The organism is Streptomyces sp. NPDC055400, from assembly GCF_053644375.1.
Window position 1 is genome coordinate 546,464 of sequence record NZ_JBSHLM010000005.1, and the last position, 57,101, is coordinate 603,564.

Sequence of the window (57,101 nt, forward strand, 5' to 3'; positions counted from 1 at the left end):
GCCGGAGCTTGGCGGCGAGGTCGACGGCTTGTTCGTCGACCTGCGCGAGGGGCGGCACGACGAGGACGGCCAGGACGACCGCCGCGACGAGGACGGCGGACGTGCGGACCCGCCACGCGCGCGTGGAGCGGCGCGCGCCGCCGCAGGTGCGCCAGGTGAGTTCAGCCATCGAATCCCACTCTCGGGTCGGCGAGTCCGTACAGGAGGTCGGCGGCCAGGTTGCCGAGGAGGACGGCGAGCGTGGCGAGCACGGTCAGCGCGGCGAGCAGCGGGAAGTCCACCGATGTCGCGGCCTGCACGGTCGCCGCGGCGATGCCCGGCCAGCTGAACACGGTCTCCACCAGGAGCGCGCCGGTGATCAGTTCGGGGACGCGGGAGCCGATGAGGGTCAGTACGGGCAGCATTCCGGAGCGCAGGGCATGGCGGGTCAGGACGGTGCGCGTGGCGAGTCCGCGTGCGCGCGCCCCGCGGACGGGGTCCTCCTCGAGTGCGTCGCCCACGCCCTGGCGTACGTAGAGGACGAACCAGGGAAGTTGCGAGACGGCGAGGACGGCGGCGGGGAGCACCAGGTGCGAGGCGACCTGTCCTGCCGTGAGCGTGGTGCTGCCGGTGTCGGTGAGTCCGCCGGCCGGGAGTGCGCCGAGTTTCAGGGCGAACAGCCAGACGGCGAGCAGGCCGAGCCAGAACGGGGGCGCGGCTTCGAGGGTGTAGGCGACCGCGGTGACGGTCCGGTCGAGCCGTCCTCCCTGACGTCGCGCCGCGAGTACGCCGAGTGCCGTGCCGACCAGGACGGCGGCGAGGAACGCGGTGGCGGCGAGCAGGACGGACCAGCCGATGCGTCCGCCGACGACGTCGGCGACGGGCTGCCGCAGTACGGAGGAGTCGCCCAGGTCGCCCTGGAGTGCGGCGGTCAGCCAGTCCCACCAGCGGGTGACCAAGGGCCGGCCGACGCCGAGGTTGGCTCGGAGCTGGTCGAGGTCGTCCTGCGAGGCGGTGAGTCCGGCGGTGCCCGCGTAGGCCTTGACGGGGTCGAAGGGGGACGCGGCGGCGATGGCGAAGACGCCGAAGGTCACGGTGGCGAGGACCGGGACGGCGAACAGGATCCGCCGTCCTGTCAGGCGCGCCATCGGCCCCCAGGGGAGCCGCCGCTTCACGCGGCCGGCTGCCACTTCTCGACGTTCCACCAGGGGCCGGAGGCGAGGCCGTGGTCGTGGGGCTCGACCTGGGTGGTGAGGTCGCCGAACCGGTCGCCGACGACGTAGAGGTGGTCGATGTGGGTGAGGAAGGTGTAGCCGGGGTTCTTCACGAGTTCGCGCTGCACCGTGTCGTAGGCGGCCTTGCGCCCGGCGCGGTCGTCGGTCCTGCGGGCCGCGTCGAGCGCCTTGTCGACGCGCGCGTTGTCGTACCAGGCCATGTTGTTGAAGCCGTCGCCCGCGAGGGAGGACCTGAGGAGCGTGTACTGGTCGAAGTCGGGGTCGGCCGGGGAGCCGCCGCCCGCGAGGACCGCGTCCTTGGGCATGCGCGGCTCGATGACCTCCCAGGTGCCGGACTCGACCTTGATCTGGATGCCGAGCTTCTTCGCGTCGGAGGCGTAGGCGAGGGCGTGGTCCTGGCGGAGCTTGTCGCCGGTCAGGTACCAGAGCGGGAAGCAGGCGCGGACGCCGTCCTTCGCGCGGATCCCGTCCCCGCCTGCCTTCCAGCCCGCGTCGTCGAGGATCTTCCTGGCCTTCGCGAGGTCTTGGGTGCGCTCGGTGCCCTTGGTGAACCAGGGACTGTCGGTCGGGACCGGGCCGTACGCCTCCTTGCCCGCGCCGTCGAGGATCGAGCCGACCATGGCCTTGCGGTCGACGCCGGTGTCGAGCGCGCGCCGGACAGCGGTGTCACCGGTGACCTTGTTGCCGGTGGGCAGGGTCACGACGCGGTAGTCGAAGGTGCGGGCAGCGTATGTCTTCTTGTCGCCGTCGCTCTTGAACGTCGCGGCGAGGGCGGGCGGCAGGATGGCGCCGTCGAGGTCGCCGGAGCGCAGCCGGGTGGCGCGCACGTCGTCGTCCTTGATGACGGCCATGGTGAAGTTCCTGACCTTCGGCTCGCCGCCCCAGTAACGGGGGTTGGCCTTGAAGGTGAGCTTCTCGCCCTTGGACCACTTCACGAGCGTGTACGGCCCGGTGCCGACCGGCTTCGTGGTGAAGTCGCCGGTGTTGACATCTTGCCTGCCCGCTATGTGCTCGGGCGCGATCGGCAGGACGGTGCGCTCGGCGAACGGGGCGTACGGGTACTTGAGGCGGAAGACGACGGTGTCGTCCCCCTTGGCCTCGACCGTGTCGACGGCGTCGAGCTCCGTCTTGGAGGCGTTGTTGGTCTTCTTGTCGAGGATCGTCTCGTAGGTGAAGACGACGTCCTTGGCCGAGAAGGGCTTCCCGTCGCTGAACCGCACGCCGTCGCGCAGCTTGTACGTGTACGTGCGGCCGTCGGCGCTCACCTTCGGCAGGGCGGCGGCGAGCGCGGGCTGGAGCTTCATGTCCGCGTCGTGGGTGAGCAGCCCGTCGAAGATCTTCGAGTTGCCGTCCTTGCCGTAGCCCAGGAGCGGGCTGAGCGTGTCCGGTTCGTAGGCGATGCCCACGACCGCGCTCGACCCCGCCCGCCCCTTGCCGCCCTCACCCGCCCCGCCGGGCGCCGAACAGGCCGCGGCGGTCACCGACCATGCGGCGACCGCCGCCACCGCTGTCGCACCTCGTGCCGACCTGACCGCCATGCCCACCCCTATTGAAGATCAACTCTTATTGCGAACGAGTCGCAATAATGCCATCTCGTCAAGGGAAGGTAAAACCCGGTATCAGGCCCGGTCTCGGACCCGGTGTCATGTCTGGCATCGGACCCGTGTCAGGGCGCCCGGAGGTCGACCAGCTCGGCCAGCTCCTCCCGGTGCCTGCCCGCGGAACCCAGGGCGATCGAGTCGGCCTTGGCCCGCTTGAGGTAGAGGTGGACGGGGTGCTCCCAGGTCATGCCGATGCCGCCGTGCAGCTGGAGCGCCTCCTCCGCGGCATGGACGGCCGCGGGTCCGGCGTACGCCTGGGCGACCGCCACCGCGACATCGGCGTCGTCGCTCCCGGCGGCGAGGGTGTCCGCCGCACTGCGGGCCGCGGCGCGGACGCCGACGACCTCCAGCCACACCTGGGCGAGCCGGTGCTTGAGCGCCTGGAAGGAGCCGACGGGCCGGTTGAACTGGTGGCGCTCGCGCGTGTAGCGGACCGTCTCCGTCAAGCACCAGTCGGCGAGGCCGAGTTGCTCGGAGGCGAGGAGTCCCGCTCCGGCACGCAGCGCGCGGCGGACGGCCGGGACGGCGTTGTCGCTCAGCACACCTGCGCGTGCACCGGTGAAGGTGACCGTGGCGACGGGCCGGGTGGGGTCGAGGGACGTCCGTGCCTCGACGGTGACGCCGTCGTCGGTGACATCGACCGCGTACAGGCCGCTGCTCGTCGGTACGAGGAGCACATCGGCCGCCGCCGCGTCGGCGACACCGGTGACCTGCCCTTCCAGCCGGCCGCCCTCTTCCCGCACACCGGTGAAGGCCTGGCCGGGCGCGGTCGACAGGGGCACGGCGAGCACGCCCACCGTACGGCCCGACGCGAGTGCGCCGAGCAGCGCGGAGGCCTCGTCGCCCGGGCAGTCGAGGAGCGCCTCGGTCGCGACGACGGCGCTGGTGAGATAGGGAACGGGGGCGACGCAGCGCCCCAACTCCTCAAGTACGACGGCCACTTCGCGGTGCGTCGCGCCCTGGCCGCCGAGCTCCTCGGGGATCAGCAGGCCCGCGAGCCCCATGCCCTCGGCCAGGGACTTCCACAGCGCGCGGTCGTGCGGCTCGTCCGTCTCGACGCGGGCGAGCACCGACGCGGCGTCGCAGTGGGCGGCGAGGAGGCCGCGCACGGCGGACCGCAGCGCCTCTTCCTCCTCCGTGTACAGCAGATCGCTCATCGCGCGAGGTCCTTCCAGGCGACGTCCTTGTCGGTGCGCGGCTCGGACGGCAGTCCGAGGACGCGTTCGGCGACGATGTTGAGCAGGACCTCGCTCGTCCCGCCCTCGATGCTGTTGCCCTTCGCGCGCAGATAGCGGTACCCGGCGTCCCGGGCCAGGAAGTCGACGACGGCAGGCCGGCGCATGGTCCAGTCGTCGTACAACAGGCCTTCGTCGCCGAGGAGTTCGATCTCCAGGCCGCTGATCTCCTGGTTGAGGCGGGCGAAGCCGAGCTTCATGCCGGAGCCCTCGGGGCCCGGCTGGCCCGCGACGAGCTGCTGGCGCAGGCGCTCGCCGGTGAGGCGGGCGACCTCGGCCTCGACCCACAGCTTCAGGAGCCGCTGGTGCAGGTCGTGGGTGCGCAGCTCGGGGCGTTCGCGCCAGGTCTTCGCGACCGCGGAGATCATGCCGCCCTCGCGCGGGATACGGGAGCCGCCGATCGACACGCGCTCGTTCATGAGCGTGGTCTGCGCGACCTTCCAGCCGTCGCCGATCTCGCCGAGGCGGTGCGCGTCCGGGATGCGGACATCGGTGAGGAACACCTCGTTGAACTCGGCCTCGCCGGTGATCTGGCGCAGCGGCCGCACCTCGACGCCGGGGTCGGTCATGTCGCAGATGAAGTACGTGATGCCGCGGTGCTTGGGCACGTCCGGGTCGGTGCGGGCGATGAGGATGGCCCAGCGGGCGGCGTGCGCGCCGGACGTCCACACCTTCTGGCCGTTGATCACCCAGTCGCCGGTGGCCTCGTCGCGCACGGCGCGGGTGCCGAGGGCCGCGAGGTCGGAGCCCGCGCCGGGCTCGCTGAACAGCTGGCACCACACCTCCTCGCCGATCCACAGCGGGCGCAGGAAGCGCTGCTTCTGCTCGCCGGTGCCGAAGCCGAGCACCGTCGGGGCGGCCATGCCGAGGCCGATGCCGATGCGGCGCGGATCGTTGTCCGGTGCGTCCGCCGCGGCGAGTTCGGCGTCCACGACGGCCTGGAGCGAGCGCGGCAGACCCAGCCCGCCGAGGCCCTGCGGATAGTGCACCCACGCGAGACCGGCGTCGAAGCGGGCCTTCAGGAAGTCGGTACGGTCCGTGGTCGCCGGCGGATACGCGGCCAGCAACTCCTGGGTGCGGCGGCGCAGTTCGGCGGCGTCGGTCATGCGCCCGCCCCCTCGTGCCCGGGCACCACGGCGACGCGGCCGGTGGTGACGCCGTCGGCGACGCGCTGCACGGCCGCAGCGGCGCCGCTCAGCGGCACGCGCTCACTGATCAGCGGCTTGATCGCGCCGCGCGCCGCGAGCTCGGTGAGCTGCTCGTGGCAGTGGGCGACCAGCTTCGGGTCCTTGGTGTTGTACAGGCCCCAGTGCAGGCCGAGGATCGCGTAGTTCTTCACCAGGGCGTGGTTGAGGGCGGGGCTGGGGATCGTGCCGCTCGCGAATCCGACGACGACGATCCGGCCCTCGAAGGCGACGACCTTCGTGGACTGCGTGTACGCCTCGCCGCCGACCGGGTCGTAGATGACGTCGGCGCCCCGGCCGCCGGTGGCCTCCTTCACGGCGGCGATGACGTCCTGCGCGCGGCGGTCGATGACGACGTCGCAGCCGAGATCGCGGGCCGCCTTCACCTTCTCCTCGCCGCCGACGACGCCGATGACGGTGGCGCCGGCCGCCTTGCCGAGCTGGACGGCGGCGCTGCCGACGCCGCCGGCCGCCGCGTGCACGAGGAGCGTCTCGCCGGCCTGGAGGTGCGCCCTGCGGTGCAGGCCGAACCAGCCGGTCTGGTAGCCGATGTGCAGGGCCGCGGCCTCGGCGTCGTCGAGCGCGTCGGGCGCGGGCAGCAGGGCGGCGGCGTCCGCCACGGCGTACTCGGCGAAGCCGCCGTGCGGCAGCGCGGGGTTGGCCAGCACGCGCCGGCCGTCCTCGGTCTCGCCGCAGATCTCCACGCCGGGCGTGAACGGCATCGGCGGCCGCACCTGGTACTGGCCCCGGCACATCAGCGCGTCGGGGAAGTTGATGTTCGCCGCGCGCACCCTGAGCAGGACCTGGCCGTCGCCGGGGACGGGCCGCTCGACGTCGGCGAGCTCCATCACCTCGCTCGGCTCGCCGTTCCGGTGCACTTGCCATGCCTGCATGCGGGGCCTCCACGGGACTTCTTCGTCTTACCGGGCTCGCTCGCATACTAAGCGGTCGCTTGGAGATCTGGGAACAGGCCGGGGACCCTTTTTCGCGCACGCCGTCGCGGGCTCGTCCCAGACGATGTCGCAGGCGATGCCGCAGGCAGCGTCGCAGGCATGGAGCTTTCGGCGTCCACGCGGTATCGATACGGCATGACGGACTCGACCGGCCCCGCCCGCGCGACGACACCGCGGGGGCTGCCCGCCCCTCCCCCGGCCGGCACGACGGCGCTCCCGGCGGGAACGTACCGGGGAAGCCTGGTCCTGGTCACGGGTGGCGGGACGGGTCTCGGGAAGGCCGTCGCCGCCGAGTTCGCACGGCTCGGCGCCGACGTGATGATCGTGAGCCGCCGGGCCGCGCATCTGGAGCCCGCGCTCGAGGAACTGGCGGAGGTGAGCGGCGACGGCGGCACGGTGACGGCCGCCGTCTGCGACATCAGGGACCCGGACCGCATCTCCGAGGTCTTCGACACGGCGGAGGCGGCGCACGGGCGCACCCCCGACGTACTCGTCAACAACGCGGCCGCCAACTTCCCCGTGCCCGCCGAGGACATGAGCCCGAACGCGTGGCGTACTGTCGTCGACATCACCCTCAACGGCACCTTCTACATGACCCGCGAGTTCGGCCGCAGACACCTCGCGGCGGGCACGCCGGGCTCGGTGATCGCCGTGGGCGCCTCGTACGCGTGGACGGGCGGCCCCGGCTTCGCCCACAGCGCGGCAGCCAAGGCGGGCGTGAAGAACCTGGTGGAGACGCTGGCCGTGGAGTGGGGCCCGTACGGGATCCAGGTCAACGGCCTCGTGCCGGGGCTCATGCCGCACGAGGACATGACGGGGGACATCCGCGCGAACCTCAGCCCGGAGGCGGGCCACGGTGAGCATGACGCCCGGCAGCCCGCCCTGCGCGTCGGCGCGCCCCGCGAGCTGGGCTGGGCCGCCACCTTCCTCGCCTCCCCCTACGCCCGATTCATCAGCGGCCACACGCTCGCCGTGGACGGGGCGAACTGGCAGCGACGCGGGCTGGTGAGCCCGCCCGTGGTGACCGTGCGGGAACAGCTGGGGAGAAGGCCGTTCCAGGAGGGACCGTGAGGGGTGGTCGGCCATATAGCCCAAACGCTATTTCCCCTCGAACCGCGGCTCGCGCCGCTCCGCCTTCGCCGTATACCCCTCCCGGATGTCCTGCGACGTGAGGGTGAGCGCCGCGCTCATCGCCACGCGGTCGAGCGCGGCCCCGAGGCCCGCGTCCGCGAACGCGTCGATGTCGCGCTTGACGGCCTGCACGGCGAGCGGCGCGTTCGCCGCGATCTCCGCGGCGAGTGAACGGGAAGACTCGTCCAACTCGCCCGCACCGGTGACCTGTTGGACCAGGTTCAGCCTGTGCGCCATCCCCGCGTCGATGCGGCGGCCCGTCAGCGCGAGGTACTTGGCCCACCCCGCGCCCGCCTCGCGCGCGATCCGCAGATCGCCGCCCGCGTCGACCGCGACCCCGAGCCGTGCTTCCGGCAGGGCGAACACCGCGTCGTCAGCCGCGATCCGCACATCGGCCATCAGCGCCAGCTCGAACCCGACGCCGAGGCAGTAGCCCTGGACGGCCGCGACGACGGGCTGCGGCAGGCCGGCGAACGCGCGGAACCGCTCATGGACCCAGCGAATGCCCTCGTAGTAGTTGCGCGTCAGCTCGGAACCCGAGCGCCCGGTGATCCCGCCGCCGGGCGCCTTGATGTCGATGCCCGCGCAGAAGGCCCGCCCCTCGGCCCGCAGCAGCACCACCCGGATCCTGTCGTCGAAGCGGATCCGGTCGGCGTGCAGGCCGAGTTGACGGCTCGACTCCCAGCTCCAGGCGTTCAGCTTCCCCGGCCGGCACAGGGTGAGGACACCGATGCCGCCCTCCTCCACGTCCAGCCGGAGCCGCCGTTCGCCGTCGCTTTCGCCCTCGCCTTCGCCTTCGCCTTCGACTTCGCCTTCGTCGGGAAGTTCGTTGCTCGTCGTGTCGATCATTCCGCCACCACTCCTGCCTTCCTGACGCCCCATCAGAAGCCGCAGAGTAGGTGACGGGCCCTACCGACTGAAGAGTTCGAACGGTACGGCCGGTGTGCCGCCGAAGCGCTCCGCGGCGGCCTGGACGTTGCCGGTGAGGAACGAGCGGCAGTAGGCCTCGGGGTCCTCGTTCGTCAACACCTCGATATACGTGCGGTGTTCGAGCAGGGAGCGCACGGCCCGTTCGATACCGGGCGTCGCGTCGACCGCGTGCGTGGGCGACGACGAGCCTGCGACGGCGACCCAGCGCACACCGTTCCACGGCTCCAGGCCCCGCTCGGTCAGCTCGGGGAAGATCCATCGGTTGCCCGCGTCCGCAGCCGCGTCGAGGGTGGCCCGCCCGACGGCGACGTGGTCGGGGGTGTTCCAGGCGACTGTGCCCCAGGTGTCGCGGTGGTTGAGGGTGATGACGAGTTCGGGCCGGTGCCTGCGGATCGCGGCGGCGATGTCGCGGCGCAGCGCGGTCCCGTACTCGACGACGCCGTCCTTGTGGTCGAGGAACTCGACGGTGTCCACGCCGACGACGGCGGCGCTCGCGCGCTGCTCCTGCTCGCGCAGGGGCCCGCACTTGGCGGGTTCCAGGGTGTCGATGCCGGCCTCTCCGCGCGTGGCGAGGACGTACGCGACCTCGCGTCCGCCGTCGGTCCAGGCGGCGATCGCCGCGGAGCAGCCGTATTCGAGGTCGTCCGGGTGCGCCACGACGGCGAGGGCGCGCTGCCAGTCCTCGGGCATGGGCTGCAGCTGGTCGGGGGCGGCGTTCTGGATCTCCGGCTCGGTCATGGCCGCACCCTAATGGGGTGCCGTCCGCGATGCGGAGGCTTTTCGCGGGCGGGGAAGCCGTCGTGCCTCCCCCGCCCGCGTGTGTCAGATCTCGCCGCGCACCATGGCGAGCAGCCGGTCGAGGACGCGCGGCGCACCGGCCCTCAGTCCGTCGTGCTCGAACTCGTCGGTGACCCACGTGCGCAGGCCCTTGATGGTGCGTGCCGTGCGCAGGGCGTGGTCCGTGTCGACGTACATGTCGTCGTGGTAGACGGCGGCGACGGCCGGCACCTCGTTGGCGGCCAGGCGCGCGGGGTCGTAGAGCGGGGCCCAGTCGGTGCGGGCCGCGAGGAGTTCGGCGGTCTCCCGCAGAGGGCGCAGGGCCGGGTCGCAGTCGAACATCCACGGGTGCACGGACTCGCCCGTGAAGAGCAGGGGCCCGTCACCGGCGAGGGTCTTCGCGGCGTCGAACTGGGGGAACTCTCCCCGTACACGCTCGGCCGACCAGCTCGTGGGCCGGGTGTCCTGTCCGTAGATGGCCTCGTGCACGAGCGCGTAGAGCGGGTGTCCGGCGTAGGAGAGCGTGGCCTGTACGTCCTCCTGGAAGGCGTCGGACAGTTCGACGCCGCCCGGCGTGCGGACGAAGGCGTCCTCGAGGAGGTAGTGCAGGCGGTCGCTGCCGCCGGTCCCGCCGAGCAGGATGCCGAGGGACTGGAACGCCTCGACGGTCAGCTTGTAGCCGCCGTTCAGTACGGGCTCGTGCTCGGCGAGGTACTCGGCGATGCCGCGGGCGCGTTCGACGTCCTGGGGGTAGCGCGCGTAGTGGGCGGCGACCTTGCGTTCGATGCGCGGGTACGCGGCGCGGTAGACGTCGTCCGCGTGACCGTCGAGCGTGGGCAGGCCGCCGGTGATGACGGCGGCGGTGAGGCCCTCGGGGGCCGTCGACAGATAGCGGGTGGCGCAGAACCCGCCGAAGCTCTGGCCGAGGACCGTCCAGGGTGCGCCGCCGGTCACCTCGCCTCGGATGACCTCGCAGTCGCGGACGATCGAGTCGGCGCGGAAGTGCGCGAGGTAGTCGGCCTGTTCGCGCGGGCCTCCGCGCAGCGGGAGCGTCTGACGGTTGGCCGGGGTGGAGCTGCCGGTGCCGCGCTGGTCGAGGAGGAGCACCCGGTGGTCCTGGAGCGCCCGGCCGAGCCAGGCCTGCTTGCCGGAGAACCGGTTGGCGCCGAATCCGGGGCCGCCCTGGAGGTAGAGGAGCCACGGGAGGTTCGCGTGTTCCTTGCCGACGGCCACCGCCTCGCGGGCGAACAGCTCGATCCTCTCGCCCTCGGGGTGGTCGTGGTCGAGCGGCACTGTGAAGCGGCGGTCGGTGAGGACGACACCGGGCTGGCGGTATGTGGCGGTCGTCAAGGAGGCTCCTGGGCGGCGTTCGGAATACGGTGTGCGGTGTCCGCCCAGTTCAGCACATGTCAGCGCGAGCCCAGACTCGACCCCCGTACGACCAGCTCGGGCTGGAGGACGACCCTGCGGTGGCGGTGGGGCTCACCGCTCGCGGGTTCCGTCTCCTCCAGGAGGAGTTCGGCGGCCATCGCTCCCATCGTGACGGCGGGCTGGCGCACCGAGGTCAGGGGCACGGTGGCGGCCGACGCGAACTCGATGTCGTCGTAGCCGACGATCGCGATGTCTTCGGGGACCCGTACACCGGCCGCGTACATCGCCTGGAGGACGCCGAGGGCGAGCAGGTCGTTGGCGCAGAACGCGGCGGTGGGGCGATCGGCGAGACCGAGCAGGCGGGCCCCGGCGTCGCGTCCCGCCGCGACGTCGAGCCGCTCCGTGGGCAGTTCGCGCAGCGCTGCGGCCGGGAGGCCCGCCTCGGCCAGGGCCTGGAGCGCGCCGGTGCGGCGGTCCTTGACCTGGTTGAGCGCGGGCGGCCCGCTGACGTAGGCGATGCTGCGGTGTCCGGCGTCGACGAGGTGGCGCACGGCGAGCGCGCCGCCGGTGACGTCGTCCACGGACACGGAGCACTCCGAGGTGCCCTCGGCGACGCGGTCGACGAGCACGAACGGGATGCCGTGCCGGCGGAAGCTCTCGATGTTGCGGCCGCTCGCCTCGGCCGGGGTGAGGAGCACGCCCCGCACGCGCTGCTCGGCGAACAGGGAGAGGTACTCGGCCTCCTCGGAGGGGTCCTGCGCGCTGTTGCACACCATGACGCCGAGCCCGGCGTCGCGCGCGGCACGCTCGGCTCCGCGCGCGACGTCCACGAAGAACGGGTTGCCCATGTCGAGGACGAGCAGCCCCATGATCCGGCTGCGGCCGGCGCGCAGCTGGCGCGCCGACTCGCTGCGTACGTAGCCGAGCCGGTCGATGGCGGACAGTACCCGGGCCCTGGTGTCGGAGGCGACGGAGTCCGGGCGGTTGATGACGTTCGAGACCGTGCCGACGGAGACTCCGGCGGCGCGGGCGACGTCCTTGATACCCACCGACTGGGCCATCGGGCGGGGACCTCCATGAGGCTATGAGCGACGGGGATGATTCACATTACCTGTGAATGCGCTGGTGGCTGTGGGGACGGGGGACTCGGGGGACGACGGCCTCAGAAGTGGTAGTCGTCGATGTTCTTCCGGTCGAAGACGGTGGGCTTGCCGAGGTCGATCACACCGTCCTTGCCGATGGTGAAGGTACCCATGGCGCCGGCCTTGAAGGTCTCGCCCTCCTTGCCGGTGATCTGCCCGGAGGACAGCGCGACGGCGGTGCGGGCGGCGAGCTCGCCCAGCTTGGCCGGGTCCCACAGCTCGAAGCCCTCGACGGTGCCGTTCTTGACGTACTTGCGCATGTCGTTGGGGGTGCCGAGGCCGGTCAGGGCGACCTTGCCCTTGTACTTGGAGCCGGACAGGTACTGGGCGGCGGCCTTGATGCCGACGGTGGTCGGGGAGATGATCCCGGCGAGCCCGGGGTGCTCCTGGAGGAGGCCCTGGGTCTGCTGGAAGGACTGCTGGGCCGTTGACGAGCCCGCAGATCACGCCGAGGACGAGGCACAGCGGGATGATCGTCTCGATGGCCGTGCCCGCGTTCCACAGGGAGCCCATCACGGCCCCGGACAGGCCGGCCGTCGAGGCGACGGAGAGGTCGATCTCGCCCGCGACCACCAGGAGGGTCATCGGGAGCGCGATCAGCGCGATGGGCAGGGTGTTGCCGAGCAGGAACGACAGGTTGAGCGCGTTGCCGAAGCCGTCGACGAAGGAGAACGACGCCAGGAGCAGCACCACCAGGAGCGCGCCCACCACGGTGTCCCAGCGGACGGCGCGGGCGAGGGGGAGATCAGCCATGGCGGCCACTCCTTCTGTTGAATGCAGCCCTCTTTTTCAGTGCCTCGGCGACGCGCAGGGCGACGACCCGGTCGACGGCGATGGCGAGGACCAGCAGGACGCCGTTGATCGCGAGCACCCACACCGAGCTGACGCCCAGGGCGGGCAGCACGCTGTTGACGGACGTCAGCAGGAGCGCGCCGAGGGCCGCGCCGTAGACGCTGCCGGAGCCGCCGGTGAAGGCGACGCCGCCGACCACGACGGCGCTGACGACGGTGAGTTCGTAGCCGTTGCCGGTGGCGGAGTCGACGTTGCCGAAGCGGGCGAGATACAGGGCGCCGGCGAGCCCGGCGAGCGCCCCGCACGCGGTGTAGGCGGCGAGGATCCGGCGGCGCACTGGGATGCCCGCGAGGCGCGCGGCCTCCGGGTTGGAGCCGAGCGCGTGCAGCTCGCGCCCGCCGCCGAAGTGCCGCAGGTAGTACGCCACCGCGATCAGGACGGCGAGGGCGATCAGCGCGAGATACGGCACCGCGGAGATGCCGCCGGAGCCGAAGTCGATGTATCCGCCCGGCAGGTCGGACGCGGTGATCTGGCGCGAGCCGACCCAGATGGAGTCGATGCCGCGGATGACGTAGAGCGTGCCGAGGGTGACGACGAGGGCCGGTACCTGGCCGAGGCTGACGAGGGCGCCGTTGAGGAGCCCGCAGCCGACGCCGAGGGCGACGGCGAGCACGATCGCGACGACGGAGCTGCCGCCGCCGTGGAGGTAGTCACCGGCGGCGAAGGCGCTGATGCCGAGGGTCGAGCCGACGGACAGGTCGACGTTCCGCGTGAGGACGACCAGCGCCTAGGGTGAGGCGGCGCACGCTCAGGGCGACCGCGCCGATGTCGGTTGCCTGCTTGGGGTACAGCTCGTCGAGGTCGCGGCCGACCATGCGGCGCACGAGGTCGTCCTCGGTGAGGCCTTCGACGGGTTCGCTCGCGATCAGGGCGCCGTCGCGCAGCGTCGTGACGCGCTGGCAGAGCCCGAAGATCTCCTCCAGGCGGTGGGAGATGAAGAGGATGGCGGAGCCCTGTTCGCGCAGGGTGCGCACCACGGCGAAGAGGCGGGCCACTTCGCTGCCGGTGAGCGCGGCTGTCGGCTCGTCCATGATCAGGACCCGGGCGTCGAAGGAGAGCGCCTTGGCTATCTCGACGATCTGCTGGTCGGCGATGGGCAGGCCGCGCGCGGGCCGCTCGGGGTCGAGGTCGACGCCGAGGCGCGCGAAGAGCGCGGCGGCCGCGGCGTCGACCGCCTTGTGGTCGATCCGGCCGAGGGAGCGGCGGGGCTGGCGTCCCATGAAGATGTTCTCGGCGACGGAGAGGTCCGGAAAAAGCGTGGGCTCCTGGTAGATGACCGCGATCCCGGCGTCGCGGGCGTCGGCGGGGCCGTGCAGGGTGACGGGCTCGCCGTCGATGAGCACGGTTCCGGCGTCGGGCCGGTGGACCCCGGCGAGCGTCTTGATGAGGGTGGACTTCCCCGCGCCGTTCTCTCCGGCGAGGGCGTGCGCCTCTCCGGCGTGGAGCTGCAGGGACACACCGTGGAGGGCGCGCACGGCACCGAAGGACTTGTCGAGTCCCTCTACGGCCAGGACGGGGGGCTCTCTCATGGAAAGGCACCGACCAGGTCTGAAGAGCTTGACCATGACTGGCTATGAAAGGATTCAAACAGATTGCACGGAAGCTAGTCCCGCACCAACTGCGCCGTCAATGGTGCGGACTTGGAAATCTCGCAGCCTTTTGCAGTGCCGCCACACACCCTTGACAGGCCACTTGCGCCACCCTAGCTTCGCTTCCTGAAACGATTCATAGCCGAGTCGTATGGAGCCGAGTGTGATCAGCAGAAGACGACTGCTCAGCACCACCGCTACAGCCGCCCTGGGGACGGCCATCGCCTCCGCCGCTCCGGGAGCCGCACAGGCCGCGCCGGCCCCCGGAGCCGCCGCAGGAGCTCCAGCCGCGAAGGCCGTGCGCGTGAGCGCGCCCACCGTCGAGTACGTGAGGCACCCGCTCGGCCTCGACGTGCCGCACCCCAGGCTGAGTTGGCCCCTGGAGTCGGACGAACCGGGCCGGACCCAGAGCGCCTATCAGATACGCGTCGCCACCACCGCGAGCCGCCTCGGCGACCCCGACGTGTGGGACAGCGGCAAGGTCGGCTCACCCGAGTCCACCCTCGTCCCCTACGCGGGGCCCGCCCTGGCCGCGCGCACCCGCTACTACTGGTCGGTCCGGGTCTGGGACACCGCAGGCCGGGCCTCCGAGTGGAGTGAGCCGTCCTGGTGGGAAACCGGTCTGACCGCCGCGGCGGACTGGTCGGCCCGGTGGATCGGCGCGCCCGCGGCGCTGATCGGGACGCCCGCGCTCGACGACGCCTCCTGGATCTGGTTCCCCGAGGGCGACCCGGCCGCCGGCGCCCCGGCGGGAACCCGCTGCTTCCGCGGCCGCGCCGACGTACCCGAAGGCCTGACCCGGGCCCGCCTGGTGATGACCGCCGACGACGGCTACACCGCGTACGTGAACGGCACCGAGGTGGCGCACACCGACCCGGACGGCCCTGCGGAGAACTGGCGCCGCCCGATCGTCGTCGACGTCACCGCCCACCTCCGCGCCGGTGCCGCCGTGTTGGCTGTCGCCGCTGTGAACGCCACGGACAGCCCCGCCGGCCTCCTCGGCCTCCTGGAGCTGACGACGGCGGACGGGGTGAAGACCTTCGCCACGGGCGCCGAGTGGAAAGCCGCCGACCAGGAGCCCGCCGGTGACTGGAAGTCGGCCGGCTACGACGACTCCTCGTGGAAGGCGGCGAAGGCCCTCGCGAAGTGGGGCTCGGGCCCGTGGGGCAAGGTCGCACCCTCACACTCCCCCGCCGCCCAGCTGCGCCACGAGTTCCGGCTCAAGGGCAGGTCCGTCGCGCGGGCGCGCCTCTACGCGTCGGCGCTCGGCCTGTACGAGGCCCACATCAACGGCGAGCGGGTCGGCGAGGACCGGCTCGCGCCGGGCTGGACGGACTACCGCAAGCGCGTCCAGTACCAGACCTACGACGTGACGAAGCTCGTGAAATCCGGGGCCAACGCGCTCGGGGCGACGGTCGCCGCCGGCTGGTACGCCGGCAACATCGCCTGGTTCGGTCCGCATCAATACGGCGAACGACCCGCGTTCCTCGCCCAGTTGGAGGTCACGTACACCGACGGCTCGACCGAGCGGGTGCTGTCCGGCACGGACTGGCGCGCCTCGACCGGGCCCGTCACCGAGGCCGACCTCATGGCGGGCGAGGCGTACGACGCGCGCCTGGAGACCGACGGCTGGACGCGCGCCGGGTTCGACGACTCCGACTGGGTACCGGTGGCTGCCGTCGACAAGGTGAGCGCCGCCCTGGTGGCCGAGGCAGGCGGCCCCACCCGCCTCGAACGCGAGCTGCCCGCACGGAAGATGACCGAGCCGAAGCCCGGCGTGTTCGTCTACGACCTCGGCCAGAACATGGTCGGCGCGGTCCGCCTCACCGTCGCCGGGAAGGCCGGCACCACCGTACGGCTGCGGCACGCCGAGGTCCTCAACCCGGACGGCACGATCTACACCGCCAACCTCCGGACGGCGAAGGCCACCGACACGTACACCCTCAAGGGCGGTGGCAACGAGACGTACGAGCCGCGCTTCACCTTTCACGGCTTCCGCTATGTCGAGGTGACCGGCTACCCCGGCAAGCCGCCGCTCGACGCCGTCGTGGGGCGGGTCATCCATACGTCGGCGCCCTTCACCATGGACTTCTCGACGAACGTGCCGATGCTCAACCAGCTGCACCAGAACATCACTTGGGGGCAGCGCGGCAACTTCGTCTCGATCCCCACCGACACCCCGGCGCGCGACGAGCGGCTCGGCTGGACCGGCGACATCAACGTCTTCGCGCCGACGGCCGCCTACAACATGGAGTCGGCCCGCTTCCTCACCAAGTGGCTGGGCGACCTGCGCGACGGCCAGAGCGACGAGGGCGCGTTCACGAACGTGGCCCCCGACATGCCCGGCGTCGGCAACGGCGTCGCGGGATGGGGTGACGCGGGCGTGACCGTCCCCTGGGCGCTGTACCAGGCGTACGGCGACACGCGTGTCCTCGAGGAGTCGTGGCCGTCGATGCTGAAGTGGCTCGACTACCTGGAGAAGCACAGCAGCGGTTTCCTGCGCCCGGCCGAGGGCTTCGGGGACTGGCTCAACCTCCAGGACGAGACGCCCAAGGATGTCATCGGAACGGCCTGCTTCGCCCACGCCGCCGACCTCGTGGCCCGGGCGGCGAAGGCGCTGGGCAAGGACCCGGCGCCGTACACGTCGCTCTTCGGCAGTGTGCGGGACGCGTTCCGCGCGGCGTACGTCTCGGAGGGCGGCAAGGTGAAGGGCGACACGCAGACCGCGTACGTGCTCGCGCTGTCGATGGACCTGCTCGCCGAGGCCGACCGGGGTCCCGCCGCCGACCGGCTCGTCGCTCTCATCAAGGCGAAGGACTGGCACCTGTCGACGGGGTTCCTCGGCACACCACGCCTGCTGCCGGTCCTCACCACGGCCGGTCACACCGACGTCGCCTACCGGCTGCTCGTCCAGCGGTCCTTCCCCAGCTGGGGCTACCAGATCGACAAGGGCGCGACGACGATGTGGGAGCGCTGGGACTCCATCAAGCCGGACGGCAGCTTCCAGGACGCCGGGATGAACTCGTTCAACCACTACGCGTACGGCTCGGTCGGCGAGTGGATGTACGCGAACATCGCCGGTATCGCACCGGCCGAGCCGGGCTTCCGCAAGATCCTCGTGCGGCCACGGCCCGGGGGCGGGATCACGCGGGCACAGGGGCGCTACGACTCCGTCCAGGGGCCGATCAGCACCAAGTGGTCGGTGGACTCGGGCGGCTTCCGCCTCACGCTCACGGTGCCGGCCAACACGACCGCCGAGGTGTGGATACCCGCGTCCGACGCGGCCCAAGTGGGCCACGGGGACGCGGAGTTCCTCCGCATGGACGACGGCTGCGCCGTCTTCGCCGCGGCGTCCGGCGCCCACCGCTTCACCAACTGACGGACCGCGAGGCCGAGATGAGCCCATGCCTGTATCGACTCACTCCTGCCCCGTCCCGGCGCGGGAAGACGGAGGCACACAGACGTGACGGATGACGTGAAGACAGCACAGGGGCCCGACCGGCGCGCCGTGCTCGGAGCGGGTATGGGCGGGGCGGTGCTGGCCGCGGCCGGGCTGCCCCTCCTGGGCGCGGGAACGGCCGCGGCGGCGACGCCGGTCCAGGGACCGGCCGCCGGGCCGGTCGCGGATGACGCCTGGCACCGCTACGTCCAGGCGCCGTCCAGCCGTACGGTGCGGCCGGTACGGATCGTCCGGTCGGCCGGTGACGCGACGCGTCCCGACGCCCTCCTCAAGCCCGGCGGCCAGGTCACCGTCCTGGGCCGACCCGAGCCTCCCGCGCCGCCGCGCTGGCCCGACGGAACCACCGCGGAGGGCTCCACCACGCACGCCGGCAACAACGGAGGGGACGGCCGACCGCGCACGTACGACGCGCGGCACGCCGTCGACGGCGACCTCGACACCTTCTGGAACGACGACACCGAGCGCGCCTTCCCCGACACCTTGACGGTGACGGCGCCCGATGCGCTCGGCCTGTCGGGCCTGACCGTGGTGTCCGACACGGACGGCGTCCCCACCGACTTCACGGTGGACGCCTGGGTGAACTCGGACTGGCAAAGGGTCGCCGCCGTCACCGGCAACAGCGCGGTGCAGCGCGCCGTACGCTTCGACGCGCCGGTGTCCACGGCGCGGGTGCGGATCACGGTCACCTCTGCCCAGGACCTCGGGCAGGGCGTGTTCACGCGGATCAACGAGGTCTGGCCCGAGGCCGTGGACCCGGTCGTGGCGCCGAGCGTGACGCTCGACTTCGGCAAGGTCGTCGTCGGCTACCCGAAGGTCGACTTCGCCTCGGCGTCCGACAACCACCCGGGGGTGCGCCTCGCCTTCTCCGAGACGCTCCAGTTCCTCACCGACCGCTCCGACTTCACCCGCAACGACCAGGCGGGCGGCGCCTCGAAGGGAACGGACCAGTACGCGGTGCCCGCGGGCGGCGCCATGTGGACGGACAAGAAGGGCTACGCCTCGGGCGGCGACAAGGTGTACGCGGACGGCCTGCACGGCTTCCGCTATCTCAGGATCACGCTGGACGCGCTGCCGTCCGACGCGCCCGCCGCGCAGCCGTGGGGCACCGTCGCCGTGGACTCCGTCTCGCTCGACTTCACGGCGTATCTCGGCACACCGGAGTCGTACCGCGGCTGGTTCCTGTGCTCCGACGAGGAGCTGAACCGCTACTGGTACGGCGCCTCTTACACGAACGAGCTGGTCGTCGACACGTTCCGCGAGGACGACGTGGACCCGCGGGGCGCCTTCAGCGCGTCGCTCGACGGAAAGCTCGTCCTGCACGACGGCGCGAAGCGCGACCGGGATCCGTACGTCGGCGACGTGGCGGTGGCGGGGCGCACCCTCTACCTCACGCACGACGACGCGGCCGAGGCCGCGCGCAACGTGCTGGCGGATCTCGCCGAGCACCAGCGGGCCGACGGCTGGATCCCGCCGGCCTCCATCAACCAGTACACGCTCCCGCTGTTCGACTACCCCCTGTGGTGGGTGACGTGCAGCTGGGACTACGTCCTGTACACCGGCGACAAGGACTACGCCAAGCGCTACTACCCACAGCTCGTCAAGGTCCTCGACACGTGGTATCCGAGCGTGACGGACGACACGGGCCTGTTGAGCAAGGGTCTCAACGGCACGTCGGGGTACGGGGATTACGCGTTCCTCGGGCGCACGGGGCGCATCACCTACTACAACGCCAACTATGTGCAGGCCCTGAGGGACGCGGCCCGTATCGCGGACCACGTGGGTCATGAGGCGGACGCGGCGCGGTGGCGGGAGCGGGCGGACAAGGTCGCGCAGGCGGTCAACACGCATCTGTGGGACGAAGCGGCGGGCGCCTATCTGGACTCCGCGACCGGCGCCGTCCGGCATGCGCAGGACGGCAACGCGATCGCCATCACGTCGGGCGTCGCGGGCGCGGAGCGGGCGGCGTCGGCGCTCACCCATCTGGACGCGACGACGAAACGCCGGTACGGCAACGCCTTCATGGACAACGACACCCTCTTCGGCGGTGCTTCCCAGCGGGTGTACGCCTTCACCTCGTACCCGGAGTTCGTGGCGCGCTTCGAGAGCGGCCTGGCCGACTCGGCGATCGACCAGATCAAGCGCACCTACGGGTGGATGGAGAGCCACGACCCCGGCATCACGCACTGGGAGGGCATCGGCCCGAACGGCTCGCTGTACGAGGGCGCTTACACGAGCATGGCGCACGGGTGGTCCACGGGCGTGCTGCCCGCGCTCACCCATCAGCTGCTCGGCGCGAGGCCGATGTCGCCGGGGTACGCCGCTTGGGAGGTGCGTCCGTGCACCGGCTCGGTGCGCTGGGCACGGGGCGAACTGCCCACGCCGCACGGCCCTTTGGGTGTGGAGTGGGAGCGTGAGGGCGACACGTTCGCGTTGACCGTACGCGCGCCGCGGGGCACTCGGGGGGTCGTCGCACTGCCCACGGACGGCCGGGACGCGACCGTGCGTTCCGGCGGGCGGACGCTCTGGCGGGACGGCAGATCCGTGGCACCCGGCGTGCGCCTGGCCTCCGGCCGTGTGACGGTCTCCGGTCTCGCGCCGGGCACCCACAGCTTCACGCTGACGCGCGAAGGCTGAACCGCGTCTGCGGCCGAGGGGATCGGGCCGCGGGCACAGTCACCGACAAGGCCGTGCAGGGCCGTTGACACGCCCCGCACGGCCCTTTTAGCGTCAGGCTTTGAATCGTTTCACAACGATCGTTCGTTCACAGGAGAGACATGACCGGGTCCACAGCACACGAGGTGCGGACGGCGGCCGCCAAGGCCGTCCTCAAGCGCCAGTCGATCGAGACACCGTCCTGGGCTTACGGAAACTCGGGCACACGCTTCAAGGTGTTCGCTCAGGCCGGCGTTCCCCGCACCCCGCGGGAGAAGCTCGACGACGCCGCGCAGGTCCACGCGTTCACGGGGGCAGCGCCGACCGTGGCGCTGCACATACCGTGGGACCGGGTCGAGGGCGGACACGAGGGATACGCGAAGCTCGCCGCGTACGCGGAGGAGCGCGGCGTGAAGCTGGGCGCGGTCAACTCCAATGTCTTCCAGGACGACGACTACAAGCTGGGCAGCGTCACCAACCCGGACCCCGCGGTGCGCCGCAAGGCCGTCGGCCACCTCCTGGAGTGCGTCGACATCATGGACGCCACCGGCTCGCGCGATCTGAAGCTGTGGTTCTCCGACGGCACCAACTACCCCGGCCAGGACGACCTCCGGGACCGCCAGGGCCGGCTCGAAGAGGCGCTGCGCACCGTGTACGAGCGGCTGGGCGACGACCAGCGCATGGTGCTCGAGTACAAGCTCTTCGAGCCCGCCTTCTACGCCACCGACGTGCCGGACTGGGGCATGTCGTACGCGCACTGCCTCAAGCTCGGCGAGAAGGCGCGGGTGTGTGTGGACACCGGGCATCACGCGCCGGGCACCAACATCGAGTTCATCGTCGCGTTCCTGCTGCGGGAGGGCCGCCTCGGCGCGTTCGACTTCAACTCGCGCTTCTACGCGGACGACGACCTGATGGTCGGAGCGGCGGACCCCTTCCAGCTGTTCCGGATCCTGTACGAGGTGCGGCGGGGCGACGGCCTGGAGGCCGACTCCGGGATCGCGTTCATGCTCGACCAGTGCCACAACATCGAGGCCAAGATCCCCGCGATCATCCGCTCGGTGATGAACGTCCAGGAGGCGACGGCCAAGGCGCTGCTCGTCGACGCCGAGGCGCTCGCGGCGGCGCAGCGGCAGGGCGACGTGCTGGCGGCCAACGGGCTGCTGATGGACGCGTACAACACGGACGTGCGTCCCCTACTGGAGGAGGTCAGGGAAGAGCTGGGGCTCGACCCGGATCCCATGGGGGCCTACCGGCGGTCAGGATGGCAGGAGCGGATCGTGAAGGACCGCATCGGAGGTGTACAGGCCGGATGGGGGGCATGAGCGACATGGCGGAGCAGCTGGCATGCGTGAGCGAACTCCTTGAGCGTTCGCACCGGTTGGGCGCGGATCCGCGCAATACGAACTGTGCGGGGGGCAACACCTCGGCGAAGGGTACGTCGACCGACCCGGTGACCGGCGGTGACGTCGAGCTGATGTGGGTCAAGGGCTCGGGCGGTGACCTGGGGACGCTCACGGGCGAGGGGCTCGCGGTCCTGCGTCTGGACCGGCTGCGCGCGCTGGAGGGTGTGTATCCGGGGGTGGAGCGCGAGGACGAGACGGTCGCCGCGTTCGACTACTGCCTGCACGGCCGGGGCGGCGCCGCGCCGTCCATCGACGCCGCGATGCACGGCCTGGTGGACGCGGCGCACGTGGACCATCTGCACCCCGACTCCGGGATCGCGCTCGCGGCTCCTTCCTCGTCTCGCGCGAGGCCGCCCGTGTCATGCGGGCGCAGGGGCTGGGCGGCGACATCGTGTACATCGCCTCGAAGAACGCGGTGTTCGCGGGCCCGAACAACGTCGCGTATTCCGCGACCAAGGCCGATCAGGCACATCAAGTCCGGCTCCTGGCCGCCGAGTTGGGTGAGTACGGCATCCGGGTCAACGGCGTGAATCCGGACGGTGTGGTGCGCGGTTCCGGGATCTTCGCGGGCGGCTGGGGGGCGCAGCGCGCGGCGACGTACGGGATCGAGGAGGACAAGCTCGGCGAGTTCTACGCGCAGCGCACCCTCCTCAAGCGCGAGGTACTGCCCGAGCATGTCGCCAACGCGGTGTTCGCCCTGACGGTCGGGGACCTCACGCACACGACGGGGCTGCACATACCCGTGGACGCCGGCGTCGCCGCGGCCTTCCTGCGATGAGCTCCGTGGCGCGGGGTCCAGCGGGAGCGCGCGAGGGCGCGTTCGCCGCGGTCGATCTGGGTGCCTCCAGCGGGCGCGTCATGGTCGGCCGGGTCGGACCCGGCAGCCTCCGCCTGGTGGAAGCCCACCGATTCCCCAACCGTCCGGTGCGGCTTCCGGAGGGGCTGCGCTGGGACATGCTCGGCCTGTACACGGGCGTGCTTGACGGGCTGCGGGCCGCGGGGGCGACTGCGGGCGGCCGGCTCGCGTCCGTCGGTATCGACAGCTGGGCCGTGGACTACGGCCTCCTCGACGCGGAGGGCGCGCTGCTCGGCCAGCCCGTGCATTATCGCGACGGGCGCACCCAAGGCATGGCGGAGAAGGTATGGGCGAGCGTGCCGGCGGCGGAGCTGTACGCGGCGACGGGGCTGCAGTACGCGCCGTTCAACACGCTCTACCAGCTCGTCGCGGCCCAGGGCTCCGCTCAACTGGCCGCTGCCCGCCGTCTGCTGCTGATCCCCGATCTGATCTCGTACTGGCTGACCGGCGAACAGGGCACGGAGGTGACCAACGCCTCGACGACCCAGCTGATCGACCCGCGCACCGGTGAGTGGGCGTCCTCGGTCGCCGAGCGCGTCGGGGTCGATCTCGGGCTGTTCGCGCCGCTGCGGCGGCCCGGGGACCCGGCGGGGCGGCTGCTGCCGGAGGTCCTGGAGGAGACGGGGCTGACGGGTCCGGTTCCCGTGACGGCCGTCGGCTCGCACGACACGGCCTCCGCGGTGGCCGCCGTCCCGGCCGCACCCGGCGAGCGGTTCGCCTACATCTGCACCGGCACCTGGTCGCTGGCCGGTCTCGAACTCGACGCCCCTGTTCTGAGCGAGGCCGGCCGCGCCGCGAACTTCACGAACGAGCTGGGCCTGGACGGCACGGTCCGCTATCTGCGCAACATCATGGGCCTGTGGCTGCTCCAGGAGTGCCTGCGCGCCTGGGGAGATCCCGAACTGGGAGCGCTGCTGCGGGAAGCGGGGGACGCTGCGCCGCTGCGGTCGGTGGTGGACGCGGGTGACGCCGTGTTCCTCGCCCCGGGCCGGATGCCCGAGCGCATCGCGGAGGCCTGCCGGACCACGGGCCAACCCGTGCCGCGCACCCGGGCCGAGACGACCCGGTGCATCCTCGACTCCCTGGCGCTCGCGCACCGGCGGGCGACAGCCGACGCGGCACGCCTGGCCGATCACCCGGTCGACGTCGTGCACATCGTGGGCGGCGGCGCCCGTAACGCACTGCTGTGCCAGCTGACCGCCGACGCGTGCGGTCTCCCGGTCGTGGCGGGCCCGACCGAGGCGGCGGCCCTGGGCAACGTACTCGTGCAGGCGCGCGCCCACGGCCTCGTCGGCGACCGGGCGGCGATACGCGAACTTCTCGCCCGCACCCAGTCCCTGACCCGGTACGAGCCGCGGGGGAACCACACCGCGTGGCGGGCCGCCGAGCGACGCCTCGCCGAACGGTGACGCCAGGTGTCTCCCCTCCGGGCTGCCGGCCGCGTACCCTGCACCCATCCGATGATCGATACGAAGGGGCCGCGATGCGCGTCGCACTGTTCCTGACGTGTGTCAACGACACGCTCTATCCGGACACCGGGCGCGCGGTGGTGAAACTGCTGACCAGACTGGGCGTCGACATCGACTTCCCGATGGGACAGACCTGTTGCGGGCAGGCGCACTACAACACCGGCTATCGCCATGAGGCGGAGCCTCTCGCCCGGAAGTTCTCCGATGTATTCGGTGAATACGACGCGATCGTGACGCCATCGGGGTCATGTGGGGCGATGGTGCGCGAGCTGTACCCGCGCATGGGCGAGCGGGCCCGCGCGGAGGGCCGCGGCGACGAGCTCGCGGCGACTCTGGCGCCGGTCGTGCCGAAGACGTACGAGCTGACCGAGTTCCTGGTGGACGTGCTCGGGGTGACGGACGTGGGCGCGTACTACCCGCACACGGTGACGTACCACCCGACGTGCCACGGCCTGCGCTCCCTCGGGCTCGGCGACCGGCCCTACCAACTGCTCAAGGCCGTCAAGGGACTTGACCTCAAGGAGCTGCCGGATGCGCAGGAGTGCTGCGGGTTCGGCGGCACGTTCGCGGTGAAGAACTCCGATGTCTCGGCGGCGATGGGCGAGGACAAGGTCCGCAACGCCGCGTCGTCCGGCGCCGACGTCCTGTGCGCGGCGGACAACTCCTGCCTGATGCACCTCGGCGGCACGATGTCCCGCCTGCACACCGCGATGCGCCCCGTCCACATCGCGGAGATCCTGGCGAGCACGGAAGAGGAGCCCCTGTCATGAGCGGCAGCACCTTCGTCGGCATGCCCGCCTTCCCGAAGGCCGCCCACGAGGCCGTCGGGAACACCACCCTGCGCGCCAACCTCCGGCACGCCACCCACACCATCCGCGACAAGCGGGCCAAAGCCGTCGCCGAACTCGACGACTGGGCCCTCCTGCGCGAGGCCGGCAAACAGATCAAGGACCACACCCTCCGCCACCTCGACACCTACCTCGTCCAGCTGGAGGAGTCGGTCACCGCGGCAGGCGGCATCGTCCACTGGGCCGCCGACGCCGACGAGGCCAACCGGATCGTGACCCGCCTGGTCAAGGAGACCGGCGAGTCCGAGGTCGTCAAGGTCAAGTCCATGGCCACCCAGGAAATCGGGCTCAACGAAGCACTCGAAGCAGCCGGGATCGCCGCCTACGAAACCGACCTCGCCGAACTCATCGTGCAACTCGGCCACGACCGCCCCTCCCACATCCTCGTCCCCGCCATCCACCGCAACCGCGGCGAGATCCGCGACATCTTCACCAAGGAAATGGGCAACTGGGGGCGTCCGGCCCCCGAAGGTCTCACCGACACCCCCGCCGAACTCGCCGAGGCCGCCCGCCTCCACCTGCGCGAGAAGTTCCTGCGCGCCAAAGTCGGCATCTCCGGGGCGAACTTCATGGTCGCCGAGACCGGCACCCTCGTCGTCGTCGAGTCCGAGGGCAACGGCCGCATGTGCCTCACCCTCCCCGAAACACTCATCTCCGTCGTCGGCATCGAGAAGATCGTCCCCACCTGGCGCGACCTCGAAGTCTTCCTCCAGACCCTCCCCCGCTCCTCCACGGCCGAGCGCATGAACCCCTACACGTCGACCTGGACCGGCACCACTGACACAGACGGCCCCCAGGCCTTCCACCTCGTCCTCCTCGACAACGGCCGCACCGACACCCTCGCCGACGACATCGGCCGCCAGGCCCTGCGCTGCATCCGCTGCTCCGCCTGCCTCAACGTATGCCCCGTCTACGAACGGGCCGGCGGCCACGCATACGGCTCCGTCTACCCCGGCCCCATCGGCGCCATCCTCAGCCCCCAACTCCGCGGCACAGCAAGCGAGATCGACGCATCCCTCCCCTACGCTTCGTCGCTCTGCGGCGCCTGCTACGAGGTCTGCCCCGTCGCCATCGACATCCCCGAAGTCCTCGTCCACCTGCGCGAGCGGATCGTGCAGGGCGGGCCGGCCACCCGGCACGGCAACAGGGTGGTCCTGAAGCCGGCGAAGGGGCACGCGGCTGAGCGGGCGGCCATGCGCGCGGCCGGCTGGGCGTTCACCCACCCCGGGGCGCTGCGCGCGGGCCAGCGCGTGGCCTCGCGCACGCGCCGGTTCCATCCCCGTACGCTCCCCGGTCCCGGCCGGGCCTGGAGTGCCACGCGGGATCTGCCGCCGGTGCCGGCGGAGCCGTTCAGGGACTGGTGGCAGCGCACGCACGGCAAGAAGGAGAGCGGCAAGTGAGCAGCAGGGACACCATCCTGGGCCGGGTGCGGCGCGCGCTGGGGGATGCGCCCCGGGGCGATGCGCTGGAGTCGTACGAGACGGCCGTGGACCGGGAGTACCGGCGCGAGCACGGTGCCCGGACCACCGAGGAGACCGTCGACCTGCTCGCGGAGAACCTGGCGGACTACCGGGCGATCGTGCACCGCACGGACCCTGAGGAGCTGCCCGATCTGATCATGCGGTTGCTCAGCGAGCGGTGGCCGGACACCGTGCTGGTACCGCCGGGGCTGCCGCCCGAGTGGATGTCGGCCGCCGACCCGCCGCGTATCCACGACCGCGCGGTCAGCACCGCGGCGGACCTTGATCGGTCCGGGGCCGTCGTCACCGGCTGCGCGGTCGCCATCGCCGAGACCGGGACGATCGTGCTCGACGGCTCGCCCGACCAGGGCCGCAGGCGCATCACGCTGATCCCCGATCACCACATCTGCGTCGTCCGCGTCCCGGACCAGGTCGTCTCCTCAGTTCCGCAGGCCCTGGAGCGGCTCGACCCGACGCGTCCCCTGACGTGGATCTCCGGTCCCTCCGCCACGAGCGACATCGAACTCGACCGGGTCGAGGGCGTGCACGGCCCGCGCACCCTGGAGGTGGTGCTGGTGAGCGGGGAGTGACGGACGCGGCTAGCGTGAGGGAATGATCCGGTTCGACCGAGTCACCAAGCGGTACGCGGACGGCACCATGGCCGTGGACGACCTGTCCTTCGAGGTCGGCGAGGGCGAACTGGTCACCCTCGTCGGCCCGTCGGGCTGCGGGAAGACCACCACGATGATGATGGTCAACCGGCTCATCGAGCCCACATCCGGCCGGATCTTCGTCGACGGCGAGGACATCTCCAAGGTCGACCCGGTCAAGCTGCGCCGCCGCATCGGATACGTCATCCAGCAGGTCGGCCTCTTCCCGCACCGCACGATCCTCGACAACACGGCGACCGTGCCCGCGCTGATCGGCTGGAGGAAGTCCGAGGCGCGCGCCCGGGCCGCCGAGCTGCTCGACCTGGTCGGACTCGACCCGAAGCTGTACGGCTCCCGTTACCCGGAACAGCTGTCGGGCGGCCAGCGCCAGCGCGTCGGCGTGGCCCGCGCGCTCGCCGCCGACCCGCCGGTGCTCCTGATGGACGAGCCGTTCGGCGCGGTCGACCCGGTGGTCCGCGAGCAGTTGCAGGACGAGTTCCTGCGGATGCAGGCCGCCGTGCGCAAGACGGTTCTCCTGGTCACGCACGACATCGAGGAGGCCGTCAGGCTCGGCGACCGGATCGCCGTGTACGGGCAGGGCCGTATCGAGCAGTTCGACACTCCGGGCGCGGTGCTCGGCACGCCCGCGACCCCTTATGTCGCCGAGTTCGTCGGCGCCGACCGTGGTCTGAAGCGGCTCTCCGTGACCGAGATCGAGCCGGACGACCTGGACCAGCCAGCGGTGGCCCGCGTCGGAGAACCCGCCCGCGACGCCGCCGCCCGGCTGCGTGACGAGGACGCGCGCTGGGCCGTCGTCCTGGACGCGGACGGCGATCTGCACGGCTGGGTGGGCATCGACGAGGTGTCGCTCGCGTGCGGGGACGGGCGGCTGGTCGGCGACCTGGCCCACCGCATGAACGCCTGGGTCCCTGTCGGCGCCCCGCTCAAGCAGGCGTTCGGCGTGATGCTCCAGCACGACGCGGGCTGGGTCGCGGTCCTCGACGGCGCCCGCTTCCTCGGCGTGCTGACTCCGGCGAAACTCCATGAGGCGCTGCGCCGCTCGGTGGACGCGGACGCGCAGGGCGTGGCGCGGGACGAGGTGGAATTCGAATCGGTCGCCGACGCGTGAGCGGCGCACTCGCCTGACAGGAGCTCAGGTCTTGAGCAGACCCTTCGACTCCAGGTACGAGCGCGCCACGTCCTGCGGAAGCCTGCGCCAGCTGTCCACCTGCTGGTTCATGGCGGCCAGGTCCTGTGTGGTCAGTACGGAGTTCAGCGCGCCGAGGACCTCGGCGACGCGCTCGCTGCCCGCCCGCGACCGGTTGACGACCGGCACGATGTAGTCGGCGTTCTGCAGATGCTTGTCATCGGCGAGCAGCACGAGGCCGAAGTCGGACAGGGTCGCGTCGGTCGTCGTGGTGAGCACCATCTGGTCCTTGCCGGCCTGGACCGCCTTCTTCGACTGGGTGGTGCCGACGCCTTTGGGGTCGACGCCGGTGACGTCGATGCCGTACGTCTTCTTCAGGCCCGGCTCGCAGTACGGCCGTTGGACGCACTCGTCGCCCGCCGCGAGCCGTACCTTCAGGCCGGACGCGCCGAGGTCGCTGAGCGTCCTGAGGCGGTGCTGCTTCGCGAAGGCGGTGGTCACGGCGAAGGCGTTCTGGTCGACTGCCCTGCCCGGGTCGAGGACGGTGAGCCCGCGCGGGGCGGCGAGGCCGCGCAGCGCCTTCATGGTGGCGTCGAGGTCGGGCGACCCGACGGGCGGGGCCTTGGCGCCGTTCGTCTTGGCGTTGAGCCAGTCGGCGAAGGTCGCCGCGTACTCGGGCACGACGTCGATCTGGCCGGATTCCAGGGCGGGTTCGTACAGTTCGCGGTTGGCGACGGACAGGATCTTGGTGCTGTATCCGGCCTGCTTCAGGAGCAGGGCGTACATCTGGGCGAGCACGTCGCTCTCGGTGAAGCCGGCCGTGCCGATGGTGAGGTGCTTGCTGTCGCCGGGCGGGGCGGTGACCGCGCCCTGGTTCTCCAGGGAGGGGCCGCCGGAGCACGCGCCGACCAGAAACAGAGGGAGGAGCGGGAGGAGTACGGCTGTTGCTGCGGCCCGTCGCCGTAAGGCCCTCATCAGGCCCTCCCCCGGGCGAGGGCGGGCGCGAACCGTTCGGCGAGCTCGAAGACCCCCTCGACGAGCAGCGCGAAGACGGCGACGAGGACGGCGCCCGCCACGACCTGCGGGGTGCTCGCCAGATTGAACCCGGCGGTGATGATGCGGCCCAGGCCGCCGCCGCCCGCGAGGGCCGCGATCGTCGCGGTGGCGACGAGCTGCACGGCGGCGATCCGCACCCCGTTCATGATCATCGGCAGGGCGAGGGGCGCCTCCACCTGGAACAGCATCTGCCGTCCCGTCATCCCCATGCCGCGGGCGGCCCGGACGATGTCACGGTCGACGCCGCGCATCCCGACGTAGGCGTTCGTGAGCAGCGGCGGGACCGCGAAGAGCACCAGGGCGACGACGGTGGGTCCCTCGCCGTACTTGCCGAGCGGAGTGAGCAGGAGCAGGACGAGGACCGCGAAGGTGGGGACGGCGCGGCCGACATTGGAGATGTTCACGGCGAGCGCGCCGCCCTTGCCGAGGTGGCCGAGGACGAGGGCGACGGGCAGGGCGATCAGGCAGCTGATGACGAGGCAGACGACGGTCAGGGCGAGGTGCTGGGCGAGCCGGTGCCAGATGCCGTCGTCGCCGGACCAGTGCGAGGCGTCGGCGAGCCAGTCCCAGGCGTCGGTGAGGGTCTTCACGCGTGGCTCGCTCTCGTCCAGGGAGTGAGGATCCGCTGCACCCCGAGCAGCAGCAGGTCGGCGGCGACCGCGATGACGACGCACAGCACGGACGCGGTGAGGACCTGGGCCTTGAAGAACGTGTTCATGCCCGCGTAGATGAGATTGCCGAGGCCGCCGTAGCCGACGATGGCGCCCACCGTGACGAGGGAGACGGCGGAGACCATGGCGATGCGCAGGCCCGCCATCGCGGCGGGCAGGGCGAGCGGCAGCTCCACGGTCAGCAGCAGCCTGACCGGCCCGTATCCCATGCCGCGCGCGGCCTGCCGGGTTTCTTCGGGGACCGCGCGCAGGCCCGCGAGGATGTTGCGTACGAGGAGCGTGAGCGAGTACAGGACGAGGCCCGCGACGACGAGGGACGCGGACAGGCCGTACGCCGGCAGCAGCAGCGAGAACATCGCGAGCGACGGGATCGTGTAGAGGATCGTCGTCAGCCCGAGGACGGGGCCTGCCGCGAGGGACCAGCGGCGCGCGACGACGGCCAGCGGCACGGCGAGCACCAGTGCGATCAGGACGGCGAGCGCGGTGAGCTGGAGGTGCTGGACGACCGCGTCGAGGAGGATGTGGCGGCGGGTGCTCAGGTACTCGCCGCAGATCCAGTCGTTGCGCGCCAGACAGTCGTCGGGCGGCGCGCTGCCGGGGCTCTCGGTGAGGGGTCCGCTCCATGGGGGCACTCGTCCATTCCAGTGGCAGGGGCGGACGACGGCGCGCTGGATGACCCGTACGGCGTACGGCCTCTGGTCCTGGAGACGGCGCGGTCGGGCGCCCTCGAAACGGAGTGCGCCCCGGTCAGGTGTCCTTGAAGCCGATCGACGCGTGGGTGCCGTCGCAGAACGGCTTGTTGCGCGAGGCGCCGCAGCGGCACAGGGTCACGCGGTTGCGGACCTCGTACGGCGCGCCGTCGGCGCCGGTCACCGGGATGCGCCCGCGCACCCAGATTCCTCCGCTGACGCCTTCCTGGGGGTCCTCGATGATCCCGATGGACGGCGGGAGTCCGGGCTCGACCGCGCGGCGCTCGGCGAGGTTCCAGGCGACGAGGCGCCCTGAGGGACAGTCGCCCGTCTCGCGTTCCACCACGTCGGCGCTGCCCTCCTCCTCGACGAGGTTCCACACCTGGCCGTCCGCGTCGCAGAACCGCGCGAAGGCGCACAGGGGCTGGGCGTCGGTGAGGGTGAGCTCGGGTCCGACCTGCTCGTCGGCCTGCTCCAGATAGGGCAGCCGGCTCGCGGTCTCGGTGCCGTCGAACCCGGCCCGCTCATGGCTGCGGTCGCAGAACGGCTTGTTCGCGGACTGCCCGCAGCGGCACAGCGCGTACGTCTCCTCGGTCTCGTACGTGCGCTGCTGCCACCACTCGACGGACTGGCCCCGCGCGTCGGTGACGATGACCAGCTGGATGAGAGGGACGCCGCCGGTGACGAGGTACGGCCCGTTCTCCGACACGCGTACCCCTTGCGCCGGGGCGGAGTGCGGGGCGGGGTCCTGCGCGTCCGGCATGTGGGCCCTTCCTGATGCTGCGTGCGGAGGCCCCCTGCTCCAGCCTTGCGGAGGGGGTCGCGGGGCGCCACAGGAGAGGGCCCGCGCCGGGGGCCCGCGCTGCCCGAGGACTACGAGCGGCCCGCCCTCCTCAGACCCGCGCGACCGCTGCCCGGCGCCGGACCTCCATGGCCCGGCGCCGGGCGCGGGTCGCTCAGCGTCCGGCCTGGAGCGGGTAGTGGTCCGACAGGTTGTCGTACGTGTAGCTCGTGCCCCAACTGCTCACGGTCCAGGGCTCGGTGGTCTCCTTGACCACGTTGTTGACCCACCCCGCCGGCCGCGCGTGACCCTGGACGTGCAGGACGTAGTCCAGGTCCTCCTTGGGCTCGCCCGGGTAGCGGTAGCTCGCGATCGAGTTGGTCTCGGTGTCGAACGAGTACGGATGCCCGGTCCGCGAGTCGGCCCCGACCAAGCCGCCGTCGGCGAGCATGGAGGCGTACTCCCCGCCGTGCGAGTCGACGTTCAGGTCGCCCGCCACCATGACCTGCTCGCCGGCCGGGATGTGCTTGGCGTCCAGGAAGGACTTGATGGCCTTGAACTGGAGGCTGCGGTCCTTGACCGCCTCACCGGCCCCGCACCCGGAGTCCGTGGACTGGGTGTGCGTCCCGACCACGTGCACCTTCGCGCCGTTCACGTCGAGGACGGCGTAGACGAAGCCCTTGTTGGACCACCAGTCGGAGCCGCACGCGTCCTTGTAGACGTACTGCTCCTTGTGCACGATCGGCCACTTGCTGAGCAGCGTCACGCCGCCGTCCTCGGGCGTCGTCGACGAGTACGAGCCGCCGGTGGCGTCCCAGCCCTCCTTGGACCGCCCGACGACGGGGGTCTGGTACGGGTACTGCGCCGCCGCGTTGCTCTTCAGCGCGTCGGACGTCGTGTTGTCGAACGCCTCCTGGAGCACGACGACGTCGTTGCCCTGGAAGAACGGCGCGGCCGGGATGGCCGCCGCCCGGTGCGCCTGACCCCAGTTGGGGTAGAGGTTCGTGCTCATCAGGAACGTGTTGTACGTCAGGACCTTGAGCTTCGGCGTATCGGCCGATGTCGCCGCCGACGCCTGCGGGGCGGTCAGGACCACGGAGGCGGCGGCGAGGGTGACGGCGAGGGCGGAACCGGTCGTGCGGCGGGCAACGCGGGACACGTGGCCTCCCGTTTCGTGTGGGGGAGCTGTGAGGGACGTGAGCACGCCACATCAAAGCAGCCACAGTTACTTCTGGGTAACCACCGGGTGGCCACTTTCTGCCAATCCCTTTACCCCCGTGGGCTAGCCCACGCGCCGCAGCCGTGCCGACAGGTGGTGCTGGAGCGGCATCCCGACGGCCTCCAGGTCGTGGGTGAACGTGAGCGTGCCATCGTCGGTCAGCGCGTAGCGGCGGCGCGTGGCCTTGACCTCCTTGGCGGTGGGCGTGAGCGCCACCTGGTCGGTGGAGAGGTCGACCGTGTTGCCGTCCGCGGTACCGACGGCGATCTCCGCGATGCCGGTCGGCTGCGTGATCAGCGCCTCCACCCGGCCCTCGGGCTGGAGCCGCCACCAGCCGCTCTCCCGGGCCGACGGCCGCAGCGGCGCACCGTCGGCGTCAAGCAGCCAGGCCCGGGCCTCGAAACGGAGGAACGGCCGGCCGTCATGGCTGAAGGTGATCTCCTGCGCGTACGTGAAGTCCTCCTCGATCGTGGGATATCCGCCCTGTCCGCGTCCGCGCCAGATGCCCAGAAGGCCCAGCACGGGCGCCAGCTGCGGGTGCGGGGCGGGAGCCTCGTCCGGGCTGGTGCTGTCGGGGTACGGAAGGGCGGATGCGGGGTCGTACACGGTGCGCGCTCCTGAGGTCGTGTTCTCTGCCTCGTGAAGCCTAGAGGCGTCCGGCGGATCAGGCCGGGTTCGCGGGGCCTGGCACGCACATCTGTCTCGCCCCAGGTGGCGCCCGGATCCGTCCATCGGACGTTTATCGTCGACGTGTTTGATCTTCTTACGGGCGCAGAACGGGGAGATGAACGCGTGCTCAACGAAACGGAGTTCCGGAGTGCGGACGTGCCGGCGGCGGACCGGCTGGCGTACTGGGCGGAGCGGGTCGGGCAGACCCACGCGCCGGTGCGGATGACCAGCGAGCACGCCCATGACTTCCGGGCCGTCCAGCGGGTCATCGACCTGGGTTCCGTGTCCGTGTGGCCGGCCACGTTCCAGCAGCTCGTCATCCGGCGCACGCCGAAGCTCATCCGCCGCTCCGACCCGGAGCTGTACCACCTCTCACTGCTGCTCGGCGGGACGGGGACCGGCAGCTGGGACCGCGAGGAGGCCGTGTACCGGCCGTCCGACCTGCACATCAACGACTCGTCGGTGCCGTGGGAGATCCGCACCGGCAAGGACCCGGTGACGGCCGTGGGCCTCGAACTGCCCAAGGCGCTGGTGCCGCTGCCCCGCGGGGCGGACTGCCGCTCGGTCCCGAAGCGGGTGCCGGCCGGGACGGGGATCGGTGCGCTGCTCGCGCAGTTCCTGTCCCAGCTGATCGCCGACACCGCCTGCTACCGCCCCGCCGACGCGCCCCGGCTGGGAGGTGTCGTGACCGATCTGGTCACCGCGCTGTTCGCCCACGCCCTGGAAGCCGAGAACAGCCTCCCCCCGGACACGCACCGGCGCGCCCTCCTGCTGCGGATCAAGAAGTTCGTCCAGGAGCACCTGCACGACCCGCAGCTCACCCCCGCGGGCGTCGCTGCCGCGCACCACATCTCCACCAGCTATCTGCACCGGCTGTTCGAGAACGAGGAGGCCACGGTCGCCGCCTGGATCCGCCGCCGGCGCCTGGAGGCGGCCCGTCGCGACCTCGTCGATCCGGCGCTGCGCTCCTGCCCGGTCCACGCCGTGGCGGTCCGCTGGGGCTTCCCCCGCGCGGCCGACTTCAGCCGCGCGTTCCGCGCCGCGTACGACATCACGCCGACGGAGTACCGGAGCCGGGCCGCCGCCGCGGACACGTCGCCGCGCCGCTGAGCGCGTCATGGCTCCTTGTCGCCAAGTCGACTGTGCGCGCTCGACGTAATCGCCCGCGCACCCTGTTCGGGCCGCCCCGCTCCAGGCATGATCGTCACCGTCGCCCACCCGTCGGCGGTGACCGGGGCCGACGGGATTCCCGGACCCGGAGCCCGTCTTGCGCCAGCCCAATGTCGTACTGATCTGTGTGGACCAGTGGAGGGGCGACTGCCTCTCCGCCGCGGGCCACCCCGACGTCCACACCCCTCACCTGGACGAACTCGCGGGCGAAGGCGTGCGTTTCGACCGCGCCTACTCCGCGACGCCGACCTGTGTCCCCGCCCGCGTGGCCCTGTTCACCGGCCAGTCGCAGGAGCGGCACGGCCGGGTCGGGTACCGCGAGGGTGTGCCCTTCGAGCAGGTCCATCCGGTGACGCTGCCGGGCGAGTTCCGGCGCGGCGGCTACCAGACGCAGGCCGTCGGCAAGATGCACGTCTTCCCGGAGCGCGCGCGCCTGGGCTTCGACGACGTACGGCTGCACGACGGCTATCTGCACTACGCGCGCAGGCGTCACAGCCGTAACTTCGAGTTCTTCGACGACTACGTGCCCTGGCTGCGCCGCCAGCCCGGGATGACGCCGGCCGCCGACCACGCGGACCACGGCGTCAGCTGCAACTCCATTGTCGCGCGCCCCTGGGACAAGCCCGAGGCGCTCCATCCGACGACGTGGGCGGTGACCGAGGCGATCGAGTGGCTGCCGCGCCGCGACCCCACCAAGCCGTTCTTCCTCTATCTGTCGTTCCACCGGCCGCACCATCCGTACGACCCGCCCGAGTGGGCCTTCGACCAGTACATGGCGCTCGACCCGTACGAACCGGTGGTCGGTGACTGGGTCGACGACTATGCGCCGTACCGCAAGGACGGGTATCACGAGGCGGCCGTCGGCGTGATCGATCCGCGGCTGGTCCACCGTGCGCGGGCGGGCTACTACGGGCACATGGCGCACATCGATCTGCAGATCAAGCGGTTCCGCGAGGCGCTGGTCGAGGCGGGTCTCGGGGACGACACGATGTTCTGCTTCGTGTCGGACCACGGCGAGATGATGGGCGATCACCACATGTTCCGTAAGGCACTGGGCTTCGAGGGCTCTGCACGGGTGCCGCTCCTGATGAACCTCGCGCCGTCGATGCGCGGCGACGCGGCCGGCGCGGTGGCCGACGAGGTCGTGGAACTGCGCGACGTGATGCCGACGCTGCTCGAGGCGGCGGGACTTCCGGTGCCGGACAGCGTCGACGGGCGCAGCCTGCTGCCGTTCCTGCGCGGTGAACGCCCGGACGACTGGCGGGAGTACCTGCACGGCGAGCACACCTATCTGGGGCAGTCGCTGCAGTGGGTGACCGACGGGCGGCACAAGTATCTGTGGATGTCGGGCGACGGGCACGAGCAGCTCTTCGATCTCGCCGGGGATCCAAGGGAGTTGGTGAACCTGGCGCGGCTGCCCGAGCACGCGGCGCTGCTCGAGCGCTGGCGCGGGCGGCTGATCGACGCGCTGCGCGACCGCGAGGAGGGTTTCGTGGACGGCGGGGAACTGGTCACGGGCCGGCCGGTGGTCACCGAGCTGCGGCACACCCGGGAGCGCATCGCCGCCGCGACCGGGGCCGGCTGACAGGGGGACTTCTTGTGCGGGAGATCAGGCGAACCGCACTCCGAGCCCGCCGTCCACGGCCCACTCCGCGCCCGTGACGAAGGACGCCGCGTCGGAGGCGAGGAAGCAGACCACTTCGGCGACCTCCTCGGAGGTGCCGATCCGGCCCAACGGATGGACGTCGAGCGCCTTGCGCTCGGCGTCCCGGTCCGGGTGCTGCTCGAAGTACTCGTCGACCAGTGCCGTCCTGATGTAGCCGGGGCTGACCGCGTTGACCCGTACGCCGTGCGGCGCGACCTCCAGGGCCATCGAGCGGGTCAGCCCGACGAGACCGGACTTGGCCGCCGCGTACGGGAACATGCCGGCGCAGGTCAGCTTCGCGTGCAGGGACGCGATGTTGACGATCTCCCCGCTGCCGCGCTCGATCATCGACGGCAGGGTGTGCTTCGCGCAGAGGAAGGCCGCCTTCAGGTCTACGTCGAAGACCTGGTCCCATTCGGCCTCGGTCATGGCGACCGGGTCGGCGTAGACGTTGCGCCCGGCGTTGTTGACCAGGATGTCGACCGGTCCGAGCGCGTCGGCCACGTCGTCCACGGCGTCGCCGACCGACTGCCCGTCCGTGACGTCGACCCGGCGGAAGGCGACGCGGGCACCCCTGCCGGTGAGTGCGTCGCGCAGCTGCCCTCCGGACTCCTCGTCCAGGTCGAAGAACGCCACGGCCGCGTCCTCACGCACGGCCGTCTCGACGACCGCCCGGCCGATGCCGCGGGCGCCGCCCGTCACCAAGACCACCCGGTCCGCCAACCGCCCCATCGTCACTCCTCGTTCGCTCCGCTTGCCCGGCCCTCACCCGGCCCTTGACAGCCTAGCTGCTAAGTAGTGAACCTTGCTATCGCCCCGCCCCCCGGCCGGGCCCGAGACCGAAGGTGCGAACGAGTGACCTCACGCTATGTGCTCCGACTCCAGGTGGATCCGGCCGACGATCCGACGCAGGCCGGCGACAGGCTGCTGGCCCTGGCGCGGGCGGCGCGAGCCGAGGAGATCTGCGTCTTCCTCTTCGGCCTGGAGTTCAACGACGGCCACGAGAGCCTCGACGGCGTCGCGCACTGGCTGGCGGCCACGCGCCCCTGGCGCACCCGGCTCCGCGCCGAGGGCATTGCCGTGAGCCTCAACCCCGGCCACACCGTGGGCCACGGCGACTGGGCCCGCGCACTCAAGCCCGGCCAGACCTGGCAGACGATGACCGACCAGCACGGGACGGCCGCCGCCGTGCAGGTGTGCCCGCTGGACCCCGGCTGGCGCGCGTACTTCGCGCAGACTCTCCGCCTGTACGCGGCCGAGGACGTCGACACGGTGTGGATCGAAGACGACATCCGGCTGCACAACCACCGCCCGCTCGACTGGGGCGGCTGCTTCTGCCCGCTCCACCTGGCCGAGTTCGCACGCCGCACCGGCGTCGAGACGACGCGCGAGAATCTGGTCGCGGCCTGTACCGCGCCCGGCGACCCGCACCCCTGGCGGGAGCGCTGGCTGGACTTCTGGGACACCACGCAGCGCGAACTCCTCTCGTCCTGGCGCGAGATACTCGGCGACCGGCTCGGCCTGATGTCCTCACGCACGGACTCCCACGCCGCCGAGGGCCGCGACTGGCAGTCCTGGCTGGACCTCCCGGCCCTGCACCGCCCGCACTTCTGGGGCTACTCCGACGGCGCCGGACCCGAACTTCCGCGCTCGATCCAGCAGTTGGACATGCAGCGCACGGTGCAGCCCGATAGCCTCCGCAGCTTCCCCGAGATCGAGTGCTGGCCCTACGGACACTGGAACAAGTCCTTCCGCCAGACGGGCGCCCAGATGTCCCTGGCCCACATCCTCGGCAGCGACGGCCTCGCGATCAGCCTCTACGACTTCCTCGGTAACCACCCGGACGACGAACCTCGCCGCGCCACCTTCCTCGCGGAATGGCGGGACACCTTCGACTGGCTGTCGGAGACGTTCCCGAAGACCCTGCGGACCATCGGCGTCGGCCTGCCCTGGTCGGAGCGGACCGGACGGCGCACCCGCACCGAGCGCGAGGGCTGGCGGTCGCTCGTCGTCCCGCACGGCTCATGGGCCGGACTGCTCGGCGCCGCGGGCCACGCCGTGACCGCCCGGCGCGGAGCGAGCGTCAACGCCCTGTCAGGGGAGGCGGCTTGGGCCTTCGAGGACGCCGAACTGCGCGAGTGGCTGGGCCAGGGGCTCCTGCTCGACTCGGTGGCGGCCCGGGTCCTCTTCGAGCGCGGCTACGGCCCGCTGATCGGCGTGACGGGGGCGCAGCCGTCCCCCGAGGGGTACGCCCGCGAGATCTGCACCGACCCCGCGTTCTCCCTGCGCCCCGGCTGCGCGATCTCCCTGGACACCGAGAGCTACGACCGTTCCACCGTCGTCGCGTTCGACCCCGCACCGGACGCGCGCGTCGCCAGCATCGTCCGCGACCAGCTCGATTGCGAGTCAGGCAGCGGGCTCCTCCTGTATGAGAACGCGCTGGGCGGCCGGGTCGCCGTCACGCCCTGGCCCGCGCACACCCCCGGCATGACCCTCATGAACGTCCAGCGCGAGGCGCAGTTGGGCGCCGTGCTCGACTGGCTGAACCGGGGTGCGCACGCGCGGGCCACGGGTCATCCGTGGCTCGTCACGCAGGCGTTGACGGACGCCACGAACTGGCGCGTCGTGGTGTGGAACGCGTCGCCGGACGAGGCCGACGACTTCCGGCTCCGGCTGCCGCAGGGCATGCCGGAACCACGCTCGGTGGTCCAGGTGACGGCCAGGGGCGAACGCCTCACCGCGGCCTGGCGCGACGACCGTCCACTGTTGTCGCGCCCGCTCGGACAGTGGGAGTACGTGGTGCTGAGCAGCTGACACGCCTGATACCCGCCAACACGCCGACGGTACGCTGGGCCCGCCCGGCACGTCCCCTGAAGGAGTTCCCACGTGGCAGTGCGCCGCACCACGCTGTTCGACCAGGTCGCCGGCGAGATCGTCGATCTGATCGAGGAGTCGGGGCTCGAGCCCGGCGACGACGTGCCGTCGGAGGGCGAACTCGCGGCCCGGTTCGGGGTCAACCGGCTCGTGGTGCGCGAGGCGATCCGGGTGCTGTCCGCCCGCGAGATCCTCGTGTCGAGCCAGGGCCGGCCGGCCAGGGTCAACGTTCCCTCGGCGCGGGTGTTCGGGCAGATCCTCCAATTCCGGCTGCGCCAGCAGTCGTTGGAGTTCGCGGACGTCCTGGACGCGCGCGCCGCCATCGAGGGCGCGCTGGCATCCCGCGCGGCGGCGCGGGTCGCGTCCGGCGAGGCCTCCCCCGACGCGGCGGGCGCGCTGCTCGACGAGATGGAGGACGCCGTCGAGGACCGCGACCGCTTCGTGGCCCTCGACCTCGCCTTCCACCACGAGATCGCGCGCATGGCCGGGAACGGCATGCTGGAACTCGTATTGGAGTCGCTCTCGGACATCCTCACCGCACTCCGGCTCGCCAGCTACGAAGGGCGGTCCCGCCGGGGCGACAGCCAGCGGGCGACGGTCACGGCCCACCGGCGGATCCTGGCCGCCATCGCGACCGGCGCACCGGACGACGCGGTCGCCGCCATGGCGGCGCACCTCGACGAGACCGGCGAGGATCTCGCCGTGTCTTAGGCACGGCCGCACACCTGGGTTCCCTGCGCCGTCCTGCCATGCCGATCAGCGTGTTCCCGCCGCTCAGTGCTCGCGCGAGGCCGGGTTCTGGCGCAGGACGCGCTTGAGGATCTTGCCACTGAGGTTGCGGTGGAGGCGGCAGCTGGAGGCACGCGCCGATGACGCGGCCAGGGCTACTCGCCTGTCCGCAGCAGCGCCTCCTGGACGACCGACGCGACGAGCCGGCCTTCCCGGTCCCAGAACTCCCCGTACGCCAGGGTGCGCCCGTCGCCCGCGAGGCGACTGCGGCAGGCGTACAGGAGCCAGGTGTCGGCACGGAACGGGCGGTGGAACCACATCGCGTGGTCGAGCGAGGCGAGCACGACGCCGGCAGGCCGCGGTTCCCCGTACGGTACGAGGGCCGTGGGGGCCAGCGGTGCGTCGGAGATGTACGCGAGGGCGCAGGCGTGCAGCGCGGGGCCGTCGGGAAGGGCGCCGACCGTGCGGAACCACCCGAACCGTTCGATCTGCCCCTCGTCCGCGCCGTGGACGTCCGGCACCTTCCGGTACTCCACCGCCGTGCGCAGCGGATGGGCCGCCGGACGGAACGCGAAGCCGTCGTCGAGGCCTTCGGGTCCCGGAACATCGGGCATGCCGGGCTGGCGCCAACTCCCTTCCCGCTGTGGCAGTTTGAAGGAGACGCTCATTGTGAGGGCGTCCCTGCCGCCCTGGGTGGCGGTCACCTGGCGCACGGAGTAGCTCTGCCCGTCCCGCACCACGTCGGACACGTAGCGCGCGGGACGCTCGGGCGTGACGGGGCGCAGGAAGTAGGCGTGCAGGGAGTGCACGGCGCGGTCGTCCTCGACGGTGCGGTACGCCGCGGCCAGGGCCTGGCCCACGACCACCCCGCCATAGGCGCGCCGCGGCGCGCGGCCGGCGTGGCAGTACCCCTGGAGGACACCCGAGCCGACGTCCTCCAGGGCGAGGCGCTCGCCCTTGCCGAGGGGGCCGAAGGGCTGCGCCTGCTCCAGAACTCCGTTGATCATTCGTTAAGTGTCCAGGCCACGCACCCTGCCTGTCCACCCTTCGTGATCAGCGCCCCCGGCCGCAGTTCCGGTGCCGGGATCGGGTCACCGCCGTCCCCCGGTATCAGTCGTCGATCGCCTGGTAGAGCGTGGTCCAGAAGTCGAGCATGAGATGCACCGGATCCGGGACGGACGCCCCCACCTGGGTGAGCAGGATTCCGGTGAGCTGGTTGTCCGGGTCGGCATAGGTCGAGGTGCCGCTTCCGCCGTCCCAGCCGAACTGGCCGATGGGCGCGTAGTCACCGCGGTAGGTGCGCACCGCCATCCCGAAGCCCCAGCCGCCGTGCTGCCCCTGACCGTGGGACACATGGACGTTGTCGACCGCCAACTTGTGACGGGCGGCGTGCTGTTCGGGCGAGAGACGGTTGGTGGTCATCAGCTCGACGGCGGCCCGCGACAGGATCCGTTCGCCCTCGTGCATCCCGCCGTTGAGCAGCATCCGGAAGTAGGCGTGGTAGTCGTCCGCGGTGGAGTTCAGTCCGCCGCCCCCGCCCTGGAACGCCGGCGGCGCGCTGTGGCGTCCCGTCTCGGCCTCGTCCCACACCTGGAACTCGCCGGTCCCCGGGTCGGGGGCGTACAGGGGCGGCAGCCGGTGGAGTTGGTCGGCCGGCACGTGGAACCCGGTGTCCTTCATGCCCAGCGGCTCGAAGACGCGCTCGCGCAGGAACGACTCGAACGACTGCCCTGTGACCCTGGCGACCAGCACGCCCACCAGATCGCTGCTGATCTGGTACTGCCAGCACTCTCCGGGCTGGTACATCAGCGGAAGCGTGCCAAGGCGGCGCATCCACTCGTCCGGCTCAGGCATCGGCTCCGGCAGATTGGGGGTGATCCCCTGCTCGAAGACGGCGTTCATGATCGGCGTGCCGAGCACCGTCATATCCATGCCGAGGCCGAACGTGGAGGTCAGCACGTCCCGTACGGTGATCGGCCGGCGCGCCGGCACGGTCTCGTCCAGCGGGCCGTCGACCCGCTTCAGCACCTGACGGTCGGCCAGTTCCGGAAGCCACTGGTCCACGGAGTCGTCGAGGCGCAGCCTGCACTCGTCGAGCAGGACCATCGCCGCCGCGATCGAGACCGGCTTGGACGTCGAGGCCATCCGGAAGATCGTGTCCCGGCGCATCGGCGCGCCGCCGTCGTGACGCACCGTCCCGATCGTTTCGACATGGCTCTCGTCACCCCGGCTGAACAGCGCGACAAGGCCGGGGATCTTCCCTGAATCGACATGCCGTGACAGCACGTCGTGCACCCTGTTCAACCCCGTCTTGGTGAAGCCGCCGCCCATGCCAGTCCCCATCATCAATCTCCCCACCTCAGTGTTCGATACCTGCAGCGCTCGATCTCGCGGGACCCGCGCCCGTCCGGCGCTCATGGCTTCCACGAGCGGCCCAGGCGGGCCAGGCCGCGCAGGACTCCGTCCGATCAGGTCACGCGGCTGCCCGTAGCGGGCACGCCAACTCCTCGCTGACTTGTGCCAGGCCCCCCGCAGGTTCAGCTCAGGCGATGATCCCAGAAGACAGTCCCCCTCTCCCGGGAGTAGCCAATTTTCCTGAACTCCCTTGCAGCCCACACGAGTTCCCGATTCGCTCAGCCTTGGAGCAGGCGGACTCGCCTCACGCTCGTGCGCACCCCGGGTGTGCACAGCGAGTCCGGCCGTGCCCGCCGCTCAGCTCAACGCACTCGACCGCGCGGTTTGAGCGGCGCGGGCCCCGCGGTGCGCAGCGCCCAGACGGTCAACTCGTACTGCATGAGTGGTTGCCCGGGGGCAGGCTCGATCAGCTTGGTCCATGCCGTGCGCCCCCAGCACCGACTTAAGAATCTCAGGCATATGCACGGCCTCGCCCTCTGATGCCCCGGCTGGAGTGGGGTCACCGCATGCTTCTGTGGTCAAGGTCGACTACCTCTCTGCCCGACATGCGGAAATCTATGTCGGCCGGAGTAGACATTGGGTGGTGGCGTAGTTATGGTTTCTCTCGTAGCCGAGATCAAGGAAGGCCCGGCAGAGACGAACTGCCGGGCAGCAGTACAGCAGTTCGCAGGACGGTGCGGTGGTGGAGTTTCGAAGCCAGCGTTGTTGCAGGACGGCGACGGGACTGACAACCGGACCGGGTGGCCCGCAGTGATCAGGGGCCGCCGTGAGCAGTACCGAAGTAGCAGTTCAGTAGGTGCAGTTCGCAGTACCAGCAGTGCGTTTGTCAGTAGTTCCTCGGTAAAGGCGTCGGCTGCGGGCGCGCGTGCCGGGAGGTTCGGCAGTGGGGTTCCAAGCCAGAGCAGATGCAGGACGGGCGACGGGGCTGGCTGCCGAAGGGTGGCGCCGTCGAAGGCCACCAGCAGTTCGAAGTACCAGCAGTACGCAGTTCCCCTTCAGTAGCAGTACGCAGTTCCCCTTCAGTAAGTGATTGGTTCAGAGGGAAAGAACGGAGGATCCAGGCGCCATCAGGATCGCCCGGGCGGAAGTCTTGGGCCCGGGTACCGCAGGACATCGATAGTGAGGTGGTCTCCGGTCAAGCAACCGCGATCCCCGCAACCCCGACATCAGATCGGTCGGGTCTGCGGAAACAGCAGGCCGACGAAGTAATAGGGTCGGCAGATGGTGTAGCAGTTCCTTCGGGGCCCTGGTGCCACACGGCACCAGGGCCCCTCCACGCGTTCCACAGAGAGGTGCAATGACAGCAGACGACTCGTTCGGACGTCTCGATGACGACGACTACCCCGCCTACACCATGGGCCGGGCCGCCGAGATGATCGGCTCCACTCAGGGCTTCCTCCGCGCCATCGGTGAAGCCCGACTCATCACACCGCTGCGCTCCGAGGGTGGCCACCGACGCTACTCCCGCTACCAACTGCGCATCGCCGCCCGCGCGCGCGAACTCGTCGATCAGGGCACTCCCATCGAGGCTGCCTGTCGCATCGTCATTCTCGAAGACCAGCTCGAAGAGGCCCAGCGCATCAACGCCGAATACCGCCGCGCCGCCGAATCGTCCGGCCCGCCGGCGACCTGAGGCAGGGCGCCCCGCCGCGTACCGGAGGGGCGCCCCCACACCGCGTCCGGTGCGACTCGTGGAGCGTTTCCTATGGTGACAGTGCGTGCGGGCGTGTAGCGTCTGCGTCAGCTGTCATGGTTCGGAAGTTTCCCTTCGCCCACGTCTTCGGCGTGGGCGTTGCGCTGTGCCGCAGGAACCAGGGCGATCACCTCCGCCTTCCGTGCGTTGCGGGAGGCGTACATCGACTGGAAGGCATGAGACATGGCTACGGGAACTGTGAAGTGGTTCAACTCGGAGAAGGGGTTCGGCTTCATCGCCCAGGACGGCGGCGGCGCGGACGTGTTCGCCCACTACTCCGCGATCAACTCCTCGGGCTTCCGTGAGCTCCAGGAAGGCCAGGCCGTGACGTTCGACGTCGCCCAGGGCCAGAAGGGCCCCCAGGCCGAGAACATCAACCTCGCCTGACCATCCCGACCACGGCCGAAGCGTACGGCCACCCCCGGGCAGGTCCAGCTGTTCACTGCAACAGCGGGCGCCGGCCTTCAGGTGACGGTGGCCGCGTCTCGGGCGGTACGTGATCAGGGCCGCGCAGCAACAGCTGCGCGGCCCTGATCTGTGTGAAGACCGGCGTACGGGCTGATGGGGGCCGGGCACGACGGTGCCACCGGAGCTGGGGCCCGCATCCCTCGGGGTGCGGGCCCCAGCTGCAGGCGTTTGCCGCAGTGATGTCACCTGTGGGACAACAGCGCCCGCAGACACTCCCCAGGGATGCGCGCTCTTCGGAGCTGCACCGGTAAACGTCCGGGATTCCACATCCACATGACGTCACCCATTTCATTCCTTGCGCCTCACGCTGGATTCACTGCAAGCCAGATTTCTTTTCGCATTCCATTCGGCCCGTTCTTGTGGTTCCCGCGCTGCTTTTCGCTGCGGGAATTCCCTTGATACGTGCCGTATCAAGGAAGGTTCTGAATGAACCCCACACGTACGAATGGCCGCTCCTCCCGCCCCCGCAGGACCGACGGCTCTGCCGTCGGCTCCAGTGCCGGTGGGAGGCGGGGCGGCCGCTCCACCTCGCCCGGAATCCTGAAACAGCGGCCCTTGGGGCGCGACAGTCCGGCCACGGAGACTTGATCCGTCGTGCACACCCCCACCCTCCGCCTCGCTCGCGCTGAGGAGACAGATTCCCGATGCCGCACCCGTCGTCGCCCACCACTGCCGCTGCCGCCGCCCGTGCCCGTCCTTGACAGCCCCGACAGCGCGGTTGCGCTCGTCACGACCGTGCCCGCCGCCGGACCCGACCGGCAGCGGGCCGTGGCGGAGGCGGTGGCCCGCCACGGTAAGGACACCGATATGTGGCCGCGAGGCCTGGCGCATCCCTGACCGGTCTACCTCGACGGCAGGAAGACACATGAGTTGGCGTCGAGGAGCTCGCGCCGGTGCGACTGAGGGCAGGCCGCATGACCGTACGCACACAGGTGGCGCGATACGTACGGTCCCAGCCACGCCCCACCGCCCACGCGCGCTTACGCGGGAGCGGCGTCCGGTGACCGCAGCGCATGCGCTTCCACGGTCACATCGACCTCGTCGGTCGCGATGCCACGGGACACCAAGGTCCATGTATCGCACTCTGCGGGGTAGAAGCGGATCGTCAGGGCCTCTCCGGCTCCGCTGAAGATCTCCGCGATGGAGTGGTCCAGGATGATCCGCAGCTCGATCTCCCCTCCCGGGACCAGCTCGGGCAGCGGCATCCTGTAAGCGCCCACATACGCCCGGGTGTCGGCTGAGGCGTGCCCTCGGTCGACCTTCAACGCACCGTCCCGGATCTCCAGGTCGAGGTAGCCGAAGCGGGACGCGGACGGAGTGCTCTCCGGGGCACTGCTCTTCGATGGCTACTCCACCTGGATCGCGCGCGGGGCCGAGGAGACCACCCTTCCCACGCTCGTGATCAGCCAGCGGGCCGATCTCGACGTCGGCGCGGATCGCAAGGTCCGCTTCGGAGACTTCCGGGACCCGTTCGTCTGGAAGGAGGGCGACACCTGGTTCCAACTGGTGGGCTCCGGCGTCCAGACCCCGTCGGGCACCGACGTCGGCGGCACGGCACTCCTCTACACCTCCACGAACCTCACCGACTGGACCTACGTGGGCCGTTGATGGTCGGGGACGTCGCCGCCCACCCCAAGACAGGGCAGGTATGGGAACTGCCCACCTTCCTGCCCATCGGGAAGGACGCACAAGGCCGCGAGCGCCGTGCACTGCTCGTCAACCCCGCCTTCCCCGCAGGACCGGGCGAGTACAGCAGCAAGTACGTCTTCTACTGGGTCGGCACCTGGGAAGGCCTCTCCCGCACCTGGACGCCCGACGACACCGAGCCGCGCCTGCTCGACTACGGTGACCACTTCACCGGCCCCAGCGGCATGGTCGACGACAGGGGGCGCTCCCTCGTCTTCACCATCGCCCAGGACCGACGCTCCGAACAGGGGCACTACGACTCCGGATGGGCGCACAACGCGGGACTCCCGATCGCGCTGACCATGCGGGAGGACGGAGACCTCGCCTTCGAGCCCGTGGCCGAGGTTGCGAACCTCCACGCCGGAGAGGCTCTGCTGGCCATCGACAGGCCTACGTCCGTAGCCGACGCGAACACCGCCCTGGCCGCGGTCAAGGGAGACTTGCTCCACATCAAGCTGGTGATGGAGGCGGGCAGCGCTGCCACGTTCGGTCTCGACGTGCTGCGCAGCCCGGGTGACGAAGAACGCACCCGCCTCTTCCACGACACGGCTGCCTCAGAGCTGGGAGTGGACCGAACCCGCTCCGGCAACGTCTCCAGCGCGGTGCCGGACCTCGGAATCCAGAAGGGCCAACTCGCCCTGGACGACGGCAAGCTGACGCTGGACGTGTTCGTCGACCGTTCGATCATCGAGGCGTACGCGAACGCGCACCGCTCCATCACCACCCGGGCGTACCCCGCCCGCAAGGACTCCCTGGGCCTGCAGCTCTTCGGCGAGGGCAGCACCGTCACGTCTTTGACCGTCTGGAAGATGGGGAGCAGGGCGCTCTGAATCCGGTGGCCGGGCCAGGGCGCTCCGGAGCCGGGGCGCCTTCACCGGCTGCCCGTGACGAGTGCAGGTCGTGGTCGGTGGCGGAGGGATGGGCACCGGTTGGGCCGGCGGACGGGACCGCTGGCGCCCGAGAGCGGTGAGCGCTGCATGCGCCACGCTCGTGAGGGGCCGCGGAGACCGGGACCAGGAGGCTGAACGGGCCGCAGGGCTCCCGCTGTATCCGTTCGCGCAACCCGATGCACGCCCAGCGCGGCGCAGTATGGCTGCCAGGTCCAACCGTGGTAGCCATACTCGCGGTGGCTGCCTTCACCTGTGTTGTTCGGGGTATCGATTCGGGGCGTGAGCGGGCGATGTTCGCGTAGTGGATCGCGGATCCCGCCGAAGAGCGAGGGGTGTTCGGAAGTGATTCGAAAGGTGCAGGCGGTCGTGCTGGATTGCGCTGATCCGGTACGGCTCGCCGAGTTCTACGCGGATTTCCTCGGCGGCCGGGCGGTAGCGGACCCTGAGGATGCCGGCTGGGTCGACGTGAAGGGGTTCGAGGGGACACCGCTGGCCTGCCAGCGGGTGGCGAGCTACCAACCGCCCGAGTGGCCCGGCCAGGAGCGCCCGCAGCAGCTCCACCTGGACTTCGACGTGGACGACCTCGACGCAGAGGAGGAGCGGGCGCTCGCCCTCGGGGCGACCGTGCTGGAGCGAACGGACCAGCTCCGCCCGGGGGTCAACTGGCGGGTCTACGCGGACCCGGCCGGCCACCCGTTCTGTCTCTGCCTCCACTGAGTCCATCGGTCCCGTTGTCCTGCTGCGTACCGCGGTTCACTGGGAGACTCCACGTTCCTTCACGGGATGCCCACGCCCATGCCGCCGCGTTTCAGCAGGTCAACGCATTCCATCGGTTGGCCTTACGGGGCCCGCCGGGCGGTGCACTCGGGTCCGTCACCGCCAACTCAGACCAGGCCGCTCGCCCTCCATCAGGGCACTTCGACCCACTCACCGTCCTCACTTGAGACATCCGCAGGAGCTCTGCCACTCGAGGTCTGTGCGCGAGGTCAGTGGTGATGCGTGCTGGGGGTTCTCGGACGGCAGCGGCGTGAGGGATCGCGGCGGCGCAGGCATCGCAGACGTCGGCAAGGTGCCAGGTCCGCCCTTGGTCTGCCCGGATGAGCAGGAGTCGAAGCGGCCCGGAGCACGGTACTTGTCGGCGATGCCATGCGCAGAACCGCTCGCGGCACCGACAGATTCGCAGGTGCGCGGGCAGTTGAGACTCGGTCAAGTGGCGCGCAAAGTGCCGTCCAATTTCCGGTGCCCCAGTAGACCCGTAACCACTATGGGCAAGGGGCAGGCGCTGCATGTCGCCACAGGCTGCCCAGCCGGGCTGCTGATCGTGACGCTCCCCGCACGCGAGGGCAGGGCTGTTGCCATCGGTTCCCTCCGAGCCGCGAATGGGTACTTCTCCGGTCCGCCTGACGAGCGGCTCCGAGCGCGGCCACCGTAGTGCGGACCTGTGCCCTGATGGAGAGCCGACGAACACGGCCGTCACTCACCCAGGCAGTGCTGCCATCCCATCCAGCACATCCCGGTCAGTCGCTCGCCGCCAAGGCCGCACGCGCCGTGGCGAGGATCTCCTCGGAGAGCGGGAAGTCCTTCGTGGCCCGGGCCAGGACGAGCGCCCCGAGCATCGTGCACAACCGGGCGATGCCCTCCGCGCCCCCGTCATTGTCAGCGGCCAGCCGATCAGCGAAGCCACGGACGCCCTCTGCGTAGGCGCGGTGGGACTCACGCTCACCGGTTCCACGCGCCATGTCGGCGGCAAGTCCGGCGACCGGGCAGCCATCCGCCGCGTTGTCGCGGTGCTCGACGGAGAGGTAGGCATCGATCAGCGCTTGCCGGGCGGCTTCTTCACGCCCGGCGTGGCGCTCGAGTGTGACTGTCCAGCGTTCGGTGAGTTCGTCGAAGGCGTGGGTGGTGGCTTCGTCGATGAGCGCTTCTTTGGAGGCGAACCGTTTGTAGAAGCCGCCGTGGGTCAGGCCGGCGGCCTTCATGAGGTCGGCGACGCTGACGTGTGTGCTCTGCTCACGGAACAGCCGCGAGGCCGTGTCCACGATCCGCTCGCGGTTCTCCTGCGCCTGTGCCTGCGATACGCGGCCCATCGGCACCTCCTCATTTGGATTTCGGTCATCATCTATTCTAGAGTGCTTTTAGATTTCGATCGAAATCTAACTCGTGGGTCCGAGCGCCGGGGCCGTGCGCAGGCACTGGAAGCAGGCAATGGAACTCAAGGACGCGGCCTCAGTGGTTACCGGTGCCAACCGAGGGCTGGGACGCCAGCCGGCCGCCCGGCTTGTGGTGCGCGGAGCGAAGGTGCACGCGGCGGGGCGCCGTCCCGAGACGGTCTGGATGGACACCGACATGGCCGCCGTCCCCGCCGGAGGAAAGGCCGACCCCGTCGATGTGGCGGCCCAGGCCCTGGCCGGCATCGAACAGGGCCTGACCGAGATCCTCGCCGACGACGCCAGCCGGTACGTCAGGCAGAACCTGGCCACCGCACCGAACACGGCGTGTCGCCGACCTCTCGGCGCCACCATCCGCCCCTCCCCCACCAATATTTGAGCAACACTGAGGAGACCTGATGCGTTACACGACCTTCGGACACAAGACAGGACTGCGCGTGTCCGAGTACGCGCTCGGCACGGCCAACTTCGGCACCGGCTGGGGTGCCGGCGCCGAGCCGGACGAGGCGCGCCGTATCTTCGACGGGTTCGCGGAAGCGGGCGGCACCTTCCTGGACACCGCGGACACCTATCAGTTCGGCGAGTCGGAGGAGCTGACGGGAAAGTTCATCTCCGCCGACCGGGACCACTTCGTCCTGGCGACCAAGTTCACCCTCGGAGCCACGCCGCAGCCGAGCATTTCCAAGACGGGCAACAGCCGCAAGAACATGGTCGCCTCGGTCGAGGCCAGCCTGAAGCGCCTGGGTACTGACTACATCGACCTGCTGTGGCTGCACTTCCCCGACGAGCTCACCCCCATCGAGGAGATCCTGCGCGGACTCGACGACCTGGTGAGCGCCGGCAAGATCCACCACGCGGCCCTGTCCAACTTCCCCGCCTGGCGCGTCTCGCGCGCCGTGACCCTGGCCGACCTCAAGAACTGGGCTCCCATCGTGGGCATCCAGCACGAGTACAGCCTCGTCGAGCGGACCGCCGACCGCGAACTCCTGCCGATGGCCGAGAGCCTCGGGCTCGGCGCCGCGCTGTGGTCCCCGCTCGGCGGCGGACTGCTCACCGGCAAGTACCGCCGCAGCACCGAGGGACGCCTCAGCGATCTGGGGGTGGTCATCCACACCGAGAACACCGACCAGAAGACCGCCGTCGTCGACACCGTCCTGGCCCTCTCCGAGGAGACCGGCGTGACGCCTGCCCAGCTGTCGGTGGCCTGGGTGCGGGAGCGCGCTGCCCGGGCCGCGACCTCGCTCCTCCCGATCATCGGGCCGCGCAACGTCACCCAGCTCGACAGCTACCTGAGCGCTCTGGACGTCCAGCTGACCCCCGAGCAGTTCACCCGCCTGTCCGAAGTCAGCGCGGTCCCGCTCGGAGTTCCTCACGAGGGGATCGCCAAGTCTCTGGGCGGGATCCAGGGCGGCGACGCCGGACGCGTCATCGCCCCGGCCACGCCGGTGGCCTGACGCGCGAAAGGGGGTGGCTCCGATCGCTGCGGAAGCGATCGGAGTCACCCCCTTGCGCGCTTGCCCAGTTGGACGTTGCGGACAGCGGAGCCATCGGCGGGTCAGGGCGCCGGCTGTGGTTCGAGGAATTCGAGCGCCCTTGGCCCGCAACGAGGCCTTGTCGATTTTGCCGACCGCGTTCTTCGGGATGGCTTCGGAGGGTCGCGGACTGGGTGGAGGTTCCGGCAAGCGGCTGCCAGAAGGCTCATCCACGCCGGCGCCGGCGGCCTCGGGTCGACGGTCATCCAGCTCGCCAAGCACCTCGGCGCCACCGTGGCGACGACCGCCCGCGCCGATTCCGAGAAGTTGGTCAGGAGCCTCGGCGCCGACGTGGTCGTCGACTACACCAAGGAGGACTTCTCGAAGGTGCTGTCCGGCTACGACCTGGTGCTGGACTCCGTGGGCGGGGCGAACCTGGAGAAGTCGCTGACCGTGCTGAAGCCCGGCGGCCTGGCCATCAGTGTCGTCGGCCCGCCGGACGCCGGGTTCGCCAAGCAGCTCGGCGCCCCCTCGTTCATGGGTGCGGTCATGAACATTCTCAGTCGCAAGGTCCGCAAGCAGGCCAAGTCGCTGGGCGTCCGATACCAGTTCCTCTTCATGCAGGCCAACGGCTCCCAGCTGCGCAAGCTCGGGGCTCTCTACGACAGCGGGAAGCTCCGCCCTGTCATCGATCGGACCTTCCCGTTCGACCAGACCCTCGAGGCGATGGCGTACGTCGAGCAGGGCCGCACCAAGGCCGGCAAGGTCGCGGTGACGATGGTGCCCGACAACGACTGAGACCAGCCCGGCCGCGGACCTGCCTGTGACCGGGCGGCCGGGTCCCGACCCGCGTCACCTCGCTTCGACCGTGACCGTCGGCTCCTGCCGGGGCATGCGCCGCCGCCCGACGTGGTGGAAGAACAGGTTGAGGACCACCGCGGCGAGCGTGCCCAGCATGATCCCGCTTTCGAACAGGATCTGCAGCTGCCGGGTCGGCATGCGCTCGGCGAACTGCGGATACGCGGTGGGCAGGAAGCCGATGCCGAGGCTCGCGGCGACGAGCACCGTGTTGCGCGCCTCCGAGAGGTCGGCCTTGACGAGGATCTGCATGCCTACCACGACGATCGTGGAGAACAGGACGAGGGTGGCGCCGCCGAGGACGGCCGGCGGCATGGCCGCAACCACCGCCCCCACCTTGGGAACGAGGCCGAGGAGCAGCATCATCACGCCGCTCGCCGCGACGATCCAGCGTGAGGTCACGCGAGTGAGGCGCAGCAGGCCGACGTTCTGGCTGTAGACGGTGGTGGGGAAGGAGTTGAGCAGTCCGGACGCCACCGTGGCCAGGCCGTCGGCGCGCAGCGCGCGGCTCATGTCGCGTTCGTCCACCCCGCGTCCGGCGATCTCCCCGATGGCGAAGAACTGCCCGACCGACTCCACGGCGATGATCACCATGACGAGGACGATCGCCAGAACCGCCATGACGTCGAAGCGGGGCATGCCGTAGTGCAGTGGCGGCTGTATCCCGAACCAGGCGGCGTCGCCGATGCCGGAGAAGTCGGCCCGCCCGGTCAGCGCCGCGACCACCGTGCCCGCCGCCAGGCCGAGCAGGATCGCGACGGAGGTGACGAAACCCTTGCCGAACCGGTAGAGGACGACGATCACGGAGAGGGTGACGGCAGCGAGGCCGAGCTGGACCGGGGCACCGAAACCGGCCGAGTCCGGGCTGCCCCCGCCCACCTGCCGGGCGGCCACCGCCATCAGGGTCACGCCGACGACGGTCACGATGGTGCCGGTGACCAACGGCGGGAAGAACCGCACGAGACGCCCGAAGACCGGCGCGACCAGGAAGAGTACAAGCCCGGCCACGATCACCGCGCCGAACACGGTCGGCAGCCCGGCGCGTGCTCCGCCCGCCGCCACGCCGACCGAGACGAGGGACGGAACGGCCGCCGTCGACATGCCCTGCACGACGGGCAGCCGGATGCCCACACCGGGCAGGCCCACGGTCTGCAGCAGCGTGGCCACACCGCAGGCGACGAGAGCCGTGTTGACCAGCGAGGCGGTGTCCGCCGCGGACAGGCCGATGCCCTGGGCGACCAGGAGCGGCATGACCACGGCGCCCGCGTAGAACGCCAGGACGTGCTGGAGGCCGAGCGCGACGATCCGCCACCACACGGGCACGGCGTCGACGGCGTCGACGCCGGAAGCCGGGCCCGCATCCGCATCCGCATCCGCATCCGCGCCGCAGCGCCCGTCGGTGGTGCTCGTGTGCCGCAGCCCGGCTGCATGCGGGGTACGGGTGCCCGGCGAATCCGTCGGCCCCTTCTCGTCGGCCGCGTGCGTGGCCGGAGTACCGCCCGGTGCGTGCGTCGTGTCCGTCATGACGTCCCCTCCAGTCGTCCTGTCCTGTGCCGCCACGGTGTGGTCAGCGTGCCGAAGCCGGCGCGCTCCACCAGGCGGTGCGCCCGTTCGCGGGCCCTTGCGCTCAGCGCTTCCTCGTCGATGCCGGGGCAGTGGCCGTCCTCGTAGACGACCCGGCCGCCGACCAGCGTCATCACCACGTCGCCCGCGCGGGCCGAGTACACCAGTGCCGACACGGCCCGGTGCACGGGCTGCACCGCCACGCCGGTGAGGTCCACGACCGCCAGGTCCGCCAGGGCGCCGGGGCGTAGGACTCCGGCGTCCGGGACACCCGCGCACCGGGCACCATCGCGGGTGGCCGCCTGCAGGACGTCCTCGCAGCGCGCCCCGGCCGGGTCGAGGGTGGCCAGGCGCTGCGCGAACAACGCCTGCTTCATTGCCTCGAACATGTCCTGCCGGCCTCCGGCGCTCGGCCCGTCCGTGCCGAGCGCCACCACCGCGCCGGCCTCGCGCAGCGGCCTCCAGGGCATCGTGCCGGAGGCCAAGTAGGCGTTGGAGCAGGGATTGTGGGCGACGTTGGTGCCGACCGCGCCGACCGCCGACGTCTCCTCATCGTCGAGCCACACGGCGTGGGCGAGGGTCGCACTCCCGTCGAGCAGGCCTTCGCGCGCCAGCCAGGTCACCGGGCGTACACCGTGGATGTCCAGGTAGCTCTGGGGGTCCTTGGCACCCTCACTGCAGTGGGTGTGCCACCGAGTCCCGTGCTCCCTGGCGAGGGCAACCGCGCCGCGGACCAGGTCCTGGTCGGCGTAGGAGAGGTTGAGCGGGCCCGGCCAGACGCGGACGCGGGCGTCGGGGCCGCGGGCCGCCATGCACTGACGGGTCAGGTCCAGTTCCTCGGCGGTTCCGTACCGGTGGAGCGCGTCGGGCAGGCCACGCGCGTCCGCCACCTTGGTGCGGTCGCCGAGCATGCCCCGGGCGACCGCGCCGCGCAGCCCCACCTCCTCGATGGTGTCGGCGACGGCCAGAACGGTCTCGGGGTCGCTGGGCGCGTAGTGGTGGTCGACGACGGTGGTGATGCCGGCGCGGGCCGCCTCGACCGCGCTCAACCGGACGGCGGTCTGGGCGTCCTCCGCGTCGAGATGTATGGCGTAGGGCCACATGAACTGGTTGAGCCAGGGCCAGATCGATTCGCCGTCACCGATCCCGCGGGCGAGGGACTGGAAGAGGTGGGTGTGGGCATCGGTGAAGCCGGGCACGATCGCCCGGCCCCGGCAGTCGACGGTACGGCGCGGCTGCCAGCGGGCGTCGACCTCCTGGGCCGGGCCGACGTCGACTATCCGGTCGCCGTCGACGGCCACCGAGCCGACGGTGTATACGGTGCGCTCGTCGTCCACGGTGACGACCTCGGCGCCGGACAGGAGGAGAGCACAGGGGCGCGGTCCGGGCTGTTGTTCGCGCAGTGGTTCGGGCATGGGAGTACCCCGCTTTCGGTCCGGGGGTGGGCGACCGCCGCCACGGCCCACGCGCATGACGAGGGCGCGGCGGCCGGCCGCCGGAGGCAGAACGGCGGAGGGGCGGGGTCAGCCGCCGAAATTGGCGGCGATGCGCTGCCGCAGGTAGTCCTCGGCCGTGATCGGGGCGTGCCGCCCGTCCGGCGAGCTGATCACGGCGTCCCGGTCGGCCTGGGCGAAGTAGGCGATCGAGTAACGCGGTCCATGGTCGCCATCGGGCGCGGGCGGGGCGACGCGGTGGAAGTTGGACAGCAACCGGTCGCCGCTCCATCGCATCAGCATGTCCCCGATGTTGCAGGTGATCAGGTCGGAACTGGCCGGCACCGGGGTCCAGGCCCGGGTGTCGGCCTCGCTGCCGGGGCACACCTGCAAACCGTCCTGACCGTCCCGCTGGAAGAGCAGGGTCAGGCAGTCGAAGTCGGTGTGGGCCCCGGCCCGCCAGGCACCGTCGGAACGTCCGCGGGCCTCCTCGGGGACGGCGTAGTAGTGCAGCAGGCGCAGCGTGCTCTGGTGAGCCGGGCTTGCCGGGTCGTGCCGTTCGGCGAAGAAGTCCCGCGCGAGACCGAGGCGTTCGGCAAAGCAGGACAGGACCTGCATGGCGAGAGCGTGGCAGCGCGCCTCGAAGCCCAGGAGCGTGTCGCGGAAACCGGCCGGTTCGTCCTCGTCCGGCCACAGGCCCGCCATGTGCGGGCGGGTGAGCTGGTAGGACTCCTTCTCGTCGGGCGTGCCGGTGGAGGGGCGCACCTGACTGCGGTACTCCCAGCCGGCGTTGAGGTCCTTCTTCAGTGCCTGCCCGCGCTTGATCTCTTCCGGAAGCGCGAAGTATGCCTCGGCGGCGGCGAACGCGGCATCGGTCTCGATGCCGGCGAGGCCGTGGCCGGACAACTGGAAGAAGCCGGTCTCCGTGGCGGCCTGCCACAGCTCGTCAGTGATCTCGGCGCGGCGGCGGTCGAAGTCCGTCAGGTCGACGACCTTGATTTCCCGCGCCTCGGTTGCGGTGCCCGCGGCCCGGCCCATGAGCCGCTCCCGGTCGAGTTCCGCTTCCGCGTTCGGGACGGCCGGTGCGTAGTGATTGGTGGGCAACGTGGTTCTCCCTGTTCGGGGTGGCCCGGGCTGTGCCGGGCGCACGGGGGGAACGAAGCGCGGTCACCGCCCCCGACGCTTCCACCGGCCCGCTTGCGGCGGACCGGGCACGCTCGCGCCCGGCCGTACTGCCGGACGCGACGTGAGCTGGCAGCCCTCGGGCATTTCCCGGCCCGTTGGATGCTGCGCGATGCCTGGAAGTCTTGCCGCCGGTTGTTACGGGGCCGCTACACCGGGTGTCGCTCGCGTAACGGTCTCCCGTACACCGCACCCGCGGCGTACGTCGCCCAAGGGGCCCATACAGCGAGTTGCCCCTCGAACGTCACGGCTGGAACGGATGGCCTCCGACCCTGCCCATGGTCAGTGGTACCGCGCCCGAGTGGCCCGGAACACCCCCGGGGGTTCCGCGGTGCGCATGGGGCGCCGACGGGCCTCGACTTCACCGCCTGCCCGGCCCCGTATAGTTCACGCCGCAAAGATGCAGTTCAACGCACTCGGCCTCGAGGCTTCAGCGGTACGGGCGGCAACTGCGGCGCAGCCAGCGGCTCCCCGTCGTACCCCTTCACCTCCCCGAACCTCGACCCGCCCATCCAGTCTTCGCGGGCCTGAGTGATGTCATCCTGCGACCGGCCGATGAAGTTCCACCACATGATCAGTTCCTCGTCGAACGGCTCGCCGCCGAGGAGCATCAGGGAAGCGTCCGACTCGGCGCGCAGGGGGAGTTCGGTGCGGCCGCAGCCCAGGTAGAGCATGGAGCCGGGCAGGACCGGTACGCCGTCGACGTGAGCCTCGCCCGACATGGACAGGACCGCGTACTCGAAGTCCGGCTCGAGGGGGACGCTGAGATCGGCCCCGCGCGTGAGGCTGAGGTCCGCGCCGACGATGGGCGTGTACGTCGTGCCGGGTGACGCGGCGCCGTCGAGCTCGCCGAGGATCAGGGTCGCGCTCAGACCGGGGGCCGTGACCTTGGGCAGGTCGGCGTGGTGCTCGAAGCGGGGTTCCGTGTGGCGGTGGCTGTCCGGCAGGGCGACCCACAGCTGCGCGCCGTGCAGCAAGCGGGCGTGCGGGCGCGGGCTCTCCTCGGAGTGGCTGATGGCCCGTCCGGACGTCATGAGTCCCAGCTCGCGGGGCCTGATCGTCTGGAGGCTGCCCGTGGAGTCGCGGTGCAGCACCTCCCCCTCGTGCAGCCAGCTCACCGTCTGCAGCCCCATGTGGGGGTGTGGCGGCACCTGCATGCCGGGTTCGTCGGCGATGTCGTCGGGCCCGTAGTGATCGACGAAGGCCCAGGCGCCGACCATGCGGCGGCCGAGGTTCGGAAGCAGCCTGCGGACCTCGGTGGACTCGCCGAGCTTCACGCGCCGGGGGGAGAGGAGTTCACGTACGGGCTCCGCCACGACGAAGCCCCGGCCGCCGCACATGGTCGGCACCGCCTCGCGATCAAGATTGCTCATGGCTCACAACCTAGACCCGTCCCGGCCGTCCCGTCAGGCACGCGTACGGGTGGACCCGCGCGCTCACCAGGACGGAATATGCGCCGGGTCCGTGCCGTTGACAGCGGTCGAGGAGGCACCAGTGGTGAACACGGTCAACTACTACACGCAGGGCACCCCGGCGGAGCGCTGGGAGCGCGCGCGGAAGTTCTTCGACGCCAAGGAGTACACGCTCGCGGCGCAGATCCTCGACGACCTGCTCGCCGAGATCCCCGAGCAGGTGGCGGCGCGGCTGCTGCTGGCCCGCGCGTACTACCACTCGGCCCAGCTGGGCCGCGCCGAGGCCGAGCTGCGCACGGTCGTGGAGCGTGACCCGGTCGAGCACTACGCCCGTCTGATGCTGGGCCGCACCCTGGAGCGCCAGGGCCGCCACGAGGAGGCGGGACCGCATCTGCGGATGGCGGCCGCGTTCGCGGGCGACTTCGGCGACGCCT

46 protein-coding genes and 7 pseudogenes (2 of these 53 running past the window's edge) are annotated in these 57,101 nt (G+C 71.0%); 24 read left to right on the forward strand and 29 right to left on the reverse strand.

Annotated features, from left to right (window positions below; translation table 11 throughout):
- The 6 genes from ACWIGU_RS16660 to ACWIGU_RS16685 all read right to left on the reverse strand — a co-directional run.
- Window positions 1-169, reverse strand: partial view of an ABC transporter permease gene (locus ACWIGU_RS16660; RefSeq protein WP_454401484.1) — the beginning only. Its footprint begins 698 nt before the window's first position; only the first 169 of its 867 coding nucleotides appear in the window; it begins with the start codon at window positions 167-169; the stop codon falls past the left edge of the window.
- A complete protein-coding gene (locus ACWIGU_RS16665; protein ID WP_454401486.1) occupies window positions 162-1,127 on the reverse strand; it encodes an ABC transporter permease in 966 nt (321 codons plus the stop codon). Before ACWIGU_RS16665 ends, ACWIGU_RS16660 begins: the two co-directional genes overlap by 8 nt.
- 23 nt (window positions 1,128-1,150) lie before the next feature.
- Window positions 1,151-2,752 carry an ABC transporter substrate-binding protein gene (locus ACWIGU_RS16670; RefSeq protein ID WP_454401488.1) on the reverse strand — a complete coding sequence of 534 codons (1,602 nt, stop codon included), beginning with the start codon at window positions 2,750-2,752 and terminating at the stop codon, window positions 1,151-1,153.
- A gap of 128 nt (window positions 2,753-2,880) precedes the next feature.
- On the reverse strand, window positions 2,881-3,972 hold the full coding sequence (locus ACWIGU_RS16675) for an acyl-CoA dehydrogenase family protein (protein ID WP_454401490.1): 1,092 nt from the start codon (window positions 3,970-3,972) through the stop codon (window positions 2,881-2,883).
- On the reverse strand, window positions 3,969-5,156 hold the full coding sequence (locus tag ACWIGU_RS16680) for an acyl-CoA dehydrogenase family protein (protein ID WP_454401492.1): 1,188 nt from the start codon (window positions 5,154-5,156) through the stop codon (window positions 3,969-3,971). Before ACWIGU_RS16680 ends, ACWIGU_RS16675 begins: the two co-directional genes overlap by 4 nt.
- Entirely contained in the window at window positions 5,153-6,127 is a 975-nt protein-coding gene (locus ACWIGU_RS16685; protein ID WP_454401494.1) for an NADPH:quinone oxidoreductase family protein, read from the reverse strand. Before ACWIGU_RS16685 ends, ACWIGU_RS16680 begins: the two co-directional genes overlap by 4 nt.
- A 195-nt stretch (window positions 6,128-6,322) precedes the next feature.
- Between ACWIGU_RS16685 and ACWIGU_RS16690 the strand changes: the two genes are divergently transcribed.
- Window positions 6,323-7,258: an SDR family oxidoreductase gene (locus tag ACWIGU_RS16690; RefSeq protein ID WP_454401496.1), complete on the forward strand. Its 936-nt coding sequence runs from the start codon at window positions 6,323-6,325 to the stop codon at window positions 7,256-7,258.
- Window positions 7,259-7,285: 27 nt separating this feature from the next.
- On the opposite strand, the gene ACWIGU_RS16695 is transcribed toward ACWIGU_RS16690, so the two are convergent.
- The 8 genes and pseudogenes from ACWIGU_RS16695 to ACWIGU_RS16730 form a co-directional block, all read right to left on the reverse strand.
- A complete protein-coding gene (locus ACWIGU_RS16695; RefSeq protein WP_454401498.1) occupies window positions 7,286-8,167 on the reverse strand; it encodes an enoyl-CoA hydratase/isomerase family protein in 882 nt (293 codons plus the stop codon).
- Window positions 8,168-8,227: 60 nt separating this feature from the next.
- The gene (locus tag ACWIGU_RS16700) at window positions 8,228-8,986 is read right to left on the reverse strand and encodes a PIG-L deacetylase family protein (protein WP_454401499.1); all 759 of its coding nucleotides are present in this window, start codon (window positions 8,984-8,986) and stop codon (window positions 8,228-8,230) included.
- A gap of 84 nt (window positions 8,987-9,070) precedes the next feature.
- Window positions 9,071-10,375 carry an alpha/beta fold hydrolase gene (locus ACWIGU_RS16705; RefSeq protein WP_454401501.1) on the reverse strand — a complete coding sequence of 435 codons (1,305 nt, stop codon included), beginning with the start codon at window positions 10,373-10,375 and terminating at the stop codon, window positions 9,071-9,073.
- Window positions 10,376-10,434: 59 nt separating this feature from the next.
- Window positions 10,435-11,457 carry a LacI family DNA-binding transcriptional regulator gene (locus ACWIGU_RS16710; protein WP_454401503.1) on the reverse strand — a complete coding sequence of 341 codons (1,023 nt, stop codon included), beginning with the start codon at window positions 11,455-11,457 and terminating at the stop codon, window positions 10,435-10,437.
- Window positions 11,458-11,558: 101 nt separating this feature from the next.
- A pseudogene (locus ACWIGU_RS16715) lies at window positions 11,559-11,975 on the reverse strand (substrate-binding domain-containing protein); the annotation flags it as partial.
- A pseudogene (locus ACWIGU_RS16720) lies at window positions 11,962-12,291 on the reverse strand (ABC transporter permease); the annotation flags it as partial. The pseudogenes ACWIGU_RS16715 and ACWIGU_RS16720, both read right to left, overlap by 14 nt.
- Window positions 12,284-13,117, reverse strand: a pseudogene (locus ACWIGU_RS16725) (ABC transporter permease); the annotation flags it as partial. The pseudogenes ACWIGU_RS16725 and ACWIGU_RS16720, both read right to left, overlap by 8 nt.
- Window positions 13,118-13,121: 4 nt before the next feature.
- Window positions 13,122-13,919 (reverse strand): annotated as a pseudogene (locus ACWIGU_RS16730) (ATP-binding cassette domain-containing protein); the annotation flags it as partial.
- A 223-nt stretch (window positions 13,920-14,142) separates the two neighbouring features.
- Between ACWIGU_RS16730 and ACWIGU_RS16735 the strand changes: the two are divergent.
- From ACWIGU_RS16735 to ACWIGU_RS16780, 10 genes and pseudogenes are all read left to right on the forward strand, one after another.
- A complete protein-coding gene (locus tag ACWIGU_RS16735) occupies window positions 14,143-17,358 on the forward strand; it encodes an alpha-L-rhamnosidase (protein ID WP_454401505.1) in 3,216 nt (1,071 codons plus the stop codon).
- Between the two features lie 84 nt (window positions 17,359-17,442).
- Window positions 17,443-20,073, forward strand: a complete 2,631-nt coding sequence (locus tag ACWIGU_RS16740) for an alpha-L-rhamnosidase-related protein (protein WP_454401507.1) — start codon at window positions 17,443-17,445, stop codon at window positions 20,071-20,073.
- Window positions 20,074-20,213: 140 nt separating this feature from the next.
- Window positions 20,214-21,413, forward strand: a complete 1,200-nt coding sequence (gene rhaI, locus ACWIGU_RS16745) for an L-rhamnose isomerase (RefSeq protein ID WP_454401509.1) — start codon at window positions 20,214-20,216, stop codon at window positions 21,411-21,413.
- Window positions 21,414-21,418: 5 nt separating this feature from the next.
- Window positions 21,419-21,763: pseudogene (locus ACWIGU_RS16750) on the forward strand (bifunctional rhamnulose-1-phosphate aldolase/short-chain dehydrogenase); the annotation flags it as partial.
- A 50-nt stretch (window positions 21,764-21,813) separates the two neighbouring features.
- A pseudogene (locus tag ACWIGU_RS16755) lies at window positions 21,814-22,272 on the forward strand (SDR family oxidoreductase); the annotation flags it as partial.
- Window positions 22,269-23,759, forward strand: a complete 1,491-nt coding sequence (locus tag ACWIGU_RS16760; protein ID WP_454401511.1) for a rhamnulokinase — start codon at window positions 22,269-22,271, stop codon at window positions 23,757-23,759. The pseudogene ACWIGU_RS16755 and the gene ACWIGU_RS16760, both read left to right, overlap by 4 nt.
- 74 nt (window positions 23,760-23,833) lie before the next feature.
- A complete protein-coding gene (locus ACWIGU_RS16765; RefSeq protein WP_454401513.1) occupies window positions 23,834-24,589 on the forward strand; it encodes a (Fe-S)-binding protein in 756 nt (251 codons plus the stop codon).
- Window positions 24,586-26,067 carry a LutB/LldF family L-lactate oxidation iron-sulfur protein gene (locus tag ACWIGU_RS16770; protein WP_454401515.1) on the forward strand — a complete coding sequence of 494 codons (1,482 nt, stop codon included), beginning with the start codon at window positions 24,586-24,588 and terminating at the stop codon, window positions 26,065-26,067. Before ACWIGU_RS16765 ends, ACWIGU_RS16770 begins: the two co-directional genes overlap by 4 nt.
- On the forward strand, window positions 26,064-26,717 hold the full coding sequence (locus ACWIGU_RS16775; RefSeq protein ID WP_454401517.1) for a LutC/YkgG family protein: 654 nt from the start codon (window positions 26,064-26,066) through the stop codon (window positions 26,715-26,717). Before ACWIGU_RS16770 ends, ACWIGU_RS16775 begins: the two co-directional genes overlap by 4 nt.
- Window positions 26,718-26,739: 22 nt before the next feature.
- On the forward strand, window positions 26,740-27,906 hold the full coding sequence (locus ACWIGU_RS16780) for an ABC transporter ATP-binding protein (RefSeq protein WP_454401519.1): 1,167 nt from the start codon (window positions 26,740-26,742) through the stop codon (window positions 27,904-27,906).
- Window positions 27,907-27,930: 24 nt separating this feature from the next.
- Here the strand turns inward: ACWIGU_RS16780 and ACWIGU_RS16785 are convergent, their stop codons facing one another.
- The 6 genes from ACWIGU_RS16785 to ACWIGU_RS16810 all read right to left on the reverse strand — a co-directional run bounded on the left by ACWIGU_RS16785 (window position 27,931) and on the right by ACWIGU_RS16810 (window position 32,946).
- Window positions 27,931-28,899: an ABC transporter substrate-binding protein gene (locus ACWIGU_RS16785; protein WP_454401521.1), complete on the reverse strand. Its 969-nt coding sequence runs from the start codon at window positions 28,897-28,899 to the stop codon at window positions 27,931-27,933.
- A complete protein-coding gene (locus ACWIGU_RS16790; RefSeq protein ID WP_454401523.1) occupies window positions 28,899-29,570 on the reverse strand; it encodes an ABC transporter permease in 672 nt (223 codons plus the stop codon). The genes ACWIGU_RS16785 and ACWIGU_RS16790 overlap by 1 nt, the downstream gene beginning before the upstream one ends.
- The gene (locus ACWIGU_RS16795; RefSeq protein ID WP_454401525.1) at window positions 29,567-30,283 is read right to left on the reverse strand and encodes an ABC transporter permease; all 717 of its coding nucleotides are present in this window, start codon (window positions 30,281-30,283) and stop codon (window positions 29,567-29,569) included. Before ACWIGU_RS16795 ends, ACWIGU_RS16790 begins: the two co-directional genes overlap by 4 nt.
- Window positions 30,284-30,398: 115 nt before the next feature.
- The gene (locus ACWIGU_RS16800; RefSeq protein WP_454401527.1) at window positions 30,399-31,103 is read right to left on the reverse strand and encodes a CDGSH iron-sulfur domain-containing protein; all 705 of its coding nucleotides are present in this window, start codon (window positions 31,101-31,103) and stop codon (window positions 30,399-30,401) included.
- Between the two features lie 193 nt (window positions 31,104-31,296).
- Window positions 31,297-32,280 carry a sphingomyelin phosphodiesterase gene (gene sph / locus ACWIGU_RS16805; RefSeq protein ID WP_454401528.1) on the reverse strand — a complete coding sequence of 328 codons (984 nt, stop codon included), beginning with the start codon at window positions 32,278-32,280 and terminating at the stop codon, window positions 31,297-31,299.
- A 123-nt stretch (window positions 32,281-32,403) separates the two neighbouring features.
- The gene (locus ACWIGU_RS16810; RefSeq protein ID WP_454401530.1) at window positions 32,404-32,946 is read right to left on the reverse strand and encodes an FABP family protein; all 543 of its coding nucleotides are present in this window, start codon (window positions 32,944-32,946) and stop codon (window positions 32,404-32,406) included.
- 186 nt (window positions 32,947-33,132) lie between these two features.
- Between ACWIGU_RS16810 and ACWIGU_RS16815 the strand changes: the two genes are divergently transcribed.
- Both ACWIGU_RS16815 and ACWIGU_RS16820 read left to right on the forward strand, forming a co-directional pair.
- Window positions 33,133-34,119 carry an AraC-like ligand-binding domain-containing protein gene (locus ACWIGU_RS16815; protein ID WP_454401532.1) on the forward strand — a complete coding sequence of 329 codons (987 nt, stop codon included), beginning with the start codon at window positions 33,133-33,135 and terminating at the stop codon, window positions 34,117-34,119.
- 157 nt (window positions 34,120-34,276) lie between these two features.
- On the forward strand, window positions 34,277-35,764 hold the full coding sequence (locus ACWIGU_RS16820) for an arylsulfatase (RefSeq protein WP_454401534.1): 1,488 nt from the start codon (window positions 34,277-34,279) through the stop codon (window positions 35,762-35,764).
- A gap of 24 nt (window positions 35,765-35,788) precedes the next feature.
- Here ACWIGU_RS16820 and ACWIGU_RS16825 read toward each other — a convergent pair whose 3' ends face one another.
- Window positions 35,789-36,556: a glucose 1-dehydrogenase gene (locus ACWIGU_RS16825; RefSeq protein ID WP_454401536.1), complete on the reverse strand. Its 768-nt coding sequence runs from the start codon at window positions 36,554-36,556 to the stop codon at window positions 35,789-35,791.
- A 123-nt stretch (window positions 36,557-36,679) separates the two neighbouring features.
- Between ACWIGU_RS16825 and ACWIGU_RS16830 the strand changes: the two genes are divergently transcribed.
- Both ACWIGU_RS16830 and ACWIGU_RS16835 read left to right on the forward strand, forming a co-directional pair.
- Window positions 36,680-38,638: a hypothetical protein gene (locus ACWIGU_RS16830; protein ID WP_454401538.1), complete on the forward strand. Its 1,959-nt coding sequence runs from the start codon at window positions 36,680-36,682 to the stop codon at window positions 38,636-38,638.
- 72 nt (window positions 38,639-38,710) lie between these two features.
- Complete coding sequence (locus ACWIGU_RS16835; protein WP_454401540.1) at window positions 38,711-39,409, forward strand: FadR/GntR family transcriptional regulator; 699 nt, start codon at window positions 38,711-38,713, stop codon at window positions 39,407-39,409.
- A gap of 173 nt (window positions 39,410-39,582) precedes the next feature.
- Here the strand turns inward: ACWIGU_RS16835 and ACWIGU_RS16840 are convergent, their stop codons facing one another.
- Window positions 39,583-40,434 carry an acyl-CoA thioesterase gene (locus ACWIGU_RS16840; RefSeq protein WP_454401542.1) on the reverse strand — a complete coding sequence of 284 codons (852 nt, stop codon included), beginning with the start codon at window positions 40,432-40,434 and terminating at the stop codon, window positions 39,583-39,585.
- Between the two features lie 103 nt (window positions 40,435-40,537).
- The gene (locus ACWIGU_RS16845; RefSeq protein ID WP_454401617.1) at window positions 40,538-41,770 is read right to left on the reverse strand and encodes a serine hydrolase domain-containing protein; all 1,233 of its coding nucleotides are present in this window, start codon (window positions 41,768-41,770) and stop codon (window positions 40,538-40,540) included.
- 1,369 nt (window positions 41,771-43,139) lie between these two features.
- On the opposite strand from ACWIGU_RS16845, the gene ACWIGU_RS16850 reads away from it, so the two are divergent.
- Both ACWIGU_RS16850 and ACWIGU_RS16855 read left to right on the forward strand, forming a co-directional pair.
- Window positions 43,140-43,475, forward strand: a complete 336-nt coding sequence (locus ACWIGU_RS16850; protein ID WP_454401544.1) for a MerR family transcriptional regulator — start codon at window positions 43,140-43,142, stop codon at window positions 43,473-43,475.
- A 243-nt stretch (window positions 43,476-43,718) separates the two neighbouring features.
- The gene (locus ACWIGU_RS16855; RefSeq protein ID WP_454401546.1) at window positions 43,719-43,922 is read left to right on the forward strand and encodes a cold-shock protein; all 204 of its coding nucleotides are present in this window, start codon (window positions 43,719-43,721) and stop codon (window positions 43,920-43,922) included.
- A gap of 1,061 nt (window positions 43,923-44,983) precedes the next feature.
- Here ACWIGU_RS16855 and ACWIGU_RS16860 read toward each other — a convergent pair.
- The gene (locus ACWIGU_RS16860; RefSeq protein WP_454401548.1) at window positions 44,984-45,268 is read right to left on the reverse strand and encodes a GH32 C-terminal domain-containing protein; all 285 of its coding nucleotides are present in this window, start codon (window positions 45,266-45,268) and stop codon (window positions 44,984-44,986) included.
- Between the two features lie 52 nt (window positions 45,269-45,320).
- Between ACWIGU_RS16860 and ACWIGU_RS16865 the strand changes: the two genes are divergently transcribed.
- The 3 genes from ACWIGU_RS16865 (at window position 45,321) to ACWIGU_RS16875 (ending at window position 47,296) form a co-directional block, all read left to right on the forward strand.
- On the forward strand, window positions 45,321-45,611 hold the full coding sequence (locus ACWIGU_RS16865) for a hypothetical protein (protein ID WP_454401550.1): 291 nt from the start codon (window positions 45,321-45,323) through the stop codon (window positions 45,609-45,611).
- Window positions 45,611-46,519, forward strand: coding sequence for a GH32 C-terminal domain-containing protein (locus ACWIGU_RS16870; RefSeq protein ID WP_454401552.1), 909 nt, complete (start codon window positions 45,611-45,613; stop codon window positions 46,517-46,519). The genes ACWIGU_RS16865 and ACWIGU_RS16870 overlap by 1 nt, the downstream gene beginning before the upstream one ends.
- A 402-nt stretch (window positions 46,520-46,921) precedes the next feature.
- Window positions 46,922-47,296: a VOC family protein gene (locus tag ACWIGU_RS16875; protein ID WP_454401554.1), complete on the forward strand. Its 375-nt coding sequence runs from the start codon at window positions 46,922-46,924 to the stop codon at window positions 47,294-47,296.
- Window positions 47,297-48,096: 800 nt separating this feature from the next.
- Here ACWIGU_RS16875 and ACWIGU_RS16880 read toward each other — a convergent pair.
- Window positions 48,097-48,666 (reverse strand): TetR/AcrR family transcriptional regulator, encoded by a 570-nt coding sequence (locus ACWIGU_RS16880; RefSeq protein WP_454401556.1) that lies wholly within the window; start codon window positions 48,664-48,666, stop codon window positions 48,097-48,099.
- A 118-nt stretch (window positions 48,667-48,784) separates the two neighbouring features.
- On the opposite strand from ACWIGU_RS16880, the gene ACWIGU_RS16885 reads away from it, so the two are divergent.
- From ACWIGU_RS16885 to ACWIGU_RS16895, 3 genes and pseudogenes are all read left to right on the forward strand, one after another.
- On the forward strand, window positions 48,785-49,126 hold the full coding sequence (locus ACWIGU_RS16885) for a hypothetical protein (protein ID WP_454401558.1): 342 nt from the start codon (window positions 48,785-48,787) through the stop codon (window positions 49,124-49,126).
- 19 nt (window positions 49,127-49,145) lie between these two features.
- The gene (locus ACWIGU_RS16890) at window positions 49,146-50,201 is read left to right on the forward strand and encodes an aldo/keto reductase (protein ID WP_454401560.1); all 1,056 of its coding nucleotides are present in this window, start codon (window positions 49,146-49,148) and stop codon (window positions 50,199-50,201) included.
- A 243-nt stretch (window positions 50,202-50,444) separates the two neighbouring features.
- Window positions 50,445-51,017: pseudogene (locus ACWIGU_RS16895) on the forward strand (NADP-dependent oxidoreductase); the annotation flags it as partial.
- A gap of 54 nt (window positions 51,018-51,071) precedes the next feature.
- Here the strand turns inward: ACWIGU_RS16895 and ACWIGU_RS16900 are convergent.
- The 4 genes from ACWIGU_RS16900 to ACWIGU_RS16915 all read right to left on the reverse strand — a co-directional run bounded on the left by ACWIGU_RS16900 (window position 51,072) and on the right by ACWIGU_RS16915 (window position 56,628).
- On the reverse strand, window positions 51,072-52,601 hold the full coding sequence (locus tag ACWIGU_RS16900; RefSeq protein WP_454401562.1) for a nucleobase:cation symporter-2 family protein: 1,530 nt from the start codon (window positions 52,599-52,601) through the stop codon (window positions 51,072-51,074).
- Window positions 52,598-54,055 (reverse strand): amidohydrolase family protein, encoded by a 1,458-nt coding sequence (locus ACWIGU_RS16905; protein ID WP_454401564.1) that lies wholly within the window; start codon window positions 54,053-54,055, stop codon window positions 52,598-52,600. The genes ACWIGU_RS16900 and ACWIGU_RS16905 overlap by 4 nt, the downstream gene beginning before the upstream one ends.
- A gap of 108 nt (window positions 54,056-54,163) precedes the next feature.
- Window positions 54,164-55,111: a 2OG-Fe(II) oxygenase family protein gene (locus tag ACWIGU_RS16910; RefSeq protein WP_454401619.1), complete on the reverse strand. Its 948-nt coding sequence runs from the start codon at window positions 55,109-55,111 to the stop codon at window positions 54,164-54,166.
- A 551-nt stretch (window positions 55,112-55,662) separates the two neighbouring features.
- Complete coding sequence (locus tag ACWIGU_RS16915) at window positions 55,663-56,628, reverse strand: pirin family protein (protein ID WP_454401566.1); 966 nt, start codon at window positions 56,626-56,628, stop codon at window positions 55,663-55,665.
- 121 nt (window positions 56,629-56,749) lie between these two features.
- On the opposite strand from ACWIGU_RS16915, the gene ACWIGU_RS16920 reads away from it, so the two are divergent.
- Window positions 56,750-57,101, forward strand: the 5' portion of a protein-coding gene (locus ACWIGU_RS16920) for a tetratricopeptide repeat protein (RefSeq protein WP_454401568.1). It continues 2 nt past the right edge of the window; 352 of the gene's 354 nt are visible here — the first part of the coding sequence; the start codon lies at window positions 56,750-56,752; only part of the stop codon is in view: it crosses the right edge, with 1 base visible at window position 57,101.

Bases quoted from the DNA above. Each gene is read 5' to 3' on its own strand.
- ACWIGU_RS16665 (WP_454401486.1), bottom strand. From the start codon at position 1,127: ATGGCGCGCCTGACAGGACGGCGGATCCTGTTCGCCGTCCCGGTCCTC.
- ACWIGU_RS16670 (WP_454401488.1), bottom strand. From the start codon at position 2,752: ATGGCGGTCAGGTCGGCACGAGGTGCGACAGCGGTGGCGGCGGTCGCC.
- ACWIGU_RS16675 (WP_454401490.1), bottom strand. From the start codon at position 3,972: ATGAGCGATCTGCTGTACACGGAGGAGGAAGAGGCGCTGCGGTCCGCC.
- ACWIGU_RS16680 (WP_454401492.1), bottom strand. From the start codon at position 5,156: ATGACCGACGCCGCCGAACTGCGCCGCCGCACCCAGGAGTTGCTGGCC.
- ACWIGU_RS16685 (WP_454401494.1), bottom strand. From the start codon at position 6,127: ATGCAGGCATGGCAAGTGCACCGGAACGGCGAGCCGAGCGAGGTGATG.
- ACWIGU_RS16690 (WP_454401496.1), top strand. From the start codon at position 6,323: ATGACGGACTCGACCGGCCCCGCCCGCGCGACGACACCGCGGGGGCTG.
- ACWIGU_RS16695 (WP_454401498.1), bottom strand. From the start codon at position 8,167: ATGATCGACACGACGAGCAACGAACTTCCCGACGAAGGCGAAGTCGAA.
- ACWIGU_RS16700 (WP_454401499.1), bottom strand. From the start codon at position 8,986: ATGACCGAGCCGGAGATCCAGAACGCCGCCCCCGACCAGCTGCAGCCC.
- ACWIGU_RS16710 (WP_454401503.1), bottom strand. From the start codon at position 11,457: ATGGCCCAGTCGGTGGGTATCAAGGACGTCGCCCGCGCCGCCGGAGTC.
- rhaI (WP_454401509.1), top strand. From the start codon at position 20,214: ATGACCGGGTCCACAGCACACGAGGTGCGGACGGCGGCCGCCAAGGCC.
- ACWIGU_RS16760 (WP_454401511.1), top strand. From the start codon at position 22,269: ATGAGCTCCGTGGCGCGGGGTCCAGCGGGAGCGCGCGAGGGCGCGTTC.
- ACWIGU_RS16765 (WP_454401513.1), top strand. From the start codon at position 23,834: ATGCGCGTCGCACTGTTCCTGACGTGTGTCAACGACACGCTCTATCCG.
- ACWIGU_RS16770 (WP_454401515.1), top strand. From the start codon at position 24,586: ATGAGCGGCAGCACCTTCGTCGGCATGCCCGCCTTCCCGAAGGCCGCC.
- ACWIGU_RS16780 (WP_454401519.1), top strand. From the start codon at position 26,740: ATGATCCGGTTCGACCGAGTCACCAAGCGGTACGCGGACGGCACCATG.
- ACWIGU_RS16785 (WP_454401521.1), bottom strand. From the start codon at position 28,899: ATGAGGGCCTTACGGCGACGGGCCGCAGCAACAGCCGTACTCCTCCCG.
- ACWIGU_RS16800 (WP_454401527.1), bottom strand. From the start codon at position 31,103: ATGCCGGACGCGCAGGACCCCGCCCCGCACTCCGCCCCGGCGCAAGGG.
- ACWIGU_RS16825 (WP_454401536.1), bottom strand. From the start codon at position 36,556: ATGGGGCGGTTGGCGGACCGGGTGGTCTTGGTGACGGGCGGCGCCCGC.
- ACWIGU_RS16840 (WP_454401542.1), bottom strand. From the start codon at position 40,434: ATGATCAACGGAGTTCTGGAGCAGGCGCAGCCCTTCGGCCCCCTCGGC.
- ACWIGU_RS16845 (WP_454401617.1), bottom strand. From the start codon at position 41,770: ATGGGGACTGGCATGGGCGGCGGCTTCACCAAGACGGGGTTGAACAGG.
- ACWIGU_RS16850 (WP_454401544.1), top strand. From the start codon at position 43,140: ATGACAGCAGACGACTCGTTCGGACGTCTCGATGACGACGACTACCCC.
- ACWIGU_RS16855 (WP_454401546.1), top strand. From the start codon at position 43,719: ATGGCTACGGGAACTGTGAAGTGGTTCAACTCGGAGAAGGGGTTCGGC.
- ACWIGU_RS16870 (WP_454401552.1), top strand. From the start codon at position 45,611: ATGGTCGGGGACGTCGCCGCCCACCCCAAGACAGGGCAGGTATGGGAA.
- ACWIGU_RS16880 (WP_454401556.1), bottom strand. From the start codon at position 48,666: ATGGGCCGCGTATCGCAGGCACAGGCGCAGGAGAACCGCGAGCGGATC.
- ACWIGU_RS16885 (WP_454401558.1), top strand. From the start codon at position 48,785: ATGGAACTCAAGGACGCGGCCTCAGTGGTTACCGGTGCCAACCGAGGG.
- ACWIGU_RS16890 (WP_454401560.1), top strand. From the start codon at position 49,146: ATGCGTTACACGACCTTCGGACACAAGACAGGACTGCGCGTGTCCGAG.
- ACWIGU_RS16900 (WP_454401562.1), bottom strand. From the start codon at position 52,601: ATGACGGACACGACGCACGCACCGGGCGGTACTCCGGCCACGCACGCG.
- ACWIGU_RS16905 (WP_454401564.1), bottom strand. From the start codon at position 54,055: ATGCCCGAACCACTGCGCGAACAACAGCCCGGACCGCGCCCCTGTGCT.
- ACWIGU_RS16910 (WP_454401619.1), bottom strand. From the start codon at position 55,111: ATGGGCCGGGCCGCGGGCACCGCAACCGAGGCGCGGGAAATCAAGGTC.
- ACWIGU_RS16915 (WP_454401566.1), bottom strand. From the start codon at position 56,628: ATGAGCAATCTTGATCGCGAGGCGGTGCCGACCATGTGCGGCGGCCGG.